Annotated in this window: 51 protein-coding genes (2 of these 51 cut by a window edge); 23 read left to right on the forward strand and 28 right to left on the reverse strand. The window is 62.4% G+C overall.

What is annotated here, in order from left to right; translation table 11 throughout:
• Positions 1–385, forward strand: partial view of a hypothetical protein gene (locus RIE53_07320; GenBank protein ID MEQ9104493.1) — the 3' portion only. 293 nt of this gene lie to the left of the window's left edge; the window shows 385 of its 678 coding nt (coding positions 294–678); the start codon falls outside the window, past its left edge; the stop codon is at positions 383–385.
• On the opposite strand, the gene RIE53_07325 is transcribed toward RIE53_07320, so the two are convergent.
• Positions 369–1,838 (reverse strand): hypothetical protein, encoded by a 1,470-nt coding sequence (locus RIE53_07325; GenBank protein ID MEQ9104494.1) that lies wholly within the window; start codon positions 1,836–1,838, stop codon positions 369–371. The genes RIE53_07320 and RIE53_07325 overlap by 17 nt on opposite strands.
• Positions 1,839–2,012: 174 nt before the next feature.
• Between RIE53_07325 and RIE53_07330 the strand changes: the two genes are divergently transcribed.
• The 5 genes from RIE53_07330 to RIE53_07350 are packed head-to-tail and all read left to right on the forward strand — an operon-like array spanning position 2,013 to position 7,957.
• Positions 2,013–2,294, forward strand: coding sequence for a DNA-directed RNA polymerase subunit omega (locus RIE53_07330; protein ID MEQ9104495.1), 282 nt, complete (start codon positions 2,013–2,015; stop codon positions 2,292–2,294).
• Positions 2,295–2,306: 12 nt separating this feature from the next.
• On the forward strand, positions 2,307–3,266 hold the full coding sequence (locus RIE53_07335) for a hypothetical protein (protein MEQ9104496.1): 960 nt from the start codon (positions 2,307–2,309) through the stop codon (positions 3,264–3,266).
• Complete coding sequence (gene uvrA, locus RIE53_07340; protein MEQ9104497.1) at positions 3,263–6,163, forward strand: excinuclease ABC subunit UvrA; 2,901 nt, start codon at positions 3,263–3,265, stop codon at positions 6,161–6,163. Before RIE53_07335 ends, uvrA begins: the two co-directional genes overlap by 4 nt.
• Positions 6,160–6,534 (forward strand): hypothetical protein, encoded by a 375-nt coding sequence (locus tag RIE53_07345; protein MEQ9104498.1) that lies wholly within the window; start codon positions 6,160–6,162, stop codon positions 6,532–6,534. Before uvrA ends, RIE53_07345 begins: the two co-directional genes overlap by 4 nt.
• A 28-nt stretch (positions 6,535–6,562) precedes the next feature.
• On the forward strand, positions 6,563–7,957 hold the full coding sequence (locus tag RIE53_07350; GenBank protein MEQ9104499.1) for a M24 family metallopeptidase: 1,395 nt from the start codon (positions 6,563–6,565) through the stop codon (positions 7,955–7,957).
• On the opposite strand, the gene RIE53_07355 is transcribed toward RIE53_07350, so the two are convergent.
• Both RIE53_07355 and RIE53_07360 read right to left on the reverse strand, forming a co-directional pair.
• Entirely contained in the window at positions 7,944–8,681 is a 738-nt protein-coding gene (locus RIE53_07355) for a hypothetical protein (GenBank protein ID MEQ9104500.1), read from the reverse strand. The two genes, RIE53_07350 and RIE53_07355, sit on opposite strands and share 14 nt — an antisense overlap.
• 41 nt (positions 8,682–8,722) lie before the next feature.
• Positions 8,723–9,724 (reverse strand): MBL fold metallo-hydrolase, encoded by a 1,002-nt coding sequence (locus tag RIE53_07360; protein MEQ9104501.1) that lies wholly within the window; start codon positions 9,722–9,724, stop codon positions 8,723–8,725.
• A gap of 39 nt (positions 9,725–9,763) precedes the next feature.
• Between RIE53_07360 and RIE53_07365 the strand changes: the two genes are divergently transcribed.
• The 3 genes from RIE53_07365 to RIE53_07375 all read left to right on the forward strand — a co-directional run bounded on the left by RIE53_07365 (position 9,764) and on the right by RIE53_07375 (position 17,087).
• Complete coding sequence (locus tag RIE53_07365) at positions 9,764–11,191, forward strand: serine hydrolase (protein ID MEQ9104502.1); 1,428 nt, start codon at positions 9,764–9,766, stop codon at positions 11,189–11,191.
• A gap of 78 nt (positions 11,192–11,269) precedes the next feature.
• Positions 11,270–16,525: an RHS repeat-associated core domain-containing protein gene (locus RIE53_07370; GenBank protein MEQ9104503.1), complete on the forward strand. Its 5,256-nt coding sequence runs from the start codon at positions 11,270–11,272 to the stop codon at positions 16,523–16,525.
• 46 nt (positions 16,526–16,571) lie between these two features.
• The gene (locus RIE53_07375; GenBank protein ID MEQ9104504.1) at positions 16,572–17,087 is read left to right on the forward strand and encodes a T9SS type A sorting domain-containing protein; all 516 of its coding nucleotides are present in this window, start codon (positions 16,572–16,574) and stop codon (positions 17,085–17,087) included.
• 1 nt (position 17,088) lies between these two features.
• On the opposite strand, the gene RIE53_07380 is transcribed toward RIE53_07375, so the two are convergent.
• The 7 genes from RIE53_07380 to RIE53_07410 form a co-directional block, all read right to left on the reverse strand.
• Complete coding sequence (locus RIE53_07380; GenBank protein ID MEQ9104505.1) at positions 17,089–18,804, reverse strand: multicopper oxidase family protein; 1,716 nt, start codon at positions 18,802–18,804, stop codon at positions 17,089–17,091.
• Positions 18,805–18,812: 8 nt separating this feature from the next.
• A complete protein-coding gene (locus RIE53_07385; GenBank protein ID MEQ9104506.1) occupies positions 18,813–19,391 on the reverse strand; it encodes a hypothetical protein in 579 nt (192 codons plus the stop codon).
• 92 nt (positions 19,392–19,483) lie between these two features.
• Positions 19,484–20,824, reverse strand: coding sequence for a hypothetical protein (locus tag RIE53_07390; GenBank protein MEQ9104507.1), 1,341 nt, complete (start codon positions 20,822–20,824; stop codon positions 19,484–19,486).
• Positions 20,825–20,850: 26 nt separating this feature from the next.
• On the reverse strand, positions 20,851–22,188 hold the full coding sequence (locus RIE53_07395; GenBank protein ID MEQ9104508.1) for a hypothetical protein: 1,338 nt from the start codon (positions 22,186–22,188) through the stop codon (positions 20,851–20,853).
• Between the two features lie 31 nt (positions 22,189–22,219).
• On the reverse strand, positions 22,220–23,584 hold the full coding sequence (locus RIE53_07400) for a hypothetical protein (GenBank protein MEQ9104509.1): 1,365 nt from the start codon (positions 23,582–23,584) through the stop codon (positions 22,220–22,222).
• Positions 23,585–23,586: 2 nt separating this feature from the next.
• Complete coding sequence (locus tag RIE53_07405; GenBank protein MEQ9104510.1) at positions 23,587–24,780, reverse strand: hypothetical protein; 1,194 nt, start codon at positions 24,778–24,780, stop codon at positions 23,587–23,589.
• A gap of 28 nt (positions 24,781–24,808) precedes the next feature.
• On the reverse strand, positions 24,809–25,765 hold the full coding sequence (locus tag RIE53_07410) for a 3-methyladenine DNA glycosylase (GenBank protein MEQ9104511.1): 957 nt from the start codon (positions 25,763–25,765) through the stop codon (positions 24,809–24,811).
• Positions 25,766–25,830: 65 nt separating this feature from the next.
• Here RIE53_07410 and RIE53_07415 point away from each other — a divergent pair, with 65 nt between their 5' ends.
• A complete protein-coding gene (locus tag RIE53_07415; protein ID MEQ9104512.1) occupies positions 25,831–26,022 on the forward strand; it encodes a zinc ribbon domain-containing protein in 192 nt (63 codons plus the stop codon).
• Positions 26,019–27,161, forward strand: coding sequence for a cupin domain-containing protein (locus RIE53_07420; protein ID MEQ9104513.1), 1,143 nt, complete (start codon positions 26,019–26,021; stop codon positions 27,159–27,161). Before RIE53_07415 ends, RIE53_07420 begins: the two co-directional genes overlap by 4 nt.
• Positions 27,162–27,256: 95 nt before the next feature.
• Here RIE53_07420 and RIE53_07425 read toward each other — a convergent pair whose 3' ends face one another.
• Together RIE53_07425 and RIE53_07430 are read right to left on the reverse strand one after the other, a co-directional pair.
• Positions 27,257–28,744 (reverse strand): PKD domain-containing protein, encoded by a 1,488-nt coding sequence (locus RIE53_07425; protein ID MEQ9104514.1) that lies wholly within the window; start codon positions 28,742–28,744, stop codon positions 27,257–27,259.
• Positions 28,745–28,850: 106 nt separating this feature from the next.
• Positions 28,851–30,146 (reverse strand): citrate synthase, encoded by a 1,296-nt coding sequence (locus tag RIE53_07430; GenBank protein MEQ9104515.1) that lies wholly within the window; start codon positions 30,144–30,146, stop codon positions 28,851–28,853.
• Positions 30,147–30,262: 116 nt separating this feature from the next.
• Between RIE53_07430 and RIE53_07435 the strand changes: the two genes are divergently transcribed.
• From RIE53_07435 to RIE53_07450, 4 genes are read left to right on the forward strand one after another with little or no spacing between them, the layout of a single operon-like run.
• Positions 30,263–30,916: a uracil-DNA glycosylase gene (locus RIE53_07435; GenBank protein ID MEQ9104516.1), complete on the forward strand. Its 654-nt coding sequence runs from the start codon at positions 30,263–30,265 to the stop codon at positions 30,914–30,916.
• A complete protein-coding gene (locus RIE53_07440) occupies positions 30,900–32,255 on the forward strand; it encodes an AAA family ATPase (protein MEQ9104517.1) in 1,356 nt (451 codons plus the stop codon). Before RIE53_07435 ends, RIE53_07440 begins: the two co-directional genes overlap by 17 nt.
• A 9-nt stretch (positions 32,256–32,264) precedes the next feature.
• A complete protein-coding gene (locus RIE53_07445) occupies positions 32,265–32,801 on the forward strand; it encodes a TRAP transporter small permease subunit (GenBank protein ID MEQ9104518.1) in 537 nt (178 codons plus the stop codon).
• Entirely contained in the window at positions 32,798–34,117 is a 1,320-nt protein-coding gene (locus RIE53_07450; GenBank protein ID MEQ9104519.1) for a TRAP transporter large permease subunit, read from the forward strand. Before RIE53_07445 ends, RIE53_07450 begins: the two co-directional genes overlap by 4 nt.
• On the opposite strand, the gene RIE53_07455 is transcribed toward RIE53_07450, so the two are convergent.
• From RIE53_07455 to RIE53_07470, 4 genes are read right to left on the reverse strand one after another with little or no spacing between them, the layout of a single operon-like run.
• The gene (locus RIE53_07455; protein ID MEQ9104520.1) at positions 34,101–34,757 is read right to left on the reverse strand and encodes an esterase; all 657 of its coding nucleotides are present in this window, start codon (positions 34,755–34,757) and stop codon (positions 34,101–34,103) included. The two genes, RIE53_07450 and RIE53_07455, sit on opposite strands and share 17 nt — an antisense overlap.
• Positions 34,754–35,305: a TIGR00730 family Rossman fold protein gene (locus RIE53_07460; GenBank protein ID MEQ9104521.1), complete on the reverse strand. Its 552-nt coding sequence runs from the start codon at positions 35,303–35,305 to the stop codon at positions 34,754–34,756. The genes RIE53_07455 and RIE53_07460 overlap by 4 nt, the downstream gene beginning before the upstream one ends.
• 2 nt (positions 35,306–35,307) lie before the next feature.
• A complete protein-coding gene (gene dctP / locus RIE53_07465; GenBank protein ID MEQ9104522.1) occupies positions 35,308–36,408 on the reverse strand; it encodes a TRAP transporter substrate-binding protein DctP in 1,101 nt (366 codons plus the stop codon).
• 51 nt (positions 36,409–36,459) lie between these two features.
• Entirely contained in the window at positions 36,460–37,170 is a 711-nt protein-coding gene (locus RIE53_07470) for an SDR family oxidoreductase (protein MEQ9104523.1), read from the reverse strand.
• Positions 37,171–37,315: 145 nt separating this feature from the next.
• Between RIE53_07470 and RIE53_07475 the strand changes: the two genes are divergently transcribed.
• Positions 37,316–38,053, forward strand: coding sequence for an RNA methyltransferase (locus RIE53_07475; GenBank protein ID MEQ9104524.1), 738 nt, complete (start codon positions 37,316–37,318; stop codon positions 38,051–38,053).
• Between the two features lie 3 nt (positions 38,054–38,056).
• On the opposite strand, the gene RIE53_07480 is transcribed toward RIE53_07475, so the two are convergent.
• Positions 38,057–38,677, reverse strand: a complete 621-nt coding sequence (locus RIE53_07480; GenBank protein ID MEQ9104525.1) for a methyltransferase domain-containing protein — start codon at positions 38,675–38,677, stop codon at positions 38,057–38,059.
• Positions 38,678–38,781: 104 nt separating this feature from the next.
• On the opposite strand from RIE53_07480, the gene RIE53_07485 reads away from it, so the two are divergent.
• On the forward strand, positions 38,782–40,290 hold the full coding sequence (locus RIE53_07485; protein MEQ9104526.1) for a hypothetical protein: 1,509 nt from the start codon (positions 38,782–38,784) through the stop codon (positions 40,288–40,290).
• Here RIE53_07485 and RIE53_07490 read toward each other — a convergent pair.
• From RIE53_07490 to RIE53_07505, 4 genes are all read right to left on the reverse strand, one after another.
• A complete protein-coding gene (locus RIE53_07490; GenBank protein ID MEQ9104527.1) occupies positions 40,255–40,776 on the reverse strand; it encodes a hypothetical protein in 522 nt (173 codons plus the stop codon). The two genes, RIE53_07485 and RIE53_07490, sit on opposite strands and share 36 nt — an antisense overlap.
• A gap of 92 nt (positions 40,777–40,868) precedes the next feature.
• Entirely contained in the window at positions 40,869–41,354 is a 486-nt protein-coding gene (locus RIE53_07495) for a hypothetical protein (GenBank protein MEQ9104528.1), read from the reverse strand.
• Positions 41,355–41,380: 26 nt separating this feature from the next.
• Entirely contained in the window at positions 41,381–43,327 is a 1,947-nt protein-coding gene (locus RIE53_07500) for a GNAT family N-acetyltransferase (GenBank protein MEQ9104529.1), read from the reverse strand.
• A gap of 3 nt (positions 43,328–43,330) precedes the next feature.
• Positions 43,331–44,023: an ABC transporter ATP-binding protein gene (locus tag RIE53_07505; protein MEQ9104530.1), complete on the reverse strand. Its 693-nt coding sequence runs from the start codon at positions 44,021–44,023 to the stop codon at positions 43,331–43,333.
• Positions 44,024–44,153: 130 nt separating this feature from the next.
• Between RIE53_07505 and RIE53_07510 the strand changes: the two genes are divergently transcribed.
• Positions 44,154–45,389, forward strand: coding sequence for a hypothetical protein (locus RIE53_07510; protein MEQ9104531.1), 1,236 nt, complete (start codon positions 44,154–44,156; stop codon positions 45,387–45,389).
• A 14-nt stretch (positions 45,390–45,403) separates the two neighbouring features.
• Here the strand turns inward: RIE53_07510 and RIE53_07515 are convergent, their stop codons facing one another.
• Positions 45,404–47,770, reverse strand: coding sequence for a glutamine--tRNA ligase/YqeY domain fusion protein (locus RIE53_07515; GenBank protein ID MEQ9104532.1), 2,367 nt, complete (start codon positions 47,768–47,770; stop codon positions 45,404–45,406).
• 124 nt (positions 47,771–47,894) lie between these two features.
• Here RIE53_07515 and RIE53_07520 point away from each other — a divergent pair, with 124 nt between their 5' ends.
• Positions 47,895–48,458 carry a GNAT family N-acetyltransferase gene (locus tag RIE53_07520; GenBank protein MEQ9104533.1) on the forward strand — a complete coding sequence of 188 codons (564 nt, stop codon included), beginning with the start codon at positions 47,895–47,897 and terminating at the stop codon, positions 48,456–48,458.
• Positions 48,459–48,469: 11 nt separating this feature from the next.
• Here the strand turns inward: RIE53_07520 and RIE53_07525 are convergent, their stop codons facing one another.
• From RIE53_07525 to RIE53_07550, 6 genes are all read right to left on the reverse strand, one after another.
• A complete protein-coding gene (locus tag RIE53_07525; protein ID MEQ9104534.1) occupies positions 48,470–49,594 on the reverse strand; it encodes a DUF4097 family beta strand repeat-containing protein in 1,125 nt (374 codons plus the stop codon).
• A gap of 74 nt (positions 49,595–49,668) precedes the next feature.
• A complete protein-coding gene (locus tag RIE53_07530; GenBank protein ID MEQ9104535.1) occupies positions 49,669–50,457 on the reverse strand; it encodes an SDR family oxidoreductase in 789 nt (262 codons plus the stop codon).
• The gene (locus tag RIE53_07535; protein ID MEQ9104536.1) at positions 50,454–51,263 is read right to left on the reverse strand and encodes a hypothetical protein; all 810 of its coding nucleotides are present in this window, start codon (positions 51,261–51,263) and stop codon (positions 50,454–50,456) included. The genes RIE53_07530 and RIE53_07535 overlap by 4 nt, the downstream gene beginning before the upstream one ends.
• A gap of 5 nt (positions 51,264–51,268) precedes the next feature.
• Complete coding sequence (locus RIE53_07540) at positions 51,269–51,532, reverse strand: hypothetical protein (GenBank protein MEQ9104537.1); 264 nt, start codon at positions 51,530–51,532, stop codon at positions 51,269–51,271.
• Between the two features lie 23 nt (positions 51,533–51,555).
• The gene (locus RIE53_07545) at positions 51,556–52,257 is read right to left on the reverse strand and encodes an ABC transporter ATP-binding protein (protein ID MEQ9104538.1); all 702 of its coding nucleotides are present in this window, start codon (positions 52,255–52,257) and stop codon (positions 51,556–51,558) included.
• Between the two features lie 8 nt (positions 52,258–52,265).
• Complete coding sequence (locus RIE53_07550; protein ID MEQ9104539.1) at positions 52,266–53,660, reverse strand: HlyD family efflux transporter periplasmic adaptor subunit; 1,395 nt, start codon at positions 53,658–53,660, stop codon at positions 52,266–52,268.
• Positions 53,661–53,914: 254 nt separating this feature from the next.
• Here RIE53_07550 and RIE53_07555 point away from each other — a divergent pair, with 254 nt between their 5' ends.
• The 4 genes in view from RIE53_07555 to RIE53_07570 are tightly spaced (at most 2 nt apart) and all read left to right on the forward strand, a layout consistent with a single transcriptional unit that may run on beyond the window.
• Positions 53,915–55,300: a sigma-54 dependent transcriptional regulator gene (locus tag RIE53_07555; protein MEQ9104540.1), complete on the forward strand. Its 1,386-nt coding sequence runs from the start codon at positions 53,915–53,917 to the stop codon at positions 55,298–55,300.
• A gap of 2 nt (positions 55,301–55,302) precedes the next feature.
• The gene (locus RIE53_07560; GenBank protein MEQ9104541.1) at positions 55,303–56,622 is read left to right on the forward strand and encodes an ATP-binding protein; all 1,320 of its coding nucleotides are present in this window, start codon (positions 55,303–55,305) and stop codon (positions 56,620–56,622) included.
• Between the two features lies 1 nt (position 56,623).
• Complete coding sequence (locus RIE53_07565) at positions 56,624–57,049, forward strand: hypothetical protein (GenBank protein MEQ9104542.1); 426 nt, start codon at positions 56,624–56,626, stop codon at positions 57,047–57,049.
• A protein-coding gene (locus RIE53_07570) for a YqgE/AlgH family protein (GenBank protein ID MEQ9104543.1) crosses the window boundary here: on the forward strand, positions 57,046–57,536 show its 5' portion. It continues 73 nt past the right edge of the window; the window shows 491 of its 564 coding nt (coding positions 1–491); its start codon is at positions 57,046–57,048; its stop codon lies off the right edge, out of view. The genes RIE53_07565 and RIE53_07570 overlap by 4 nt, the downstream gene beginning before the upstream one ends.

The following is a 57,536-nucleotide window of genomic DNA, read 5'->3' on the forward strand; positions in this document are numbered from 1 at the left end:
ACCGGAGGATCTGATGGATGCGCTCACCGACCGGAATCCGCGTTCGCTCATCGTGTGCGGGTTGCCGACGTTCTCCGAGACCCGGCCGTTCATTGAGATCATCCTCAAGGAGGACCGGAGGACGGCGCTGCGGCCCATTACGGAGGTCCTGGACCAGGGGGGTACGGTCCTGCTTCCGGAACCCGCCCACGATGGGCACGACTGGGCCGTGTTTTCGGCGGTACCCCTGGCCGATGCGTTTGCGGGGGCGGTACGTGACCGCTTGCACGAGGAACTGACGGCCTACGTCATTCCCATGGCACGGGCCCGTAGCGAACACGCGTTCTGGTTCGAACGCTACGACCTGGACAAGTACGCCGAATACCGGATCAACGGATCGGGTTGACCTCCACACGGTAGCCGGAACGGGTCTCGGTCAGTTCGGCATTCTCTGCCCGCAACTGCGCCGGGGCACCGCCACCGCTCAATACCAGTTCCAGGTTGCCGTTCTCTCCTGCGATGGTGATCGTGATGGTACTCACGGATGGGGTGACCGGGTTGTCCGGGTCAATCGCTTCGGGGTCCTCGATCACATGGAACGTGAACTGGGTAATGCCCGGCCCGCGGACGACGTGCTCGTAATCCATGCCGCCGCTGAAGGCCGTTTCTGACAGCGTGACCTCGGTATTTCCGACGGTCTTGATGGCCGTGCCTTCTGCCTTGACGACAATGGACGTGCCGGCCACCAGGGGATTCCCGTTGTAGTCGGTGACGCGCAGGGAATAGGCCTGGTTCAGGATCGCGTTGCCGGGGGAGACCTCCACGAGCGGTGTTCCGGAGAACACGACCGGTGTGGTGGCAAAGACCTCGGACTGGTTTTCATCCACGGTCGTGGCCGTAACATGGACAATTCCGTCTGAAGGCAGTGGGTTGGCGGACGTCAACTCCACGGAGCCACGCCCTGACTCATCGGTCTGTACCGAGCCGCCGATGACGCCATGGCTGGTATTGAAATAGACCGACGTGCCGGGGCGAACCGGGTTGCTGTACTGGTCCCCGACAATCACGGAAATATTGTTCGTCAACCCGAGGATATTCAAACCCGGGAAATTGCGGCGCACCGGTCCGAGCGAAAAATGGGTCTGGGCCGGATGTCCGCCATGGATCGTCAGCGCAACCGGCTGGGAACGGACCGTGCGGCCGGCAACGTCGGTTTCGGCAATGACCTGGACCACGCCGGCGCGCGTCCCGGAGGACACGTGGACCTGGACCTGGCCGTTGTTGTCGGTGGTGGCCTCCATCGGGGCGATTTCCTCACCGCCGCCGGGACGCGCGCCGAACCGGAACTGGACCCGGGCGCTCTTGGTCAGGATGACCGGGCGTCCGACCGAATCGGCAAGCTGGAAGGTGAGCGTGGCGACTTCCTGCGATCCGCTTTCGCGGACGCCGATGGCTGCAATGGACTGTCCGATGAGCAGCATGTTTGCGGCTCGTCCGGACTCCTTGGGTGCATCGGCTGCGGGAGCAATGGAGATGGTCGGTACCTGGATGATGCGTCCGGCCAGCGCCAGGACCGTCGTATTGGCCGATGAGAACCCGTCGAGGGAGGCCTGGACCGTCAAGTCCATGGTGCTGTCTATTTCAACGTCCACGCTGTATTCGCCCGACGCATCGGCCTCGAACAGGAGGTCCATGGGCAGGATGCGGACGAAGGCACCGGGGACCGGTGCTGCCGTATCGGAATTCAACACGACTCCCGAGAGCGTGACCACACCGCTGGTGTCGTCATCGTTCGAGAGCGCGTCGCATCCCGTGGAAAAGACAAGGATCGGGAACAGCAGCAGAAGAAGACGGCGCATGGTAAACGTTTGGACGTGGCTGGATACGAGGTGTATCGACCACGCGAAACCGTGCTTAAACGCGCGGCGTACTGTCAAGAAACCGTTAACCACGAAACCCCGGGAGCCTGTTCGTAGATTAAGCAGGTCCCCATATCCACTACACGACGACTGATGGCTATCAAAAGTATCGACATGAACGCCGTTGCGGCGGCAACCGGCAACGTTTACGAGTCCCTTGCCGTGCTGTCCAAGCGAGCCCGTCAGGTGTCCACGCAGAGCAAGGCCGAGTTGGATGAGAAGCTGGCCTACTTCGAGGGTTTCGAACAGGAACTCGAAGATCCGCGTTTCCAGGAGGAGCAGGCGAAGGTTTCGCTCGAATATGAAGTGAAGCCCGAGCCGACCGAGGTCGCCATTGACCAGCTGCTCGGCGGGGACGTCTACTTCCGCGATTCCGGCGCCGAACTTCCCGCTTGACGCGCGCTCATCATGCGCGCGACGCTGGGCACCCCGCTTTCCCCCTGGAGCCGCCGGCTATGGACGACGGCACAGATCGTGGCCTTTGGTGTAACGCTGGCCGTGGTGGCCGGGCTGTTCCTGGCGCCTGATTTGACGCTGCGGCTGGCCTGGTACGGGATCGTGCCGGTGCTGCCGGCGTCGTTCCTGTTGAACGCCGGATTGTGGCGTGGCGTGTGTCCGATTGCTTCGGCCAACACCTTCCGTTCCAATGACCGGGGCCGCCCCATGTCCACGCAGGCCATGAAGATCCTCTGGACGGTAGGCATAGGCCTTCTGCTGGTGCTCATTCCGCTGCGTCATGTCCTCTTGAACGGGAACGGACCGGCACTTGGTGTGCTGCTGCTGCTCATTGTCGGGGCTGCGTTCGCTTCGGGTTGGTTTGTGCGGGCCAAGGGCGGGTTCTGCAATTCGGTCTGTCCCGTCCTGCCGGTCGAGAAACTCTACGGTCAGCATCCCCTCATCCACGTACGGAATCCCCGCTGCGTACCCTGTACACTCTGTTCCACCAAGGGCTGCATGGATATCGATACGCTCAAGGCGGTACACACGGCGTCCCGCGGAGGCAGCGATTCCGGTGGACGGTCGTGGCTCAGGACACCCATGGGGCTGTTTGCAACCGTCCTTCCGGGGATCATTCTGGGCTATTTCCTGGTGGATGACGTTCCGTCCAGCTCTGCGCTCGAAATCTACGGCACGGTTCTCGGCATGGGCGCCGCGAGCCTGGTTGCCTTTGCCGCGCCCATCGGGCTCGCCGACCTCCCGCCCCGGCGGGTATCGCCGTTGCTCGCCGCGCTGAGCGCCGGCCTGTATTACTGGTTCGCGGCACCCGGCAGCGTGGCTGCTTTCGGGGGACCGGTGGAACTGGGACTCCTGCTGCGGGGCGCATTCCTGACGCTCGTCGTCGTGTGGCTGGTCCGGGCGCTCCCATGAATGAACGCATTGTCGTCCGGGGTGCCCGCGAGCACAATCTGAAGAATGTTGATCTGGATATCCCGCGGAACCAACTGGTGGTGATTACCGGGTTGTCGGGTTCAGGCAAATCGTCGCTGGCCTTCGATACCATCTATGCCGAGGGTCAGCGTCGCTACATGGAAAGCCTGTCGGCCTACGCCCGGCAGTTCCTGGGCATGATGGAGCGCCCGGACGTGGATTTCATTGACGGCCTGTCGCCGGTCATTGCCATCGAGCAGAAAACCGTGAGCCGGAATCCCCGGTCCACGGTCGGGACCGTAACCGAGATCTACGATTTCCTGCGCCTGCTGTATGCCCGCGCCGCCACCGCTTATTCATACGTAAGCGGCGGTGAAATGCGGAAGCAGTCGGACGACGAAATCATTGACGGCATCCTGTCCCTGCCCGAGGAGTCCCGCGTGTTGCTGATGGCGCCGCTCGTGAAGGGGCGGAAGGGGCACTACCGCGAACTTCTCGAACAGATTGCCAAGCAAGGATTCCAGCGGGTCCGCATTGACGGCGAACTCGTCGAAGTCGAAAAGGACCTGAAAGTGGATCGGTACAAGACCCACGATATCGAGGTGGTGGTGGACCGACTCGTCATCCGCGAGGGCATCCGGAGTCGTGTAAGCCAATCGGTGGAGACTGCGCTCGGCATGGGCAACGGTACACTCATCGTGCGCCTGCTGGATGAAGACCGGGACCGGCTGTTCAGTCGGCATCTCTTCAGTCCGGAGGACGGCATATCCTACGACGACCCGTCCCCGAACACGTTCTCGTTCAACTCGCCCTATGGCGCGTGTCCGGACTGCAACGGTCTGGGTTCCAAGCGGGAAATCGACCCCGAACTGGTCATTCCGGATCCGGGAAAGACCATCAACGAAGGGGGTATCGCGGTCCTCGGGGAGCCCCGGGATATCTGGGTGTTCGCCCAGGTACGGGCCGTGGCCGAGGCCTATGGTTTCGGCTTCGACACGCCGCTTGGTGCACTGTCGGACGAAGCCCGCACCGTGCTTCTGGAGGGCGCCGGCGACGAGCAGTTCGACATTGTTTATTCCTACAAGGACCGCCAGGTCACGTACAAGCACCGGTTCTCCGGTGTCTACGGCCACGTCTGGCACACCTACGAGAACACCTCGTCCAACAAGTCGCGGAAGTGGGCCGAGGGGTACATGCGGATGATGGACTGCGCCACCTGCGGGGGCGGTCGTCTGAAGCGCGAAAGTCTGTCGTACCGGCTTGGGCCGCATTCGATTGCGGATCTGGTGCGTATGGACCTGGACGGGCTGCGCACGGCCCTCCGGGGGCTGGATCTCACGGAGCGGCAGCAGATCATTGGCGGTCCCATCATCAAGGAGATCTGCGAACGACTGGACTTCATGGTGAACGTGGGCGTGGGCTACCTGGAACTGGACCGGCCGGCCCGTTCGCTGTCCGGGGGAGAAAGCCAACGCATCCGTCTGGCGACCCAGATCGGGACGCAGTTGACGGGTGTGCTCTATGTCCTGGACGAACCGTCCATCGGGCTCCACGCGCGGGACAACGAGCGACTCATCGCATCCCTGAAACAGCTCCGGGACCTGGAGAACTCCGTGCTCGTCGTGGAGCATGACCGGGACATCATCGAGGCCGCGGACTTCGTGGTGGACCTGGGGCCGGGGGCCGGGGAGCTCGGCGGTCGCGTGGTCGAGGCCGGTGAAAGCCTCACAGGGGCCTATCTGAGCGGGAAACGGTCCATCCGGATTCCCAAGACCCGCCGCAAGGGTACCGGAAAGGCCATCACGCTCACCGGCGCCCGTGGGCACAACCTGAAGGGTGATCCCCTGTCCATTCCGCTCGGGACGCTCACGTGCGTTACCGGCGTATCGGGCAGCGGGAAGTCGTCGCTCATCAACCAGACCCTCTACCCCATCCTGGCCGCCCATTTCCACGGGGCCAAGACCGTTCCGCTCAAGTACGACAGCGTGGACGGCATGAAGCACGTGGACAAGGTCATCGACATCGACCAGAGTCCCATCGGCCGGACGCCGCGCTCGAATCCGGCCACCTACACGGGCCTGTTCGGGCACATCCGGGATCTGTTCACGCAGTTGCCTGAATCGCAGATCCGGGGATACAAGGCGGGTCGCTTCTCCTTCAACGTGAAAGGGGGACGATGCGAAACGTGCAAGGGCGCCGGCATCGTGAAGCTGGAAATGAACTTCCTGCCGGACGTGTATGTGGTGTGTGAGACGTGCGATGCGCGGCGCTACAACGCCGAAACGCTCGAAGTGAAGTACAAGGGCAAGTCCATTGCCGAAGTGCTGGCCCTCACCGTCGAGGATGCCCTGGCGTTCTTCGAGCACGTCCCGCGGATTGCCCGGAAGCTGCGCACGTTGCACTCGGTGGGACTGGGGTACATCCGGCTGGGTCAGCAGGCCACCACGCTGTCGGGCGGCGAGGCCCAGCGCGTCAAACTGGCCAAGGAGCTGTCCCGTCCGGGTACCGGGTCCACCCTCTACATCCTGGACGAGCCCACGACCGGCCTGCATTTCGAGGACATCCGGCACTTGCTGGTGGTGTTGCAGGCGCTGGTCACCAAAGGAAATACGGTTGTGGTCATTGAGCACAACATGGACGTCATCAAGGTCGCCGATCACGTCATCGACCTCGGGCCCGACGGGGGGCGCGGCGGCGGCCGGATCCTGTTCTCAGGGACGCCGGAGGACCTGGCCGGCATGGACACACCCACCGGAATCTGGCTCCGGGCCGAACTCGAGCGGTTCACGGACGACACGGACGAGGAGGACGAGGTCCTGGACCTGGACGCGCTCGCGTCGGATGACGACGATGACGACGAACCCGAAACCGATGCTGAAACGGAAGAGCCCGAATGAGCTTCATACCTGAATACAACAAGCCCGATGCGCCCGGAATAGCCATGAACTTCGACAACACCGTGTCGCTGTATCACATGGTGGAACCGGAAGACACGTTCGAGGACGCCGCCGGAGCGGTGTTCAGCCTTATCAAGACCGCCCAGGAGCAATACCCGGACTGGCCGCGCATCCTGTATGTGGACATCCTGGGCCACAAAGGTGAGCGCTCGGGGTTCGATGAGGACTTCTTTGAGTTCCAGCAGGAATTCTGGTTTTCGACCATGGCCCATTTCGTGACCGCGTTCGAGACGCCCTTGCTGGGCGGGCTCGTGAACCCCAATCCGCAGCAGAATGACCTGCCCGACCAGTTGGTCCTGAAGGGCCCCTGACCCGCTCACCAAAGCCACCCCACCCGCCATGAAAAACCTCCGTATGCACACCCGCCCCGGCACCGGGCTTTGCGCCCTCATCCTTGCCGGCCTCCTTGCGCTCAGTGGCCTGACTTCTCCGTCTGCCGCGCAGCACGATCCGGCCGGATCACGCACATTCCCCGGCGTGTTGCCCATGAAGGATCAGGCGGCCGCCATCGACCGCATGCTCGAAGAGCGCATGGAAACAGTCATTCCCATGATCATGCGCCGGGCTGGCGTGGACGTCTGGATCGTGGCCGCGCGCGAATACAACGAGGACCCGGTCATCCGGTCCATGCTGCCGGCAACGTGGATTGCGGCGCGGAGGCGGACCGTTCTGATGTTCCATGATGCGGGTCCCGACGCGCCCATACAGAGGCTGGCCGTGGCACGCTATGACATCGGCACCCTGTTCAAGGGCAGCTGGGACCCCGAGACACAGCCGGACCAGTGGGCCCGCGTGGCGGATCTTGTCCGGGAATGGAATCCCCGCGTTATCGGGGTGAACCGGTCGGAAACCTTCGGCCTGGCCGACGGGATCACCGCATCGGAATACGATGCGCTCCTGGCGGCCCTGGGCCCGGACCTGGCGCCTCGCGTTCGGGGCGCCGAAGAACTGGCCGTCGGATGGCTCGAAACCCGGACGCCGTCGGAAATGGCGGCGTATCCCACCATCATGCGCATGGCCCGGTCCATTCTTTCGGAAGGCCTGTCGGAAGTGGCCATTACACCGGGGGTCACGACTACCGAGGACGTGGAGTGGTGGTACCGGGATCGCATAAGGGAATTGGGACTCGTGACGTGGTTCCATCCGTCGGTGGACGTGCAGCGGGCGGGATCGAACGAACGGGACAACGATTTCTCCGCCCGGGAAGGGGTCGACGTCATCCTGCCCGGCGACCTGGTTCATGTGGACTTCGGCATCACCTACCTGCGCCTGAATACCGACACGCAGATGCTGGCGTACGTCCTTCGGCCGGGTGAAACCGCGCCGCCCGACGGTCTGGTGCGTGGGCTCGCCGTCGGCAATCGCCTGCAGGACATCCTGACGGACGAATTCGTCGCTGGCCGCAGCGGGAACGACATCCTGCGCCGGGCGCTCGACCAGGCCGCCCGGGAGGGCATAGAGGCCACCATCTATACGCATCCCATAGGCTTCCAGGGGCACGGCGCGGGCCCGACCATCGGCCTGTGGGACATGCAGGGCGGCGTACCGGGCAAAGGGGACTATCCCTTGTATCCGAACACGGCGCACTCCATTGAACTCAATGCGGCCGTCGCCATCCCCGAATGGGATGGCAAGACGGTCCGCATCATGTTGGAGGAAGACGCCTTCTTCGACGGGGAACACGTGTGGTACATCGATCCCCGTCAGACGGAACTGTTGCTTATTCCACGCTGAGTGACTCGACGTGTACGTTCAGGCCGTGATTCAGGCGCAGGCCGACAACGCCTTGCGTCGGAAGTGCCGCGTCGGTCGATACGTGTACATCCTGTCCGTTTACCTGGAAATGGGTCATGCCGTCCATGACCATTACGGTCAGGGTATTCTCGGCCGTTCCTTCGGTGGCGTCGGTGTAGGGTACGATGGCATCGTGGGCGGTCCAGTCCACCACGGTCTCCGTTTCCGATCCGCGGCGCACCTTGATTATGAACTCACCGGTCCGGCGGATGAGGAAATACAGGTATTCCTGGTCCGGTCCCTGCAGGTCGCTGCCGCCAAGAAACAGTCCGTATCCTTCACGGCGCTCGCCGGGATCGAACAGATGGATCTTGGTGGATGCCGTGTAGGCGCCGGTGGCCGTGAGTTCCGGGTGCCACAGGATGCCGCGCGGTCGGCGCATGGTGATGTGCCAGCCCGGCGTCATGTTCACGAAGTAGATGTCCTGGGCCTCGGCATCCTCGGCGTTGGCGCCGACCGTCGGCATGGAGTCGTCATCGGCGCGCACCAGCCATCCCGTCGGGACCGCCAGGTTCTCGCCCTGGGACAGGAACGAAGCGGCCGTGCTGTCGCCCGCGGTCATACCGGTGGCTTCGGATTCAGTCGGTTCGGTCTGCTCGGGTGATTCGCCGCCGCACGCGCCCAGGATGAGGGCCAGCAGCAGGATAGGGAGGACGTTTTTCATGGGTATTTGAGTACTGGTTCTGGGGTATGGAAAGTGGCCGGTCAGACGCCGGACAGCTCGTCAAAGATCATCTTGATGGTGCGTGCAACGCCATCCGGACGGTCGGGGTGGTAGAATTGTTCGAAGCCCGGCAATCGGTCGACGGCCAGGTCCTCGGCGGTCTTGCCGTCGCGGATCCCGGCCTGGACGTGGTCACGGACACCGCCCAGGAAATCGCGGAAGACCAAGAGGTCGTCGCGCGTACCCGTGATCCCGGCATCGGGGTTGCCGTGCCCGTAGATGAAGACGGTATCCCGGGTGTGGTCATCATGGACCCGTTGCAGCACATCCATCCAACCAGCGGAATCGGCACCGCCGGCCACATCCACGAAGCACGGCATCCGGTTGAACACGAGGTCGCCCATGTGCACGACATCGGCCCGCACGAAATGGATGACCGCATCGCCCCCGGTATGGGCCGGGCCGTACCAGGACAGCCGGAGTGTCTCATCGCCAAGATCCTCTTCCCAGACTTCGCCGAACGTCCGGTCGGGTATCATGGCGTCATCCATCGTGCCACGGCTGCGCATGAGATCAGGCACATTCCGGTGGGCCAACACCCGGTCCGCATGCGGACGGAGCGTGGCATTCCCCCCGGTGTGGTCACCATGGTGATGCGAATTGATGAGGAGGTCAATACGCCGGTCCGATCGTTCGGCAAGGCCCTGCACCAGCATTTCCGCGGTGTCGGGATACTGCGAATCCACCACCACGAGAGCATCCGGGCGGACCAGCCATCCGATGGTGCCCCCTCGCTGTTCAAACGTGCCCACGCCGCGGCGAATGGGGGTGAAATTGCGTCGCGTGCTCATTCCGGCCGCCCGGTGGAACGGTGACAGGACGCCACCCGCCACGAACGCCCCGGCCGAGGCCAGCGCGGATGTTTTCAGGAAAACGCGGCGTGATTGCATGGACAACTCCGGGTTCATGGAAAGGGACAAACAGGCGCGAACAGGCTCGAAGAACGGGACGACAATCCCATAATACGCCCTTATGGTGCGCATGTGCCGGAACCGGGAGCCGTTTCGTTGTTATGGCACGGTATGATGAGAAACACAATCCCTTTCCAGACGGCCGTACTGGTGGTCGCGTTCCTGTTCGGCCCACCGGCGGCGGCCCAGGCCCCCGGGGCCATTGCAGATCAATTGAACGAACTGGCCGACCGGGCCCGGATACCAGGTATGTCGTTGGCCTACATGGAGAACGGCGAGGTCGCCTGGACCCATGTCGTGGGGGTCCGAAGCGCCGTTACCGCTCCGAAGGTGACGCCGGAAACCGTGTTTGAGGCCGCATCGCTCAGCAAGCCCGTCGTCGCATGGGTCGTGCACAGGCTGGCGGCGGACGGCGCGTTCGACCTGGACCGCCCCCTGGCCGAGTATCTGGCCTATGATAGGTCCGGCACCGACCCCCGGTTGTTCGACATCACGGCCCGAACGGTCCTTCGGCACGCATCCGGATTTCCGAACTGGCGGCCAGCCGGCGGAGATCTGGCCATCCTGACCGACCCCGGGCTGCAGTTCAGCTATTCCGGAGAAGGATTCGTGTTTCTGCAGCAGGCTGTGGAAAAAGCCACCTCGTCCAATCTGCACGCCCTCGCGCAGCAGCTGGTCTTCCGGCCGCTGGGCATGACATCCAGCAGCTTCGTATGGCGCGACACGTACACGCCGGTGCTTGCCGTCGGGCACGATCGGGAAGGCGTCGCCCTCAACAAGTTCACCCCGGAGGTCGCCAACGCTGCCTTCAGTCTGCATACGACAGCGGCGGATTACGCCCGGTTCATGATTGCCCTGGCCACTGGAGAAGGGTTGCCCGAGGATGCAGTCACCGCGCTTACCCAGCCCTCCATTTCAGCAGAAGACGGCATTTACTGGAGTGAAGGGGTGGGGCTGGAACCCACGCCGGCCGGACAGGCGCTCTGGCACTGGGGAGACAATGCCGGTTACAAGGCCTTTGCCTGGGTGGCACCGGGCGCCACGTCGGGCTTCGTCCTCTTCACAAACAGTGACAACGGCATGCTCATCCTGGAAGAGGTCTACGATCTCCTGATCGACGGGCCGGGTACGGCTGTGGCCTGGCTCAACTACGAATCGGTGGACGATCCCGTGTATATCCTGGGTCGGAACCTTATGGATGTTCTCGCTGCCGACGGACTGGAAGCCGCCCTCTCGCGCTACCACGATGCGCGCGGCCAGATGCCTCCGGGCGCGTATGTGGAAGATGCCCTCAACACATTGGGGTACAATCTGTTGCGGAGTGGACGAGTAGACGAGGCCATTGCCTTCTTCGAGCTCAATACGACCGAGTATCCCGACAGCTACAATGTGTTCGATTCGCTGGGGGAAGCCTACTACGTCAAGGGTGACTTCGAGACGGCGCTCACCCACTACCGGAAGAGCGTCCTCATGAATCCGTCGAACGAGGGCGGAAAGGTCATGATTTCAACGATCCAGGAGCGGCTGGCCGGGAATTGATCCGGACGACGGGAATGTGCATGTTTGGTGAAGACCAGCTATACTCCGGGTGCTGGTTTCATTACTCGTGCCCACGTCATGATGCACTCGCACACCACGCGTCCGACCTTCAGGATCCGCCTCCTTCTGCTCATCGGACTTCTGCTCTGCGTGTCATCCACCCGGACAGCCAGCGGGACGGACGCCGCGATCTCACTTGAGGCTGCACCGCTCACGTACTTCACGGGTGTGGAGTTCGTAATCGTCGTCACCATCGACAATACGTCGACTTTTGGTGGCGGCCCTCTCAATACGACCAACATGCGTACGTTGCTGACCATCCCGAATGGGGTCAGCTATCTCCGCGTATCGGGTGACGAACAGGTATCGTGCGTTCAAACGGGAACAACAATTGACTGCAACTACGCGAGTTTCTCCGCAGGTGCGGTCCGCATGTTCAATGTGCATCTTCAAGGAGATGCCGTGGGCACCTATGAGTTTCCCGCGACGCTGTCGCATGATCAATTCGACCCCAACTCGGGCAATAATACGTCGCAAGTGGTGATTCAGATAACGGAGGCCCCAGAGCCCGGCCTGTCGCTCGTGAAATCCGTAAGTGACAGTGAAATCACGCAAGACAACATGACAACGTTTACGCTCACGGTGTCGAACCCGGGAACGAGTGCCATAAGCGATGTTCAGGTACAGGATGGTCTGCCCGCGGGTCTTGATTTCGTGGAGTTCCTGTTCGGCGCAACGAATGACTGCGTACACAGTCTCGGAGTGGTGACCTGCACGACGCCGACGATCGGTCCCGGCGAATCGTTCATCTGGGAGTTTCGCGTACGTGCGACCGGCGCCGGTGAAATCACGAATACGGCACAGGCCACCAGCGCTGAAATTCCGGGTCCCGTAACCGACTCCGCAGTCGTGACCGTGAAGACCGTCGCAGACGTCTCGGTCAGCAAGGTCATGGCCGCGCCCACCATTCTAGAAAATGGTGCCCAGATCTTCACCATCACCGTCACGAATAACGGTCCGCAGGAAGCAAGGAACGTAGTGGCAACCGACGAGCTTCCAGTCGACCCCGCCAACGGGTTTCCGATATTCAATGATGCCGTACTTACGGGCGACTGCAGTGGCCAGCAACTCGTCAGGTGCAACGCGGGGACATTGGCACCCGGGCAGACCAAGACATTCGTGATTGGCGCTTCGGTCAATGGTTCGGAGCTTTTCGGAGACGACCCGTTGTTGCGAGCGCAGGCCGTTGAATACACGAACACGGCGACGGTGACATCGGATACCGAGGACCCGGCCATGACCAACAACGAATCGAGTGTCACGGGTGCGGTCATCAAGTTACCGGGATCCGGTGCCAATACGCCCGGCAGCGAATCGGTATCGGATCCGGTGAACACGTTCAATGGCGAACTTCACGATCGCTTCGAGCCCGATCTGCACTTGAACGGGCCCACGCCACTCAGCTTTGTTCGATACTATGGTGCGTTCATGGATGCGACGGGACTTGTCGAAAGCGGACTTGGGCCCAACTGGAGCCACTCGTGGGCGTGGCGTCTGGTCGCCGGCCCGGATGTAGGGGATGATTTTGTGCAAGTCGTCAGCCCCGAGGGACGCCTCTTCGCCTTCCGCGATACAAGCGCGACGGGCACCGGCATCCTTACCCAGGTCACCGCCCTCGACGCCCCCATGCAGCTCCGTGTCGAGGGCAGCAGCTATCTTTTTGCCGATCCCCGCTCGGGCGTCGTGCGCACGTTCGACGCCGAGGGCCGTTTCACACGACTCAGAACCCGGAGCGGGCACGTTGTGTCGCTCTCCTGGTCGGGCCAGGAACTCCAGGCGATTGACGATGGGGCGGGCCGCGTGCTTGAATTCAATTGGGCGGCAGGACGGATGGCCTCCGTCTCTGGAGGCACCCGGACGGTCAGCTTCACCTACGATGGCAACGGGTGGCTTTCCGGGGTAGTGCACGCCGACGGAACGATGTCCACCATGGAGTACGCCGCCGGTAGAAGCGCGCCCTTGATGACGGCCCTTGTCGGGCCCGATGGTCACGCCCGCTTCATGCAGGAGTTTGATGAGCGCGGCCGCGTCACGCGACAGACCGACGCCCTGGGTGGCGTGACATCGCTCAGCTATACCAGCGAGAACGTCACGACCGTCACAAACCCGGCTGGTGAGGTTGAGATCTACACGTACAACGAAAACGGCTCCCTCGGCAGTGTCCAGGATGCCTTCGGGACCGTCGAATTCGGCTATGACGCAACCGGGCGCCGCACGAGCGTCACCGATCGCCTCGGCAGTGAGACCCGCATTGAGTACCATACCGAAAGTGGACTGCCGACACGGTTTATAAACGCCGACGGCACCGCGGCGACCGCAGCATATACACCCCGGATGGACGAGGACGATTTCATGGTATACGACCTGTCGTCCCGCACAGCACCCGGAGGGACGCAGGTCGATTATGTTGTGGACAGCAACGGCAATCGCGTCTCCAAAACCAGCCCGACGGGCCAGACGCGTACCTTCTCGCACAATGCGTTCGGTCAGGTGACAAGCATGTCTGTGCCCGGGAAGGGAACCACCACCTTTACCTATGACAGCAGCGGCCTGCTTACGACAACTGTTGGCCCTGACGGGAAGGCAACGACGTACACGTGGGACAATGACGGCCGTCTGACGGGCTTTTCAAACGCCGCAGGGGAAACCCGTTCCTATGCGTACGATGAAATGGACCGCCTCATCAGGACCACTTTTGAAGACGGTACGTCGCGTTCCTATACCTGGGACGCCGTCGGACGGCTTACATCCATCACCAATGAGGCCGGGCGTACGAGTACGCTTACCTACGATGACCAGGATCAGTTGACGAGTCAGACCGACTATGCGGGAAACACGGTCGTCTTCACCTATGACGTCGTCGGACGCATGACGTCGCGCACCGACCGAACGGACCGTACTACGACGTGGACGTACGATGCTCAGGGCAACATCCTCTCGGAAACGACACCCGGCGGTGATGTGACCATGTATTCCTGGAATGCAGAGGGGATTTTGACAGGGATGAACGATCCGGAGGGAGGCAGCGTCAGCGTGACGACCGATGCCATGGGCCGTATTACCGGGATTCAGAATTCGGACGGTGCGGAGACGTCCATGATGCTCAACGCGCGTGGGCTGGCCACGCAGATTACGGGTCCGGACGGCACGTCGGCACAGCTTACGCACGATGCCGCGGGACGTACAGTGTCGTACTCCCACCCTGGAGGCAGCGCGTCATACAGCCACAATGCCACCGGTGAGCCTGTATCGGTGACGACGCCACTGGGCGATGCCTATTCGTTCACTACGGATGCGCGCGGCCGCGTTACGTCCTTCACGAACCCGCTCGGGCAGACGCGTTCCTTTGCATTCGATGATGCGGGTCGTGCCACGGAAGCGACCATGCCGGATGGTACCCGGATTGCATATGGATACGATGCGCGGGGTCGACTGGTCAGTCTGGCGTCCGGAAATGCACAGCATACCTATACCTACGACGTGACCGGGCGACTCCTCACCACGGAGGGATTGACGCTTGCTCGGGATGCCAATGGTCGTATTACGGCATCGAATAGCCTTGCCGTCGAGCGCGATGCAGAAGGTCGTATTCTTCGGCTGACATTGCCGGCAGGCGACGTTGAATACGGCTACAATGCGAATGGTCGCGTTGCGAATGTCACCGACTGGGCCGGTCGGGTTACCACGTTTGAGTATGATGCCACCGGCAGGATGACCCGTATTTCCAGGCCCAACGGAGTCCGCACTGGGCATGTGTATTCCAATGGTGGTCACCTCACGGAGCTTTGGCATACCCGGGAATCCAACGAGGTCGTAGCTGGCGTAGAGGTAACCCGGAGCGCTGCCGGACTGCCCCTGGAAGCGGAATATCAAGCCATGTTGGCACCCGAACTCACGCCGGGCTCTGTATCCCGGACGCACAACGCAGCGTTCCAGATAGAGGACTTCACGTTCGACGCCCAGGGCCGTCGCACGGCCGACGATTTGCGTTCATACGACTGGGACGGACTCTCGCGCCTCGCTCGGGCAGGGGACATTCTCATGGATCATGACGGGATGGGCATGGTCACTACCGTTGGCGCGGCTGGAGCGTCGGGGGATGCAGCCTGGCAGTGGAACTACGCCACAGCCGTTCCGACAGCCACTGTGCAATCGAAGGATGCCCAACACGTTGCTTTTTACGTCTACACGCCTGCCGGGGAGTTGCTTTACCGCGTGGATGCTGCAACGGGTGCCGCCAACTTCTATCTCTACGACGAACAAGGAAATACCCGGCTGGTGACGAACGACGACGGGGATATGGTTGCCGCTTGGGCCTACGGGCCGTTTGGTGAGCCTCTGGGCACATGGGGTCAAACAGAGGGGCACCCCTTTACCTGGCGTGGACAGGAGGGCGTGATGGATCTCGGAGACGGGCTCTATTACATGCGCCAACGTGTCTATGACAGTGAATCGGCGCAGTTTCTATCGCCGGATCCCGTGCTGACATTCGATCCCTTGCACCTTAATCCCTATCAGTACGCCGCGCTGAACCCGACGGCATTCACCGATCCGCTCGGGCAACGTGAAAAGGCGCTTCAGCAACTCGTCGGCGTTCTCGGCATCCTGGTGACGGACCTGGAGACGTTGGCCGACGAGGCGGCAGGTGGCATCAAGACGCCTGGGCTTTCCAAGATCAACGAGAAACTGGGCTCGCTCACCTTCGGCAGCTTCACGGGCAGCAAGATTGGCGGGGCCGCCCTCAAAGGTGGCTCGCTCGCCCCCAACGCGAGCGGCCTGATTTCAGCTGGGCTTGAAACGTACCAGTCGGGTAACGTGGCTCGCGGGCTTGGTGTCGGTGCCGTCGATATCGCATTGACCGCCAATCCGTACGTCGCTGCCATTGTGATTGCATCGGATTTGACGGATGCCGGGTTATCCCTTGCCGGAATTCCACCGCCCGAACTCGGGAATATCTTCCGCAATGCCGGTCGCGCCGCGGGAGGCCTCGTAACGGACGTCGTGCTCTCACCCATCAGTTCAGATCATGATTTCGGCGACAGCCTCGCAGGTGTTGCCGACTCGTTCGATGACCAGGGGGGCGTCACGGGCGTGATTTTCGACACAGGCGCCCAGATCATGATCTTCTTCGGCAACGAGGATCTGGGCGACTACTACGAAGCCAAGGACGCGGCCGCCGAGCTCGACATCGAGGTCAAAGCCCAGATCGACGCGCAACAACGCAGCATGCGTCGTACGGTCCAGAAGTGGCTTCCCGGGTACAAAGGACTATAAGAGGACACGAATCATGAACACGACACCGACGAGAATCCGAGTCCGGATGTCAACGCTGTCAGACATCCTGTGTTTGATCGTGGCCGTACTCCTTGCGGCGGCACGACCGGCTGCTTCCCAGGACTTCGGTACGCATACCGTTCGCTATGCGCACGATACGGCGGCACGTCTAACACAGTTCACCGTCGTCAACGCCGCCATGACCATCCGATACGACTGGGAGGCAGGAGGATTGCTCTCGAGCCGCGTTACGGGCGAAACCATGACGGTAGACAGCGAGGACATGACGGACGCACTTCCAACGCGCTTTGCATTGCATGCGGCCTACCCAAACCCCTTCAATGACCGGATTACGCTGCCGTATGACCTTCCTGTGGACTCGCAGGTGCGCTTGGAACTGTATGACATCCTCGGACGCCGTGTAGCAACGGTCGCTGACAGCAGGCGTCCGGCCGGTTTCCACACCGTAGAGTGGACGGCGACCGGGTTCGGCAGTGGCATCTACGTTGCGCGTCTCACAGCAGGACGAAAGCAGTTCACGACGACGCTGGTCAAATTCTGACCTATTCCGTCACTTCAAACGGCAGCATCATGCCCGAATGCAGGTGTTCGGCAATGTGGCAGTGGGCCATCCATTTACCCGGATTGGACATGTGGACCAGGAAATCGACCGTGGATCCCACCGGCACGATGGCCGTGTCCTTCCAGACGAGGTTCGGATTCGGAACCCCGTCAATGTGGGTGACCAGGAATCGCTGGCCATGGATGTGGAACGGATGATTCATGGGATGGAAGGACCGCGGCGAGTTGAAAACGCGGATCTTGACGACGTCGTCCTTCTTGAAGGACCAGTCGATTTCCATGGACTCCTTCCCGGTGTCCACGTCATGCAGGATCCACTCCACCTGTTCGCCCGTCGATACCCAGTTCATCATGGGCATCGCATCGTTCCACTCCATGGGAGGGACGTACAGCGTATCGACCTCCATCATCATCATGATGGGTAACGGCAGGTTGTTCACACGGACCGTGAGCTCCAGACGGTGGTCGGGCTCCTTGTCGAAGAACGGGCGGAACGCATCGATATCCGCAATCACATCCTCGTTGGTACGGAACTCCCGGAACTCCTGTGAGAAATCGGTTTCCGGCGTGCCATCTTCCACGTTGATTACGGCCAACGTCCGGACATCGGGATAGAATTCCCCCCGGAAATGGTCGATGGCCTGGACCGCGTTGGTGACCGTAACCGGACCGGCGTCTTCGAACAGGACATCCACGATGTATCGCTCGGCCGGTGATATGACCACGCTGCCGGTTGGCATTTCGCGCTCATACTTGCTGACATCCGACGCCACTACCTTGATGGGAGCGCCTCCGAATACCACGTTGAAGGACCTGGAATTGGCCACATTGGTCAGGAAGAACCGGACGACCTCGCCTTTCTTGACGGTCATTTCGTAGTTCGTGACCCCGTTCACCAGCATGACGTTTCCGAAGCGGCCCATGAGGGCATGCGTAGGAGCGGAATCGCCGTAGGGGATGATTCCCTGGCTGTCCATGAGGATGTCGTCCAGTACGAGGGTGACTTCCCTGTTGACCGGGGCGTAGTAGTCATCCTCTATCGGATCCACAAGCATGTTGCCATACAGACCCAGGTCCTGCTGCACGTCCTCGCGCATGTGCGGATGGTACCAGTACAGGCCCTCGTCCGGGAAATTCAATTCATACTGGAAGCTCTCCCCTGACTCGACCGGTGGCTGGGAAATGCCCGGGATGCCGTCGAAGCGATAATCGTCCAGGCGCAACCCATGCCAATGGACCGTGGTGGGCATCTGGATGTTGTTCACGAAATGCACCGTCACGCGGGCATTCTTCTTGACGCGGAGGACCGGCCCGGGATACTGCCCGTTGTAGCCCATCATAACGAACGTCTGGTCGCCGATGGTCCGACGGACCAGGCCGGCTTCCAGATGCACCATGGCGCCATCCTCCACGTCCATGATTTCGAAGGGCCGCGCTTCAGGAAACATGGATACATCCATCCCGGCCGCCGGCAGGAAGGGTGCAACAATCGGTTCCTGTGTGTCCATACCCGGCATCATGGGCATGGACATGTCCATGGGAGGCATGCGCCAGACCAGACTGTCGCCGACCATGGCCGGCATGTCCATGTTGTGTCCGGCGTGCATGTCATGATCCTGCGCGAGCACCGGACTGGAGGTGGCCAGGCTGATGGCGACCGTGAAAACGGCCGGGACCAGGGGGAAGCGTTGGGTCATTTCAGGGATCAGTTGTATCCGTACGTAGCGCAGGGCTCGGCCTCGAACGGGCCATGGCCCGCCATGGTATGCATGAGGCCACTGCGGGACATGCCGCGGGCAATGATGGGGCCGGACCAACTGGTCCCCGGTTCGGTGGTGCCATCCTCAAGCGAGACGACGACCAGGAATTTGTTGAAACCCACGGAGCCCTCAGCGGTCAGGTCCGCTCCGAATCGACCGATATGGATGGTCTGGTCCAATCGCGGCGTGGTGACCCACACGTCGACCGCTTTTCCTTCCGGAATGCGGATGCCCTCCATCGCCACAGAGAGGTTATACACGTACTGCCCGTCCGTCGACACCGATACGCCGAAGGGCGACTGGGCGAAGGTGACGTTGCCCTTGCCACGCGCCATGCGTGCGCCCGTCACCTTTTTCGTCGACACCAGGTCGATGGCATAGTAGACCGGTGGGTCCGGATCTGCCCATGTCGGGGCGACGCAGCGTTCAGGGGATGCCGGAGTTGCCGCCGTGGCAACCGGCGCGTCGTTTGTCAGCAGAAGGAGTCCCGCCGACAGGAGGAGAGCGGATAGCAGGATGCGCATAGACGAGAACAGGGGCGGATGGTGGATTCCGCCCCTGTTACGCCGCATTGCGGGTTGGGTTCGACCAGAACGTGCGGGTGCAGCCCGTTACGTCACCGGGTGCCTTCCTTCGACTCCTCGTCCCATTTCTGGACGCTGGAAATATCCGGCATGCCCCAGTCCTCGCCGTTCCAGCCGTTGAATCCTTCCATGCGGAACGTCCAGAAGCCGGTTGTCATGTCGCTGATGACAATCAAACCATCGGCGTTCCGGACATCGACGCCGAAGGCTCCATTGGCAATGTTGCCCGCCATGACGCCCGCTTTGCGGGATCCGGTGTACGTGTCGAAATAGCCGACGGTCTGGGGATTGTATGGATCCATCATGGAGAAAACCTGCAGCCCGTCATGATAGCCCGATACGAACACATAGGGCCAACGGACTTCGTGGTTGTGGACCAGGTTCTTCCAGTTGGCGGTCCAGGCCGAAATCGGCGTACGGATGTTGGTCACCTCGCCATCCAGTGCCGGCTTCATGTCGAACATCCGGAGCGGGGCGTACTGGTATTCCGTTTCGGTTACGGCGTAGCGACCGTCCGGGCTGGGCGTGAACGTGTGACCGTACCGGACGCCGGTGACGCCGGTCAGGGAAATTTCCAGTTCCGGGTTCTCCGGGTCCGTGATGTTGTAGACATAATAACCGCCCGTGCCTCCGCCATAGAACCGATCCTGTTCCGTGTCCGGGTGCCATGCGGCGTAGAGGTCATGGTAGGATCCGTTGTTGTCTTCCACGCCCGGGACCGGCACCGGGCCCACCAGTGCGTTTTCGACATCCCCCTCAACGACCTTTCCGAGGTCATAAATGTGGGAGTTGGGTCCAGTAACGGTCGTCAACAGATACACGCGCCCGTTGGAGTGCTTGTAAATGAAGATGTTGTGGAAGCCACCCGGCAGTTCCGGCTCACGGATGCGCGCCACTTCGCGGACGGAATTCGGGTCCGGAAGTCCTGTGACATCCAGCACGACGGCACCGACGTCCGTGTTCGGTCCGGGCCCGAACTGGGTGGATTGCACCACATAGTACCGGCCGGCCCACTTGAAGTACTTCACGTCCATTCCGCCCAGGCCGGTATGCAGGTCCTGGTCCTCAATGCGCCAACGCTTGATGACGCGCGGATTCGACGGGTCGGAGATGTCAATGATGTCCGTGCCGCGCTCGGTGCCTTCGCCCACGGTTCCCCGCGAGACATAGACATAGGGGCGCGACAGTTCCTGCTCGATGTCCAGGTCCTTGGTGTTCAGCGGTTTGCCGAGCGGGATGTGCCCGAGAACGGTCATGTTGTCCGAACCCGGCTCGAGTGGCGTCCAGGGGGTTTCATCCTGGGCCTGGCTGGCGGGTGCCATCAGGGCGAGCGCCAGGCCGAGGGCGAAAAAGAAAGAAAACGTATGCTTCATGATTCGTGTTTTATGTTTATTTCGTCCTACCGGGTGCCTTCCTTGGACTCTTCGTCCCACTTCTGGACGCTGGAAATGTCGGGTTGGCCCCAGTCCTCCCCGTTCCATCCGTTGAAGCCCTCCATGCGGAAGGTCCAGAAGCCGGTGGACATGTCGCTGATCACGATCAGGCCGTCGGCGTTGCGTACGTCCACCCCGAACGCCCCATTGATGACGGGGTTGAAACCTTCCTTGTTGCTGCCGATGTAGGTATCGTAATACCCCACGGTCTGGGGGTTTTCGGGGTCCATCAGGCTGAAGACCTGCAGGCCGTCCAGGTAGCCGGACACGAATACGTACGGCCAGCGGACTTCATGATTGTGGGACAGGTGCTTCCAGTTGGCTGTCCAGGCCGAAATCGGCGTACGGATGTTGGAGACTTCACCGTCCAAGGCCGGCTTCAAGTCGAAAATGCGCAACGGGGCGTACTGGTACTCGGCCTCGGCGACCACGTAGCGGCCGTCCGGGCTTGGCGTGAAGGTATGGCCCCACTCGACGCCTTCAATGTTCGTCAAACGGACACGCAGTTCCGGGTTTTCCAGATCGGTGATGTCGAACACGAAGTAGCCACCTGTACCGCCGCCGTAGAACCGGTCTTCTTCGGTGTCGGGATGCCACGCGGCGTACATGTCGTGGTAAGAGGTCTGTTCGAATCCGGGCATGCCTCGCATGGGATTCGGGATGGTGGCGGTGTGGGCGTTGGCCATGTCACCCGAAACCACCTTCTCCAGGTCATATGCGCGCACGTCATCACCGCGGGTGGTGGCCAGCAGGTAAGGCGTTCCGTTGGAGTGCTTGTAGATGAAGATGTTATGGAACCCGCCCGGATTGTCGGGAAGGATGAAACGAGCCACTTCAACGACCTTCGATGCATCCGGCAATCCCGTGACGTCGAACACCACGGCACCCAGCTCATAGGCCGGTCCGCCCTGGAATTCGAAGGACTGGACGACGTAGTAGCGACCGTTCAGCTTGAAGTACTTCACGTCCATGCCGCCACGGTTGGGCAGCAGGTCCTGGTTTTCCAGGCGCCATTCCAGGATGACCTTCGGGTTTGAAGGATCCGAAATATCCATGATGTCCATGCCCTTGGGTCCGCCGTCCACGATGGACGCCCGGCTGACGTACGCGAACGGTCGGCTGAGCTCCTGCTCCAGCTCGAGGTCGGTCACGCTGGAGTGTTTGCCCAGCGGTTTGTGACCGAGGACCTCCATGTTGTCGGAGCCGCGTTCCAGTACCGTCATCTGGTCCTGGGCATGGGAGGTCAGCGGCGCGGCGAGCAGCGCCAACGCCAGAAGCGTAAGGGTGGGTAGCGTTTTTTGCATGGTGGTCAGGGTGGCTTGTGCTTGCTGTAGATTATTTGGTATACCAATTCTGGGCGGACGATACGTCCGGAACGCCCCAGTCGGCGCCGTTCCATCGGTTGAACCCGTCCATTTTCAGGGCCCAGAATCCGGTCGTCATATCGCTCACGACAATGAGGCCATCGGCATTGCGTACGTCCACGCCCCAGGCGCCGTCGTAGGCATTCCACGTATAGGGGCTGCCCAATCGCTCCATGGCCGCCTGGCGGTCGTTGTGGATCCCGTTGAACGTATCGTAATAGGCCACCGTATACGGATTGGTCGGATCCATCATGTTGAAGACGCCAAGCCCCGTCTCGTATCCGGAAACGAACACATATGGCCAGCGCACTTCGTGGTTGTGGGCAATGGACTTCCAGTCCGCGTGCCAGTAGCCGACCGCCTCATCAATGTTCTCCACCTCGCCTTCGAGGCCGGGACGGAGGTCGAAGATGCGAAGCGGCTGATACTGGAATTCGGTCTCGCCAATGGCAAAGTTGCCGTCAGGCGTCGGCGTGAAGGTGTGCCCCCACGATACGCCGGGGACATTCAGGATGGTGGTCAACAATTCCGGGTTTTCCAGGTCCGTGACATTGTAGACATAGTATCCACTGCCTCCACCGCCGTAGAACCGGTCCTGGCCCGTCTCCGGGTGGTATTGCACCATGAAGTCGTGGTAACCACGCGACCACATGTTCTCGGTCTGGGCTACCGGTACACGACCCACCAGGAAGCGATTGTCGTCCCGGATGACCTCATCCATCTCGGATCCGTCCCCGTCCACGAATCGGCCCATATCAAAGACCTTGGCATGCTGCCCCGACGTGGCAAACAGCATGGGCCGGCCGCTGGAGTGCTGGTACATGAAGATGTTGTGGAACCCGCCGGGGGTATCGGGTTGCCGCAGTCGGCCGACTTCGGTCATTTGCTCCGGCAGGTTGGTCACGTCGAAAACAATGGCTCCCACGTCGGAATTGGGGCCACTTTGCTGGAACTGGACCGACTGGACGTAATAAGCGCGTCCGTTCCATGTGAAATAGCGCCCGTCCATGGCACCGCCCACGTGGAGGTCTTCGTCCTCAATGCGCCAGCGCTTGATGACTTTGGCGTTCGTCGGGTCCGAGAGATCAATCACATCGAAGCCGATCTCGGCCACGCGGCGGGCTACATAGGCATAGGGACGGGACGGATCCTGTTCGATTTCCACATCCGAGACCGAACCGGGCGCTCCCAACGGGATGTGCGACAGGACCTGCATGTTGGGAGAACCGCGCTCGCCGGGCGGCGGCGGGTGGGACGGCTGCTCGATGCCCTGGCGGGCGGTGGCCGGAGCCGCAAGGAGCAGCACCGGGAGCAGGAATACAGAAAGGCGCTTCATGTTTACCATCGCGATTGTCCGACAGGTCCGTTTTCCCAATCCTGGACATGGCCCACGTTGGGCAGCCCCCAACCACGACCGTCCCAACCCTGGAATCCCTCCATGCGGATGAGATACAGGCCGCTATGGGCATCTGCGACGGCTATCAATCCGTCGTGGTTGCGTACATCCACATCCCGGGCACCGTTGTACGGTTCTCCGGGCTTCGATACGGGGCCGTCCCAGGTCCGGAAGAAACCTTCCGTATAGGGTTCAAAGGCATTGCGCATGTTGACGACGTGGAGTCCGTCGTCCTGGGCAGCCACGAAAAAGAAAGGCCACCGCACGGTTTGGCGTTCGGCGTGATGGCGCCAATCCGCCGTCCAGGCCCCGACCGGGGTGCGCACCTGCGAAATCGTACCGTCCAGCACCGGTCGGATATCGTATATCCGGACGGGGGCGGTCCGGTAGTTGGCCGTCGTGACGAGATGTGTCCCATCGGGCGTCGCGGAAATGGACGTGCCCAGTTGGACTGCCGCATCATTCACGAGGGCCATCGTTTCCCCCGTCGCAAGGTCCAGGACGGCGTATCCGCCCCGGCCGGCAATGTATACGCGCTCGGTTTCGGACCCGTCGTGCCAGGCCACGAAGACATCCCTGATTTCACCCGGAACGGCGTCCGGAAGGGACAGTACCCGGGCGTCCGGGCGGGATCCGCTGACCAGGTTGGAAAGGTCATGGACGGCAACCCCGTTACCGGCGACGAACAGCAAGCGGCGACCATCCGCAGCCCGATATGCAAACAGGGCGCGTCCGGCGGCCTCCGATCCCAGGTTCCGGACATCTTCCGGATTTGCCGGGTCCGTGACGTCCCAGACCCGGAGTCCGCCACTGCCGACAGCGGCGGCGAAAACGCGATTTTCCACCGGAAACGTGGCCAGGTCGGCCCAGTCCCCGGAATCCAGCCGGACACTGGACAAGCGCTCACCGCCATCGGTGGATACGACATGGAAACCCGACGCGCCGATGGCGTACGCAAACGGCCGGTCGGGATGCTGGTCCAGCAGGACCGCGTTCAGGGCGTTCTGTCCGCCCAATGCGACATTGGCCACCAATTCCATGTTGCGGCTCGCGCGCACCTGTGCCAGCGCGGTGGTGGCCAGGAAAAAGAGCCCGAATCCGAACAGGATCGGACGGGACCACGAAGAGACTTTCATGCGACGCAGGGTTGACTGGGCCTTCAGGTTAAGAAACCGGGTCTCCAGATGCAACGGACGCGACGGCGTCCAGCAACGCGGTGTAGCTGTCGAGGAGCCGGTTCCGCAGGGGGGCGGCTCGGCGGTGGAAGGCACGCTGGAGGCCGGCATATTCGGCCCGGCCCTCGTCCAACTCGACACGGATGGGCACCAATCCTTGCTCCGAGAGGTTGTACGGGCTGGCCCGCATGTCGACTTCCCGGATGTCGAAGGCCAGTTCCAGGGCATCCAGGATGAGATCCGAGCCCACCCACGGAGCGCGCTTGAAAGCCCACCGGTAGAGGTCCATATTGACATGCAGGCAACCTGGCTGATCCCTTTCCAGCATGTCATCCACCGAGAGGGCCGACCGGTTGAGGGGGGTCGCTGCGGGTGTGAAAAAACGGAAGGCGTCGTAATGGGTGCAGCACAAGGGCCCGCGTTCCACGACGTCGGCGATTTCGTCGGGGGTCAGTCGGAGGGGCACGTGATCGTGCCGCACATCGGCGGTCCGGTAGACCATGGCCCACTCATGGAGACCCGCGCAGCCGAACAAGGGAAGCCGTCCCTGCGTCCGTTCCAGCACGTCACGGATGAACCGGGTGCCTGGCAGGTGGCGCATCGGAAACGCCTCGGCGTCCAGATGGGTGACACCATCTCCGGAGCGGCGGGCCAGCGTGGCGTCCAGGACATCGGCGGGCGCATCCTCCAGACCCCATCCGAAACCCGGTGACCAGCGCGCCAGGGCGGAGGGACGAAAGCGATAGTACTCGAACAGGAAATCCGCCACGGGATCCTTCTCGTGTCGGGACCTCCGCTCCACGTGTCGGCCGATGAGTCGGTCCACCCGCTCCGCATGGGCATTGCGGGCTTCGGTCCACTCGGCGCGGGACAGGACGGTATGGACGTACACGGGCAAGGGCATGATGGACCCGTACGCGGATGTGCGGTGGACGTTCGACGGCATGTGGCGCGTCCGTACATTGAGACGTGCCGGTCACGCGGCCCTCTCGAACCAGCCCGCCCCATTCCATGCCCCATCTTGTCGATGTCGAACGCGAGTGCCCGTCCTGCGGCCTGGACGTGCCTGAAAACGCGGAAACCTGCCCGTACTGCCAGTACGAATTTCCGGAACTGTCCACCACCCGGAAAGGGATGGCCTGGCTGTTCGCACTCCTTCTGCTCCTTCCTGTCCTCTACATCCTGAACCGGTTGTTCTCATGACCTCATCCTTCCTGGGCGGGATGACCCCCGACGCGTTCCTCTCCGAATACTGGCAAAAGAAGCCTCTCCTGGTGCGCCAGGCGGTACCCGGATTCATCTCCCCGGTGTCTCCCGACGCCTTTCTGGACCTGGCAACGCGACCCGATGCCGCAACGCGGCTCATCGTGGAAGAGGGGGGTGCGTATCCCTGGGAACTGATGGAAGGCCCCTTCGACCCGGACGAGTTGGATCCGGTGCCGGGAGACGTGTGGTCCATGCTCATCCAGGAGATGGACAGGATGGACCCGGCCGTGCATGCGCTCTGGAAGCATGTGTCCTTCCTCCCCAACTGGCGCCTGGATGACATCATGGTCAGCCTGGCGTCTCCGGGAGGTGGCGTGGGAGCCCACATTGACAACTACGATGTCTTCCTGTTGCAGGGACACGGCCGCCGGCGATGGCAGATCGGGCTCTCGCCTGTGGATGAGGAGGTCCTCATTCCCGACCTGGACGTATCCATCCTGGCCGATTTCACGGCCGATGCCGAATGGGTCCTGGAACCGGGCGACATGCTCTATCTGCCCCCCCGGTTCGCCCACTACGGCGTGGCCCTGGACACCTGCATGACGTTCTCCTTCGGGTGCCGCGCGCCCTCGGCGGTGGAGCTCACCGGAGCGCTCCTGGAACAGGCCATGACCGGGCTGGACCCGGATCGGCGCTATGGCGATCCCGACCTGAAGGCGGCCACCGTCCCGGGTGTTCTGGATGATGCGCCGCTCGCGTTTGCCCGGGGACTGCTGGCGGAAGTGGCCGCCGAGGCCGACCGGACGCTCGGCATGGTGCTTACCGAGCCCCGCCGATACGCCGAGCTGGACGCGGGTCCCGAACTGACGCCGGACGAACTGCAAGCACGGTTGGCGGGCGGTGAGCGGCTCCACGGGTTGGCGCCGTACCAGGTGCTGCATCGACTCGCGCCGGGCGGTGACGTGCTCCGCCTGTTCGTCCGGGGGGAGTGCCTGGAACTGGATGCGTCCTTCGAGCCGTTTGCGCGGGCCCTGTGCTCCGTGGAGGGAGCGGGCGCCGAGGACGTGCAGGACGATCCCGTCCTGCTGGACCTGCTGGTCGAGTTGGTGGCCGAGCACCTGCTGCTTCTGCGCTGAGCAATTCCACGCCGAGCAGGCCCAAAAAAGAAGAGGGGGGCGGCCTTGCGGCCGCCCCCCTCATTCGAAACGTCAATCAGGACCGATCGGTGGTTCTACCGAACCGGGATCGTGTCCACGCGGCGGTACTGGTTGGCACCTTCCTTCTTGCTCGTACCCGAGGCGCGGCCCATGGCCTGCGTCACGATACGGCTGGCAGCCACACCATTGTCCACGTAGAACTGCTCGACGGCCCGGGCCCGGTCTTCCGACAACTCGGACGGACGGCGCTCGCCAGGAGCGGCCCAGCCTTCGAGGCGGACATTCAGGTTCGGGCACTCAAGCAGGATCTGCAGGTTTTCCTGCAGCGCAGCGCGGGCTTCATCGGTGAGGACCGAGGAGTTCTGCGCGAAGAACGCCGAGTTCATTTCCGTGATTTCGCGGCAAATGGCGGCTTCGAACGGAACGACCGTGATGGTCATGGTGCGGCGGACGACGCCGGCGCAATTTTCCACTTCCAACGTCACGGTATACGTACCGGCCCGGTCATACGTGTGCATGGCCATGGCACCGGTGCCGGTGTTGCCGTCGCCGAAGTTCCAGCGGTATTCCGTGGCTTCAGAGCCGGACACACTGGCCGTGAAATGGACCTCGGTCTGCGTGTCGGGGCTCATGTTCGATGCCCGCATGGCCGTGATCTGGGCCGGGACACAGGGATCGAGCACGGTCACGTTGCATTCCTTGACGGAGCGACCCTTGCCTGCACCGTTCGTGGCCGTGAGGCCGACCGTATAACTGCCGGCACGGTTGAACGTGTGCGTAACCGTCGGGCCTTCAGCACTCGTACCATCGCCGAAGTGCCACATGTATTCAACCGGCTGCGTGGCGTTCTCGTTGATGTTGCCGGTGAACGTCATGGGCGTTCCGGCATCGAATGCGTCGGCCGGGCAGATGACATCGGTTACTTCAACCGGGACGAAGCCCTTCAGGTTGATGTTCAATCCAAGCGTGTTGGCGCCGAGGAAGTCGAATGACGTGAAACCGTTGTTGTCGCGGCCGTCTGCGACATCGTCTGGTGTCATGGCATCGACACCCGTCTGCAGGAAGAACGACGTGCGCTCGCTGATGAAGAAATCCAGTCCGAAGCCGGCCGAGAGGCCGTACCCGATCTCGGATTGCGTCGTACAGGCACCCGCGACGTTGTTGGCACAGCCTACGCTGAACACGGTGGTTTCGCCACCGCCGACGTTCAGGCCGCCATACAGATACGGAGCGATCTTGCCGCTGGTGAGCAACTTGCGACCCAGCAGGCTCACGCCCCAACGGGTATTGGAGTGATCATCCACCACCGTGCCGGGCTGGAAGACCGTGATGTTGGAATAGTTACCGTAGCGGAAGGCCAGGCCGAGGCTGTAGGTCGGGGAGAACTTCCAGCCAATCTCGGCACCGGCGTTCCACGGGAATTCGTCGAACAGCTCCCCGTTGAAGTTGAAGGGGGATTTTTCGCTGTCACCGAAATAGTAGGACTGCCCCACATGCGGGCGGAAGTAAATGGTTTTTTCGCCGCGCTCGGATTGAGCCTGGGCGGTCGCAGGCCATAACATGGCGAACGACAACAGGAGCAATGCTGTGGCTTTGTAACAGAGTTTCATAAAGTTGACCTCCTGGTCAGCTTGGCGGGAACGGGTGATGTCCATGATAGAAAAGGAGTTACCTATTCTCAACAGGAACGTACTTCCGAAGCGTATTTCCCGTGTAGATCTGTCGGGGGCGGTAAATACGCGTATCGGGATCCTTCTTCATTTCGACCCACTGGGCGATCCAGCCGGGCAGTCTGCCAAGGGCAAACATGACTGTGAACATGTTCGTAGGAATCCCCATGGCCCTGTAAATGATTCCGGAATAGAAGTCAACGTTCGGATACAACTTCCGTTCGACAAAAAAGTCATCCTCAAGTGCAATTCGCTCAAGATTCTTGGCGATGTCCAGCAAGGGGTCATCCACGCCCAATTGCGAAAGCACTTCATCGGCCTTCTTCTTGATGACGCGGGCACGCGGATCGAAATTCTTGTACACCCGGTGTCCGAAGCCCATCAGGCGGAAATCAGAATTCCGGTCCTTGGCCATGTCCACGTATTTCTCAATGTTGCGGCCGTCGTCCTCAATCCGCTGCAGCATGTCGATCACGGCCTGGTTGGCCCCTCCATGCAGAGGACCGGACAAGGCCTGGATTCCGGCTGAAATGGACGAGAACAGGTCAGCGCCCGAACTTCCGACCATCCGGACCGTGGACGTCGAGCAATTCTGTTCGTGGTCCGCATGCAGGATGAGCAGCATGTCGAGGGTCCGTTCAAGCAACGGGTCGACCTCATACTCCTCCGCTGGAACGGCGAACATCATATGCAGGAAATCCCCGGCATAGGAATGGTCATTCCTTGGATAAACATAGGGCTGGCCAATCGACTTCTTGTAAGCAAATGCCGCAATGGTGTTGAGCTTGGCGACCAGCCGGATGATGTTCAGGTCGAGGTCCTCGTTTGCATCCGAATTCGGATAGTATGCGGCCAACGATGCCACGATGGTGCTCAACACGCTCATGGGCGGCGCGCTCGGCGGATAGCCCTCGAAGAACTTCTTCATGTCCTCGTGCAGCAGGCTGTGCCGCCGAAGCTGATGACGGAAGCTCTCGTGCTGTTCGGCCGTGGGCAGATCGCCGTACAGGAGCAGGTACGCCACCTCGGTGAAGGTCGATTTCTCGGCCAACTCCTCAATGGAATAGCCGCGGTAACGCAGGATTCCCTTCTCCCCGTCAATGAAGGTGATGGCGCTTTCGCACGATCCCGTATTGGCAAAACCGGGGTCCATCGTAATGACGCCGGTGGACGGACGCAGGGATTTGATGCCGATGGCGACTTCGTTTTCCGTACCGACCGATACGGGAAGTTCAATTTCCTGGTCCTGAACGTGTAGTTTGGCAGTTTCCATAATGATTGTATATGCAATCATGGGCAGATTATGATCAAGCGCAATGTAGGATAACTGTACACTGTCAACTTGGAATCCGCCCCGGAATCGACCGTCTATAAGGAAAATTCGTTGATCCTGCCCACGATCCTGACACAATGGACGCGACATCGCTCACCGAACGCCTGAAGGCGCTCCTGTATACCGACGACCCGGGTCCAGGTCTGTTCAATCCGTACGCTTCCTACGATGCGGAACGGGACCTTCCGGATGCCGTCGCCATCCGGCGCAGCAACCTGGAGCGCTACATTACCGAGCGTAGTCAGACGCCGTCGGTCGTCCTGCTGGCCGAGGCTCCGGGGCCCTGGGGATGCCGGTTCTCGGGCGTCCCTATCACCAGCGAGGCCCAACTTGTTGATCCGGAATTTCCCATTCACGGCCGGCAATCCAGCCGGATGGGCGAGCCGCTCCCGGAGTACAGCGCAGGCATCTACTGGCGCATCCTGGAGCCCTGGCACCATTCGGTGTTCACCTGGAACGCCGTTCCGTATCATCCCTTCAAGGAGGGTGCGCCCATGAGTATCCGCACGCCCCGCGTTGCGGAGATCAAGCGATTCCTGCCGGTGGTCCGTGCGGTACTGGACGCCGTGGGACCGTGTCGGGTCGTGGCCGTGGGGCGCAAGGCGGAGCGGGCGCTGGCGGAGTTGGACGTGGACTGCACGTATGTGCGTCATCCGTCCCAGGGTGGCGCAACGTTGTTTGAAGAGGGCATTCGTTCACTATTCCTGGAGATGCATGACGATGACCGATGATCTGTTCGATGCGTCCGCCCGGCGGCTGCGCGGCAGCCGGGCACCTCTTGCCGATCGGATGCGTCCGCGCACCCTGGACGAGTTCTCGGGCCAGGAACACATCCTGGGGGAAGGTCGCCTGCTCAGGCGCGCCATCCAGGCGGACCGCGTCACGTCGCTCCTGCTGTTCGGCCCGCCCGGTACCGGAAAAACCACGCTCGCCCGGATCATTGCCGGAACGACCCGCTCGCACTTCGTGACCCTGAATGCCGTGTTGGCCGGTGTCAAGGACATCCGGGTGGCCATCCACGGCGCCGAGGAGCGCCTGCGGCTGCACGGACAGAAGACCATCCTGTTTATTGACGAAGTCCACCGCTTCAACAAGTCCCAGCAGGACGCCCTGCTTCCACACGTCGAAAACGGCACCGTCACCTTCATCGGCGCCACGACCGAAAATCCGTACTTCGAGGTCATCAAGGCCCTCGTGTCCCGTTCCCGCGTGTTCGAACTGCAGAGCCTGACGGAGGAGGATCTGGCCGATGCCGCCCGGCGGGCGCTCACCGATCCCGAGCGGGGATACGGCCGCATGAAGGTCACGCTCGACGACGACGCGCTCGCCCATCTCGTGTCGACGGCCAACGGCGATGCCCGCTCGCTGCTGAACGCCCTCGAACTCGCGGTGGAAACGACCGCCGAGGACGAAAACGGGGAGCGCCGGATTACGCGGGATGTGGCCGCCGAGTCCATCCAGAAGCGGGCGGTGCTGTACGACAAGGAAGGTGATGCCCACTACGATACCATCAGCGCGTTCATCAAGAGCATGCGGGGCTCCGATCCGGATGGGGCCCTGTATTGGATGGGGCGCATGGTCTATGCGGGCGAGGACCCCCGGTTCATCCTGCGGCGCATGCTCATCTTTGCCGCCGAGGACATCGGGTTGGCCGACCCACGCGCACTCCAGGTGGCCGTTTCGGCCGCGCAAGCCTTCGAGTACGTCGGCATGCCGGAAGGCCGGTTCCACCTCGCCCAGTGTTGTCTGTACCTGGCAACGGCCCCCAAAAGCAACACGACGGCCGCGTTCTTCGACGTTCTCTCGCACATCGAGAACGAACGTACCGACGACATTCCGAACCACTTGAAGGACGGTACCCGCGACAAGAAGGGCCTCGGTCACGGGGAAGGCTACCTGTACCCCCATGCGTACCGGAATCACTACGTTCCCCAGCAGTATCTGCCCGATGGTATGCAGGGGTCCGAATTCTACACCCCGAGCGATATGGGATACGAACGCACCATCGCCGAGCGCCTGGCGTACTGGCGGTCACGGAAGGAAGGTGAGGAAGATACCGATGCGTCGTAGATTGCCCGCATGACCCACCCGCTCATCCGCGTCGCCAATGCCATCGACCGTGCCCAGGACCGGCTCGGCAAGTGGATCATTTGGGTCGCGCTCGTCATGGTGCTGATTGCCGCGTTCAACACCTTTGCCCGGTACACCGACCGGATGACGGGACTCGGGCTGAGTTCGAACATGTACATCGAGCTGCAGTGGTACCTGTTTTCCGTGCTCTTCCTGTTGGGGGCAGCGTATACCCTGAAACACGATGCCCATGTCCGGGTGGATCTGCTCTATGGCCGATTGGGTCCGGTCGGGAAGGCCTGGATTGACCTGGGTGGGACGGTCCTGTTCCTCATCCCGTTCTGCGTGCTCATGCTCTGGGTGTCCTGGCCGTCCGTGGTCAATTCCTGGAGCGTCATGGAAATGTCGCCCGATCCGGGTGGGTTGCCCCGCTACCCCATAAAGACCGTCGTACCGCTCGCCTTCATCCTGGTGCTCATCCAGGGCATTTCGCTCGGTTGCCGGTCCCTGGCCACCATCCGCCTGGGAGGGGCGCCGACCGCATGAACGGCGATATCCTTGCCCCGCTGATGTTTGTCGGCGCCCTGCTGCTCATTTTCTCGGGCTTTCCGGTGGCGTTCTCCCTGGGAGGGACCGCGCTGATCTTCGCCTTCATCGGCGTCGAAATGGGATACTTCGATTGGCATCTGCTGTTGGCCATGCCGGACCGCACGTTCGGCATCATGTCCAACTTCGTGCTCCTGGCGGTGCCCTTCTTCATTTTCATGGGGACCATGCTGGAAAAATCCCGCTTGGCCGAGGATCTGCTGACCACCATCGGTCAGGTGTTCGGTCCGGTCCGCGGGGGATTGGCCCTGGCCGTGGTATTCGTGGGGGCCCTGCTGGCCGCGGCAACCGGTGTCGTGGGCGCCAGTGTGGTAGCCATGGGCATGATTTCGCTGCCTGTCATGATGCGTTATGGCTACAGCAAGGAGCTCTCTGTGGGCGTGATCACGGCGTCGGGCACACTCGGACAGATCATTCCCCCGTCGGTCGTACTGATCGTGCTGGCCGACCAGATGGGCGTGTCGGTGGGCGACCTGTTCCGGGGCGCCCTCATCCCGGGCATCATGCTGGCCGGGATGTATGCGGCCTATTGCGGGGGCGTAGCCATCTTCCAGCCTCGGAAGGCCCCGGCACTTCCACCCGAGGCGCGACCGGATGACCTGTCGAAGCTGCTCCGCCGCGTGGCGCTGGTTCTCATGCCCCCGCTGGTGCTCATCCTCTTGGTCCTCGGGAGCATTTTCGCCGGGATCGCCACGCCCACCGAGGCGGGTGCACTCGGGGCACTCGGAGCCATGGGGTTGGCGGCTGCGAACCGTCGGCTGAACTGGAAGGCCGTCCGAGAAACCGCCGACGTAACGACCAAGCTGACGTCCATGGTCCTGTTCCTGCTTATCGGGTCGACCGCGTTTGCGCTCGTATTCCGCGGCCTGAACGGCGACCTGTGGATTGAAGGGCTGCTCACTAACCTGCCGGGAGGCGTCATCGGCCTGTTGATCGTGGCCAACCTGGCCATTTTCATCCTGGGGTTCTTCATCGACTTCTTTGAGATCGCGTTCATTGTGATCCCACTCCTTGTGCCGGCGGCCGCCCTGTTGGGGGTGGATCTCATCTGGTTCGGCGTCATGATCGGCATGAACCTGCAGATGTCCTTCCTGACGCCCCCGTTCGGTTTCGCGCTCTTCTATCTGCGTGGGGTGGCTCCCCCGGGCATAACCACCGCCCAGATTTATCGCGGCGCGGTGCCCTTCATTGTCATCCAGATGATTGGCCTGCTGGCCATCATCCTGTGGCCGGAACTGGTCAGCTGGGGTCGATAAGCGAGGCCAGGACATCCGGGTCCATCCGGTGCCCCCCCTCGAAGGTGACGAGCCGGGCGGCGCATCCGTGACCGGAGAGCGTGGCCATGGCGCGGTCCACCCGGTCTGGCGGAAACAGTGCATCATCCGAACCGGCCACCACCACGATCTCGGGTACATCGGCCAGGAGCGCCCATTCCTCATCGCTCAGGTCGTCCGCTGCGGGCGCGGCCCACAGGATGAGTTGGTCGGGCTGCACGGCTCCGTTGGCGACCCATCGGCTGGCCGTCGGCGCTCCCTGGCTGAATCCCAGGACGCGCAGGCGCAGGTGGTCGGGTGCCTCCTCCAGAAGGTGCTCCAGGAGCGCATCGAGCCACGCCACGTGGTCCAGGATTTCGTACTCCCGCTCCTCCCGGGTCATCCAGGAGGCGCCCACCGTGCGTTCGCGGTGGTTCGTGTAATACCGGGACAGGCCTTCCGGGCACACCAGGACCCGACCCGGAACCAGCAGATCCTGCGTGGACGTCAGGTCCGCCGCAAAGTCCGGAGCGAGCTGCCCATAGCCATGCAGGGCGACCATCAACTCGCATGTTTCGGCCGATACGTCCCCGCTGGCGGTGTACCGGGCCATCCGGGTGACCGGAAAATGATGATTCTTCATAGTGAGTCGTTGAGGGCCTCAATGACATCCCCGGGATCGGAGATGATGCGGAACAGCGGTTCGCCGGACGCGCGGATGAATCCCTGTTCGTTCATTTCGGCGAAGAAACCCATCAGCGAATCCCAGAACCCGTTCAGGTTCAGGAGTACGATGGGTCGGTTGTGGTAGCCCAATTGCCGGAGCGTCAGGACCTCCATGAATTCCTCCAACGTGCCGTACCCGCCCGGAAGCACGAGGTAGGCATCGCCCCGCTCGTACATGATCCGCTTGCGTTCCCGCATGGTATTCGTCAGGATGAGCTCATCGGCCAGTTCATAGGCAATGCCCTCCTTGTCCTTCAGGGCGTGCGGAATGACGCCGACCACGTGGCCGTCCTGTTCATGCACCGCACGGGCCAGCGTGCCCATGAGACCGACGGCTCCACCGCCGTAGACGAGCTGCAGGTCATGCAGGGCCAGCGCACGGCCCACCCACGCTGCCGCGTCGTGATAGTCCGGGTGGATCCGGTTGCTTGACGAGCAATAGGTGGTGATCGCGTGGATGGCCATGATCAGCGATTGAATGCGAACGTACTGTAGGATTGCTCGGCCACATTCATCCACCGGTTCGACACGTCGGCAAAGGCCTTGTACGAGGCGTGAATTTCACCATACTGGGTATTCGAAGCGGCCTCCTGTTCCAGCAGATCCCGGGCAATGCGTCGCGCCTCGACCAGGATATCGTTGGAGAACGGCTCCAGCGCAATGTCCTTCTGGAGGAGCCGGTCCAGGGCCGGGGGATTCCGGGCGTCGTAGGAGGCCAGCATGCCGACGTTGGCCTCGGCGCAGGCCGCTTCCATGGCCGATTGGTAGGTGGATGGAAGCTGGGCCCAGGCGTCCTGGTTGATGTAGAAACTCAGCCCCGGTCCGGGCTCCCACCACCCCGGGTAGTAGTAATTCTTTGCGACCTGCCAGAATCCGAGTTTTTCGTCGTCATACGGGCCGGTCCACTCGGTGGCATCGATGGTTCCGGTCTCCAGGGCGGCGTACACATCGCCACCGCCGAGCACCTGCACATTCACGCCCATTTCCGCCATGACCCGACCGCCCAGGCCGGGTATCCGCATCTTCAATCCGCGCAGATCGGCCAGGCTGTCGACTTTCCGGCGGAACCAGCCGCCCATCTGGACGCCGGTATTGCCACCCGGATAGTTGCGGACGTTGAAATCAGCGAACATGCGCCGGGTGAGTTCCAGTCCCTCCCCGTGGTACATCCAGGCATTGAACTGCCGGGCGTTCAGTCCGAACGGGACCGTGCAGTCGAACGCCAGCGCCGGGTTCATGCCCGTGAAATAATAGCTCGCCGAGTGCCCCATCTGGACCGTACCCTTCTGGACGCTGTCCAGCACCTGGTCGAACGGGACCATCTCACCGGCCGGGAAAACCCGAACCGTGAATCGGCCATCGGTCAGGCTCTCGAGCCTATTGGCCATGACTTCGGCAGCGTGGAAAATCGTGTCGAGGGACCGGGGGAAACTCGATACCAGGCGCCACTGCACGCGGGGATTCGTCTGGATGGCGGGTGCGCCGTCGTCGGCCGCGGCACAGCCGGTCAGCAGGGCGCCTCCGGCGGCGGTCAGTGAGGCGTTGCGGACGAATTCACGACGTTTCATGGGCAGTTCGGGAGATGGATGCAAGGGGGCGGACCCGAATATACACGCCCGTCACGTCTTCGGTCGGAGTGGACGCATGACCACCTCGGAAATCAGATAGTTGTCCGGTGCTTCGAGCACATGGATGACCGTGGACGATACGTCCTTGGCCTGCATGGGGTTGTTGGAAATGGGCACGCCGGCCTGTTCGAAGAACTCCGTTTCGATGGACCCCGGAAAGATGCAGGTCACTTTTATGCCATCGTTGCGCAACTCCTTGAAGAGCGACTCGGAATAGCCCCGGAGTCCGTACTTGGTCACGTTGTAGGCCCCGACGTTCGGATTCCCGATGAGTCCGGCGACCGAGGCCACGTTCAGGATATGTCCCCCGAATCCGTCGGCTTCATTCTGTGCCCGCATGAGCGGAATGGCCGCCCGCGTGCACAGGAAAACGCCGGTCAGGTTCACGTCCATGAGCTGCTGCCATGTTTCGAGCGACATCTCGTCCGCCGGGCCGAATTTTCCCAGGCCGGCGTTGTTTATGAGGATATCCACGCGATCGCCAATACGGTCAAATGCGTCCTTGACCGCATCTTCCAGGCGGACGTCACAGACGATGCCCGTGAAACGGGGACCCAGCTCTTCGGCCAGGGCATCCAGCCGGTCCTGGCGGCGGGCAAGCCCGAACACCTGGGCGCCTTTCGCGACGAGATCCTTGGAGAAACGGGCACCGAGTCCGGAACTGGCCCCGGTTACGACGGCCACTTTATCGGTCAACTGCATGGTGGGTGTTGGGTGGGTGGGTGGGTTCAACCTGCGGGGTTGCATGCGGGGCGGTCCGGCCGGGTTCCCGGCGTGTCCGATCGGATGGAACGCGCTATTTTGTCGCACGGCTTCATGCCTTCGCCCACCTCCCCGGAAACAGCCCATGCCCTCCAGACCCACCAATCGCGAGAAAGCCGAACAGGACCTGGCCCGTCTGGAGCAGGATGCGGGTGCCCCCTCCGCCGATGCTGCCGCGTTTCCACCGGAGGAGATCATCCGACTGCTCGAACCGCACGTATCGCCGGAGCGGATGGTGCGCATCAGGGACGTCGTGGCCGCGCGGACGCGGCATATCGTTCCCGTGGTGGAAGGGGTGGCCAACACCGGCAACGTGAACGCGGTCATGCGCACAGCGGAAGGCCTGGGACTGCAATCCTTCCATGTGATCAAGGGGGATACCCCGCCCAAGCATTCCCGCCGGACGTCACAAGGCGCCCACAAGTGGCTGGATGTGGCCTTCTGGGAATCCCCGGTCGACTGTGTGCAGGCGTTGCGCGCGTCCGGCTACAGGATCCTGGTGACGCACCTGGACCCGACCTCCGTTCCGATTGATGAAGTGGATTTTTCGATGCGCTCCGCGCTGGTGTTCGGCAACGAGAAGTCCGGCGTGAGTCCCGAACTCCTGGCGCTGGCCGATGCGTCCATCGTGCTGCCACTCACGGGATTCGTCCAGAGCTACAACATCTCGGTGGCGGCGGCCATGGCGCTTCACTTCGCAGACCGGGCCCGGCGCGCGGCGGGTGTGGGTGCCTTGACACCGGACGAACGCCTCCGGTTGGAGGCGGACTTCCTCATGCGCGCCGTGCGGCATGCGGACGAGATCCTGGCGCTGGCGCGGTAAGGCTCAGGATGGTCCGGTTGGCGTTTTGGTCAGCCGGATGGCGCGCCAGATCCCGCCGAATGCGGCCGGGACGTTGGCCTCCACTTCCAGCGGCAAACCCGCCACGAGGTCCTGCCAGCGGCGATTGATGTCCGAGAAGAGGAGGGATGCCGGGATGTTCAACACGCGGCGCACGAGTCCCGGTTGTTCGCGGTCGTCGGAGCGGAATTTGTCCATGAGGGACAGCGTCCCGCCGGGCTTCAGGACCCGCGTTGCCTCCTGGAGACAGGCCTTTCCGTCCGGTACGACGGCGGCAATCAGGTGAACCAGGACGACATCGAACCAGGCATCGGTAAACCCGAGGTTTTGTGCGTTCATGCGGTACGACTCCACGGTCATGCCCAGGGCGCGGGCGCGGCGGCGCATGCTGTTCAGCATGGGACCTGAAAGGTCCACGGCCGTGACGTGGCAGCCCTCGGGCAACAGCGGCAGATCGAGGCCGGTGCCGCATCCGACAATCAGGACGCGATCCCCCGGCCGGACGGCTGCCAGCGTCACGGCCCGCCGCCGCGCCCCCGCCAGCGGAGCCGCCAGGAGGTCGTAGACGGGCGAATAGAGGGAATATCGGAGACTCGACCAGTTCATGTTGGGCTTACCCACGCCTTCGGGCAAAGGTTGCCGATCGTCATGTGCGGAACCGATATATTGCGCTGTCGAGCCGCACGCCTATCCACCATCCCGGATTCCCCATGTTCACTCCCCGAACACCCATCCGCTCTGCCGGACTCCTCCTGATTGCCGCATTGACCCTTGCGGCGTGCACGGAGCGCCAGCAGGTGTACGATATCGAGGGCCTCGGCCAGATCCGGTTCGGAAACTCCGGGGCCGCCGAGGCCCAGGAAGCCTTCCATCGCGGGGTGCTGTGGCTGCACAGCTTCGAATACGGCTTCGCCGAGGAGGAATTCCAGCGCGCACAATCCCTGGACAGCACCATGGTCCTGGCGTACTGGGGGGAGGCCATGACGCACAACCATCCGCTCTGGCGCCAGACCGACCCGGAAGCCGCCCAGGCCGTGCTGGCCAAGCTGGCGCCGACGCCGGAGGCCCGCCGGGCGCTCGCGCCCACCGAACGGGAAGCCCTGTACCTGGATGCCGTGGAAGCGCTCTACGGCGAGGGCGACAAGCAGGAACGTGACCGACGCTATTCGGAAGCGCTGGGCCGGCTGCACGAGGCGCATCCCGATGACGACGAGGCACGGGCCTTCTATGCCTTGTCCATCCTGGGCCTCACGAACGGCGTACGCGACTACGCCACCTATGAGCGGGCGGCCTCCATCGTGGAACCCCTGTTCGAACGCAATCCCCGCCACCCCGGTGCGGCACACTACATCATCCATTCCTATGACGATCCGGATCATGCGGAACTGGGCCTGGAGGCCGCCAATGCCTATGCCGACATCGCGCCCGGTGCCGGACATGCGCAACACATGACGACCCATATTTTCCTTGCGCTCGGTATGTGGGACCGTGTCATCGAGAACAATATCCTGGCCACGAAAACCATTGTCTCGCAGCGAGGTGAACAGGATCCGGCACCCTGGGCCTGCGGTCACTATACGTCGTGGCAGCACTACGGGCACCTGCAGAAGGGCGAATTCGCCGAGGCGGAAACGCTCATGGATGCGTGCCAGGCCTGGGTGGATGCCCAGGGCGGGCCTTCCGGCGGGGCCGGCAATTACTGGTCGAGCATGCGGGCCCATCACCTGCTGGATGCGGGAGATCCGTCCCTCATTGCCCGTTGGTCCGGAGATCCGGCCGCGGGTCGTTCGCCCACCGCGGGAGAAGGATGGCCCGATTCTCGGGTGCGCGTGTACGCCACGGACGCCGTCGTGCGCATGCGCGCCGGGGAGCAGGTGGATGTCACGTCCCTGCTGGCCACCATTCCGGACGAACCCGCAGGCAACCGCATCATGAAATTGCAGGTGGAGGGGTTGGCCGCCCTGCAGGGGGGGCGAACCGAGGAAGGACTGGCCCGATTGACCGAAGCAGCCGACATGGAAGATGCATTGCCGCTTGAATTCGGCCCGCCGGAAATCCCGAAGCCGAGCCGGGAATTATTGGCTGAAGCGTTGGCCGATGCCGGACGATTGGGCGAGGCGCGTCAGGCGCTGGAAGTCACCCAGGCACGCATCCCCGGGCGCCGGGCCGCAGCGGTCCTGGGCTCAGCCGCGCAGATGGTCGCGGACAACCTCGAGTAGCGCATCTTTTTCCTCGCCACGGACCGTATGGTCCAGCCGTTTCAAGCGGGCGGCAAGGTCACGGACCGCTCCCCACATGCGGGGATCGGCGAAGTGGATGCGCACGCTGCGCGCACTTTTTTCCAGCAGACGGTTCATGACGGCCATGCTGGTCGTGGCAGCGGGGTGGAATCGGAGGCACATCTTGCGGATGCGGAGCCGGTCTTCCTCGGAGCCGAAGGCGGCATCGGGGGCCCGCTTTCCGTTCTCGGCACAGTACCGCTCTTCCGCAATGCCACCCGCCACGTACATCTTGAACCACGACTCGGCCGTGGCTGCCGTATCCGGCATGCTGGCTTCGAGGACGAGGTCCACCGGGGGCGTGCCTGGCTCCCGGATTTCACGTACCCGGATGCCGTAATACACACAAAGTGCGATGTGTCCTGCCTGATGGAACGCGGCCGCATCGAGGTCGGAGGCCGGGACCAGGGGTCGGACGGTACTCATGCGGGCGCTATGGGCTTGGATGCCTTGGGTCATGGTTCCTGGGCGGACACTTCTTGCACGCACAGTATCGACCGGCTCCGCCCCGACTTAAATCAGCGCCTGTTGAACCACCAGCGCGCTCCGATTGCGCCATTGATGTCGAAATCCGTGTCCGGGGCCAGGTCCATGACCGGGACCACTTCGACGAAGAACTCGATGGGTGCCTGTCGCAGCAGCGTGGTAAGGCCAAGCGGGAATCGGACGCCCAAGCGGTCATCACCCCGCTCTGCCATGCGCATGCGGCCGCCAATGCCGAAGTAGAACGGAATCCGACCGGTCAGGTCTTCGGTGGCGAACAGGTAATTGCGGTGGTACAGGTAGTCGGCATGCACCTGGAAGCGGGCATTCTCGTTGACCGACCAGGCGACGGCACCGTCAAGGGCATTGTGGTCGTTCAACCATGTCTTGGCTGAAATACCGGTGGGCTCACCCACGATGATGCCCAGGCCGAAGTTGCTCTGCGCAAAAACGTGGGATGGCAAAAGCGCAGCGGCGGAGAACAGGACGGCGAAAAACGCCAGGAAAAGTTGTTTTTTCATGCCCCTCATACGCCGTTCAGGTATTACTATGTTCCCGTATTGCCACCCACGCCCGAAATGAGGGAGCCCAGTATCCGACGATACAGTTCATCCCCGAGTACTCCGTCTTCGACTTCCTCGTCAATATTGGGGTTGTCGTTGACCTCGATGACCAACGGACCCGTGGGGGTCTCCTTGAGGTCGACGCCGAACAATCCGCGACCAATGGGCAACGCCGCTTCGGTGGCGGCCTGGAGCACCGACGGCGGGACGGCCTCCAGCGGCAGGGTTTCCCAGTCGCCGTAGGCAATCTGGCCCGGGCTGGATTCGTGCTGGATGATCTGCCAGTGCCCGTCGGCCATGAAATAGCGGCACGCGAACAAGGGCTTTCCGTCGAGGATGCCAATCCGCCAATCGAATGCCGTCGGCACGTAGGACTGCAGCAGGAGCAGGTCGGACTGCTTGAACAGGGGCTCTGCCCGGGCGCGCAGGCCGTCCGCGTCTTCCACCCGGTGTACCCCAAGGGAAAAGGCCGAGTCGGGTACCTTCAGCACGGCCGGATACGTCATGGTTTCCGCCAGCGACTTCAGGTCCCGGCGGTCGAACACCGTCGTCTTGGGCGAGGGGATGCCGTGCGCGCGGAGCATCTCGAACAGGAAGATCTTGTTCGTGCATTTCAGGATGGCTTCCGGCGTATCGTACACGGGAATGCGCTCGTCCTCGGCCTTGCGGGCGAAGCGATACGTGTGATGGTCCAGGCGGGTCGTTTCCCGGATGAAGAGCGCATCGAACTGGGCCAGCCGGTGCAGGTCGTGACGGTCAATGCGGGTTATCCGGGCACCCAGGTCCAGGGCGGCCTGCTCGAAACGTTTCAAGGCGGGCTCATCGGAGGGCGGAACGGGTTCGTTCGGGTCCACCAACATGGCAATGGACGTGGCCACGCGCGGCAACGGCTTCGAGACCGGCGAACGGGCCTTCAGGAAACGTGCCAGCTCCGCGGCAAAACGGGATCGGTCGGCCTCGGACAACCGGTGGATGCCCATGGCCTCGATGTCCTCGATGACCGGGTGGGGGTCACGGCCGAACCAGACCTGCAGGATGGGACAGCGGAACTGGTCGAACAACGCCGCCGCCACGTAGGACAGGGCCTCCACTTCCGTGTGACCGAAGAAGATGAGGGTGGATTCCGGTAGATCCGTGAGCTCGGCGGCCCGCTTCAGCTGCGGCTCCAGTTCCGTGAGGGCGCGCCGGTGGATGCGTTTCCAGTTCACATCCAGCAGGTTGTAGGCCGCCGGATAGCATCGCTCCCCGCGGGCCTCGGCCAGCAGGCTGACATAGTACCCCCGCGTCATGTGCTCGTAGCTGACGCTCAGGTTCACCACTACACGGCCCGGAACCGCCAGCCCCACGGACAGATATTCGCGGACGGTGACCACGCGTCCGATCTTTTCCAGGTCCCGGCCCTGTTCCGTCTTTTCCACGACCAGGAGCGGAACGCGGCCCCGGACTGGTGTATCGGAACTGACCACCGTCAGATCCTTCCGCATCCGGAAGCCGTCGGTGCCGTCCTCGTAATATCCGGGCAGCCGTTCATGGACCACGTATCCCAGTCGGTCATACAGGGCCTGCACACGGTCCGAATCGGTCCGGACCTCGAGCGTCAGCAATGTGCGGTGACTCTGGCGGGCAATTTCCTCCGCCACGAGCATGAGCTGGGTCCCCAGACCATAGCCGCGCACCTTTTCGTCCACGGCAATGGAGTAGATCCGGGCGCGGCGGGTACGGCGCGGCAATTGGAGAATGAGGTATCCGGCAATCGTGCCGTCGGGCAATTCCGCGACCAGAAGGCGGGTCGAACCGGTTTGCAGGAAGCGCCGGAAACTGCGTCGGTCAATGCGGTCGCCTGAAAACGCATGGTTTTCGAGCAGGGTCAGGGCGTCAAGGTCCTGTTCGCGCGCGTTCCGGACGAGCGCTGCAGCCGAAAAGGCTGTCATGGGTTATACAGCTTGATCAGAGGTTTGGACATCCCGTTCCACGCGACCGTCCACCAGTTCCACAATCCGTTTGCCCCACGAGGCCCAGTGTTCGGAGTGCGTCACCTGGATGATGGTCACGCCTTCCTCTTCATTGAGTCGCTTGAACCAGTCCATCACGATTTCGCCGTGGGTCGTGTGCAGATTGCCGGTGGGCTCGTCCGCGAGGATGAGCTTCGGTTTCATGATAAGTGCGCGCGCCACGCCGACCAACTGTTGCTGGCCACCGGAGAGCTGGCTCGGGAACAGGTCCTTCTTGGCCACCATGTTGAACCGGTCCAGCATTTCGGCCACCTGGCTCTTGCGCTCCGACCCCTTGATTTTCTTGTAGAGCAGCGGGGTCTCCAGGTTTTCGTAGACCGTGAGGTCGTCAATCAGATGGTACGCCTGGAAAACGAAGCCGATGTACTGGCGATGCAGGTCGGTGCGCTGCCGTTCGTTGATCTTGTGGACCGGCTGGTCGAAGAAGAAGTACTCACCGGTGGACGGCTCATCCAACATGCCCAGGATGTGCAGCAGGGTGGATTTTCCCGACCCGGACGGCCCCATGATGGACACGAATTCCCCTTCGTTCACCGTCAGGTCAATGTTGCGCAGCACGAAACTGCGTGAGAAGCCGTTCAAGTACGATTTGGTCAGTTTGCTTACGGTAATCACGACGGGCAACGGGCAGGTGACAAAGACAACAGGACGAAAACGCGGTCGTCAAGTTACGCGCTGCCGGGCGAACAATTACGGGCGCCCCGGGTTGTCCGCGGAGACCGTTTCCCACTGCCTGTTGCCTTCCATGTCCCGACGATTCCCGTCCCCCGCTTCGCCCGCCCTGGTCTTCCTGCTCGCCCTGCTGTGGTCCGCCTGTGCCGCGCCGGAACCCGTCACCGCACCCGTGGACGTGGTCGAGACCGAGCCGGAAGGGCCCGCCATCGACGTGATCGCCGCCCGGGATGGCGGTCTCGTGTACCGCTTCCTGCGCACGGGGGAGGAAACGGACCTTCCCGGGGGCGACCGACTTGAACAGGCCCTCCCCGCACCACAGGGCCACGCACTTGCCCTCTGGACCATGGGTCCCGACAGCTCCCGGGTACACGTCCTGGACCGCCGCACGGGCGCGATCCGCCAGGTATGGGTCGGACCCGTCGATGAGCGGGTTTCGTTGGCCTGGTCCCCGGACGGACGCCGCCTGGTGGTGGGGCACCACACCGGCAGCGCGACCGACATGGGTCCCGGCGGCATTGTCCGCGTGGACATCACCTCGGCGGGCAATGCCCCGGACGACACCCCCCTTTCCCTGGGAGGGGTGAAGGATGTGGGATGCTCCGCGTCGAAGGTCGTGCTGGCCGTGCGCCCGGACGGCTCCCTGCTCGTGCGCGGCTCCGACAACCTGTATGTGGTTGAGGCGGACGGATGCGCCACGCTGCAGACCATCGATGCCCGGCGAATGCACAGTATTTCGGTGGCCCCCGACGGTCGGCGCCTGGCCTACATTTTCCGGGAACTGGTGTACAACCGGCAGGCCCGGGCCTACGAACCCGACTCCACGCTCTACGTGTCCGCGCTGGACGATGCCGAGCCGGTGAAAGTGATCGGTGACCGGTACGCACCCCGGAATCCGGTCTGGTCTTCCGACGGCACCCAGTTGGGATACGACGTGCGCCCACCCGACGGGGATGGTCGGCGAACCGTATCGTCCTGGACCGTGGCAGACGGACAGTCCGGTTACATCGTCCCACCCGGGGCCGCCGCGGGCTCCGTGACGAACCTCCGCTTTGCGCCCGGCTCGGCGGTGGTGGCATTCCAGGTGGACGGGGAGTGGCACTTCCGCGGCGGCCCCGGCACGTTCATGCAGCCGTTCCCCGGCGCGGAGTCGCCGACGGACTTCGTGTGGTTCGACGGCACCCGCGTGCTGGCCCGGTACGGGGACCAAGGCTCGGGCATTGCCGCCCCGGCCCTGCTGACCCTCGCGCCCGGCACGACGCCCGAACCCATTCCGAACGCCGTATGGGCGGCCCCGGACGTGCGCTGAGGTGTCGACGCGCGCTATTGCGCAGCCAGCCGTTCCTCCAGCATCTCCTTGACCACCTGCGGATTGGCCTTGCCACCCGTCCGTTGCATGACCTGGCCCATGAAGAACCCGATGAGTCCGGTCTTGCCATCCCGATAGGCCTGGGCCCGGTCGGGATGGGCCTCCACGACGGCCTGGACCGCTGTGGTGAGTGCAGACGTATCGGAAATCTGGCGCAGTCCGCGCGCATCCACCACGGCATCCGGCTCGGCGCCCGATTCCATGACTTCCTTGAGGACCTCGCGGGCCAACCGGTTCGACAACACATCTTCTGCATGGAGCGCGAGGACGGAAACGAAGCGGGTCGGCGTCAGGCGGTCGCGGATCGCCGCAATGCCGTCTTCCGGCAGCATGGGCCGGACTTCGTGGATGAGCCAGTTGGTCGCCGAGTCCCGCATGCCCGGTGCCGCGGTCGCCACGTCCCGGAAATACGCATCCAGTTCGGCGGACGTGGCCAGGACCGCTGCATCATCCAGCGAAAGCCCGGCGAAATCGGCCTGCAACCGTTCCACCCGTGCACGACCGGCATCATCCAGCCCCGACAGGGGGTCCCGTGTGAACGCGACCGGCGGTGCTGCAGTTGGCTCTGAGGTTGGCTCTGTCGCCGCCGGAGCCGAGACTCGGGCTTTCGCCGAGCCCACCGCCTTTCCCGTGTCCTGCTTGGCCCACGTATCGCGCAACGTGATGGTCCGGTTCCAGACCATCCGCCCTTCGGCCGCCGCCACCGGATCGCGGTAGAAATAGCCGTTCCGTTCGAACTGGAAGCGGGCCCCGGCTTCGGCCTCAGCCACCGCCGGCTCCACCCACGCCTGGGGAATGACCTGCAGGGAGTCGGGGTTCAGGTGGTCCAGGAAGGTCTGCCCTTCTTCGATGACGTCCGGGTTCGGCACGTGGAACAGCCGGTCGTACAGGCGGACTTCCACGGGCACGGCATGCGCCGCGCTGACCCAGTGGATGGTCCCCTTCACACGCCGGGCTGCGCCGGCCCCGGAGCCCGATCGGGAGTCCGGGTCGTAGGTGCAGTGCACTTCGGTGATGGCCCCGTCGGGGCCCTTCACGACGCGTTGGCACTTCACGATGTAGGCGTTCCGCAGCCGGACTTCCTGTCCCGGGCTGAGCCGGTGGAAATTCCGGGGCGGGGTTTCCATGAAGTCGCTCCGCTCCATCCACAGCTCCCGTCCGAACGGTACCATCCGGGTGCTGCCCTTCGTGTGGGCCAGGGGATGATCGGGCGGCCAGTAGGAGGCCTTGAGCTCATCCACCACGCCTTCCGGCCAGTTCGTGATGACCATTTTGAGCGGGTCCAGGACGGCCATGGCCCGGGGGGCGGCGGCGTTCAGGTCGTCCCGGATGGCATATTCCAACAGCGAGATATCCACCCGGTTGTCCGCCTTGGCGACGCCGATCAGGTCGCAGAACGCGCGCAGGGCCTCCGGGCGGATGCCGCGTCGCCGCAGTCCGGCAATGGTGGGCATGCGCGGATCGTCCCAGCCCTCCACGTGGCCGCCCTTCACCAGCAGCAGCAGTTTCCGCTTGCTGGTCACCGTGTAATCCAGGTTCAGCCGGGCGAATTCATACTGATGCGGCCGGGGCGGGGCGCAGACCGCATCCACCAGCCAATCATAAAGCGGTCGATGCACTTCGAATTCCAGGGTGCACAGGGAGTGGGTGATGTTCTCGATGGCATCCTCAAGGGGATGGGCCATGTCATACATCGGATAGATGCACCATGTGTTGCCCGTGCGGTAATGCTCCGCGTGGCGGATCCGGTACAGGAGAGGATCGCGCATGAGCATGTTCGGGGAGGCCATGTCGATCTTCGCGCGCAGCACGTGGGCCCCGTCCGGGAATTCCCCGGCGCGCATCCGCCGGAAGAGATCCAGGTTTTCCTCCACGGACCGGTCCCGGTAGGGGCTGTTCGTGCCCGGTTCCGTCACCGTACCGCGCGTGGCGCGGATTTCGTCCATGTCCTGGCTGTCCACATAGGCCCGCCCCTGACGGATGAGGTCCTCGGCAAACCCGTACAGCTGCTCGAAGTAGTCCGAGGCGAAATACAGGTGTTCGTCCCAATCGTAGCCCAGCCACCGCACGTCGTCCTGGATGGAACGGACATATTCCATGTCCTCCGTCTCGGGGTTCGTGTCGTCGTAGCGCAGGTGGCAGCGGCCGCCATACTCCTCGGCCAGACCGAAATTCAGGCAAATGGCCTTGGCATGACCAATGTGCAGGTAGCCGTTGGGCTCCGGCGGGAATCGCGTGATGATGTCCCCGGGCACGCGTCCGGAGGCGCGATCCTGGTCGATGATCTGCTGGATGAAATGCCGGCTTTTTTCTTCGCTCACGGGAGTCTGGGCAGGGTGCGGAGGCAGGATGCGGAAGTCAGGGCAGGAGGTCTGCCGACAGGATAGTATGTCAGGAAACTAAGCACCCCGCACACGGTCTATACGGCCCATACCCATGAATTCCATGAAGATCCACGCTCGAACCGAACGGCTGCTGCTGCGCGACTGGACGGACGATGACCGTGCTCCCTACACGGACATCGTCACAGACCCCGTTGTCATGCAACATATCGGCGACGGGCAGCCGCGTACGCCGGACTACGCCCGCTCATTCGTGGACGCCCAGATGGCCCACCAAGCGGACAGGGGATGGATGCGTTTCGCGGTCGAACACGCCGCCAGCGGCGCGTTCATGGGCTTTTGTGGCCTGGACACCATGCCGGTCGATGCGCGTGGTCACGACCTGGGACGCCTGGACTTCGGTTGGCGATACGGACGGGACTGGTGGAGCTCCGGATTCGGCTTCGAGGCCGCGTCGGCGGCGCTCTTCGTGGCCAGGGAATCGTTCGGTCTGACCCACATCACCTGCCAGTCCTACCTGGAGAACCCCGGATCCATCCGCATCATGCAGAAAATGGGCATGCGCGAGATTGGCGCCGACACAGCACACGGCCGGCCACTCGTCGTCTATGGATTTCCAGACGAGTGGCCGGCCGGTAAACTGCCTCAGGGCTGCGCTCGGGACTGAAGAAACAGGCCCTAATTGCCCTCGCGGATGGTCACGTCGCCGTCCCGGGTCTTGATCTTGATGAGGTTCGCACCGCCACCCACGCTGCCCGTGGCATGGACCCGCCCACCGGAACTCCAGCGACCGCCGCGCTGGTCCACCTTGACGTCAAGGTCGAAGTCCGAGTCGATCCTGTAGTCGTCACTGTCGTCGTCCAGGATGATTTCGATGTCGAACTCCATGGACAATCCCTTGGGTACGGTCAGGGTGATGTCGCCCCCCATGGACTCCAGTTCCACGTGACGGTCGCCTGTCGTGCCGCCCACCATGTGGACTTCCACGTCGCCGCCCATGGTCTTGGCTTCAATCCAGCCATTGATCTCGCCGACCGTGATATCGCCGCCCATGGTGCTCGCCTTGACGAATTCCGCGGCCTTCCGGACCCGGATTTCACCGCCCATCGTGGATACGTCAGCGCCGAAGAGGGCTTCTTCAAGGACCACGTCGCCGCCCATGGTGTTCAGTCTGACCGGACGATTGCCCGATCCTGCTGCCCTGCCCGAGCTCACATTGTCATAGGTCACGTCGCCTCCCATGGTGGATCCGTCCACCGTGCCGGTGACGTTGCGCAGGTCGACATCGCCACCCATCGTGCTGACTTTGCCGTCCACGGAAGAATCGCGGAGCAGGACGTCACCGCCCATGGTCTCCATGCTGACTTTGCCCTTGAGATTGCTGAGCGTCAGGTCGCCGCCCATGCTCGTGCCTTCCAGATCCCCTTCCACGCCGTCGATAACAATGTCGCCGCCCGTGGTTTCCATGTCCAGATTGAAGCGGGAGGGTACCATGACCGTGACCTCGACCACCGCGCGTCCCCGGCGCATGCTGTTGTCGGTACGGATGGCTACCCCGCGGCTGGTCTCGTCAATGTCCACCTCGACGCTCTCGGCATCGCGGCCGGTGATCCGGACGTCCACGGAGACCTCATTCCGGTCCCAACCAGTAATGGAAATGTCCCCGCCCGTGCGGATGTCCATGGTCAGGAGTTCGCCGGGCTGAACGGTAAACGTACGGCTGATGTCCTGCGCCGAGGCAACCTGGAGGCTGCCCATCAGGATGGCGGCAAAAAGAAGTGCGTGATTGAAACGTGTACGCATGGGAGTACCGAAAGGATGAATGAACCGATTTCAGGCCTTTGACCGGCGCCGCTCCGTAAAGGTTTGCATTGCGGTCAATCCCTTGTCATGACGCGCGGGAGCAGCCAACGGACCAGGCCGGGAAAGAAGCGGATGAGGGGCACCGCCCAGATCTCGGGTCCTCCAATATACACCTCGGCCCTCCGCTTTTCCATGGCGCGCATGGCCTTGCGGGCGAACACCTCCACCGGCATGGCATTCCGGTGCTGCGCATCCATTTCCCCGTGGGGCGTACCATCCCCCCTCACCGACTGTTCGCTGATCCATGTCCGGATGTATCCGGGACAGAGCAGCGTGATGTCCAGCGGCGAATTCGCGATTTCCGCCCGCAGCCCGTCGAACCAGCCATGGAGCGCGTGTTTCGACGCCGCATAGGTGGCCCGCCGGGGCGTGGACACCTTGCCCATGACCGAACTGATGGCCACCACATGCCCGTCCGGCCGCTCCAGGAGATGCTTCAGGCAGACATGCACGAGCGACAGCGCCCCGAAGAAATTGATGTCCATGATGCGCCGCTCGACCGCCAGGTCCACCTCGCGGACCGCCGAACGTTGACCGATCCCCGCACTCAGCACCAGGGTGTCGAGGTGCCCGAAGCGGGCCAGGACCGCCTCGAATGCCGCCGCGTGGGTTTCCGTGTGGGTCACGTCGAGCGGCAGGATCATGTGCCGGTCCGGTTCGGGGAGGCCATCCACGAGGGCCCGGAGCCGGTCGATGCGCCGCGCCGATACCACCACATGGGCACCGCGTGCCGCGAAGGATTTTGCCAGCTCGGCCCCGATGCCCGAAGAGGCCCCGGTTATCCAGACGACGCGATCCGTCATTGGACGCTGACGCGGATGCGTGCTTCACCGGCATTGCCGGTCCCGTTCTGTGTGGCGACCACATGGATTTCGTAGCGCCCGGCCTCCAGACCCTGGAAGTCGGACATATACAGGCTGCGCGTCCCCGCCGGAAGCAACGGGCGCGTGGCTACGGGCTGCCCGTCCCGGTAGACAGTGGCCTGGATCGTGAAGTCGCCGCTGTCCCACAGTCCACCGGGCTCCGTCGGACAGCCACACAGCATTTCCATCAGCGCCCGGACCGTAAACGGGGTTCCCTGCGGCACGGGTTGTTCGGAACGCGGTTCCTGGATCTTGACGGTGAGCCCGGTCAGTTCCACCAGAAAGCCGTCGCCCTCGACATGGTGCCCGGGGATCAGTAATACGCGCTTGGTCGCCTGCGTCATGCCATCCGGATCCCCGAGGGGGCCGATGGCCGTGATGTCCACCCAGGTCGGTGCGTCCAGCGCTAGCGTCGTGCGGAAGGCCGCCGCATCGGGCGTGTCGAAGGGATCCGTGCCCCGGACCCTGGGCTTGCGCATGAGGCTGTCGGTGTCCCCCGTGCCGCCCGTCTGGACGCCGTCCGCCAGCACGCTGCCGTCCCGGACCCGGCGGATGACCACGCGTACCCCACCGGCACCGGAGCCGATGATTTTCGCGTCATGGGAGACGGCGCGGACGATTATCCGTGTTTCGGTTGCCTGCGCGTGCAGATTGCCGGGCAGCAGGCTGCCGGACAGGAACAGGGACAAAAAAAGAACGCCGACAACTCGGGTTGTCGGCGTTCTCAGAGCGGGCAGTGGGGTCATGAGGGTCAGGCGTGAATCCGTTGTCTGAACATGACGGGTACGAGGCCTTTGTCGGGAATTCCGATCTGGACCAGCTCCCAACCGGGATCGTAGCCGTCAATCATGGCCCGGAGCCGTTCAATCCGATGGAAGGACGAATCTCCGCCATGATGCCAATCAAATGCTTCTACCCGGTAGTTGGTAAGGCGTTTCTCCCCGTTCACCGTAACCAGGACTTCAACCGTGTTCTCGGATCCCATGTCGGGGACCTGGATGCAGATTTCCCTCATGATGGCTACCTCATATGCATGGCTCAGTTGCCTTGATGGATATAGTGGCTCTGGATGAAGTTCTCGGTCACCACGTGACCGTCGAACAGGTGGATGACGCGCTGGCTGTATTCGGCATCGGCCGGGGAGTGGGTGACCATGGCAATCGTCGTACCGGCTTCGTTCAGCTGGGTCAACAGGTTCATGACCTCCTCGCCGTGCGTGGAGTCCAGGTTACCCGTGGGCTCATCCGCCAGGATGAGTTTGGGCCCCGCCACAACGGCGCGGGCAATGGCCACGCGCTGCTGCTGACCACCGGAAAGCTGCTGCGGGAAGTGGCCTTGCCGGTGCGTGATCTGCACCGAATCGAGTGCCGCCTGGACCCGCTCTTTACGCTCGTCGCTCGGCATGCCGAGGTACAGCAGCGGCAGTTCCACGTTTTCGTGGACCGTGAGCTCATCAATCAGGTTGAAGCTCTGGAAGACGAATCCGATGTTGCCCTTGCGGAGCTGGGCCCGCTGGCGTTCGCTCAGGTTCGAGATTTCCGTATCCAGGAACCAGTATTCACCGGCCGTCGGGTTGTCGAGCAGGCCCATGATGTTCAGCAGGGTGGACTTGCCACAGCCGGACGGTCCCATGATGGACACGAACTCGCCTTCCTTGATTTCCAGGTTGACGTTGTTGAGGGCGGTCGTTTCGACTTCCTCGGTGATGTACGCCTTCTTGAGGTTTTTTGTCTTGATCATGGTGTTTGTCAGTTGAATACCAGGCGGTCTGCCTCGTTGAACGTTTCGTAGGAGGAAGTGACGACTTGCTGGCCGGGCTCGAGTCCCTCGACCACCTCGTACACTTCGAGATTCTTGCGGCTGAGACGGATGGGCTGCTTGACGGCAAATTCCCCCGACTCATCAAGGACGTAGATCCAGTTGCCCCCCGTGGACTGGAAGAACCCACCGAGCGGCACGACCACGGCTTCCGTGGGATCACTCATTTCAAGCCGGGCGCGAACCGTTTGGCCCCGACGGATGGCATCCGGCTCTTCGCCCACGAAGTGCAGGTCCACTTCGAAGCGGCCCTGCTGGACCTGCGGGTAGACCCGGTGGACTTCCATTTCGTATTCCTGGCCGGCAATGGGCAGCGTGACGGCCTTCTGGCCCCGCATGACGCGGCTGATGTGGAACTCGTCCACCTGCGCACGGACCATGACGCCGTCCATGAGGTCCACCTGTCCGAACCGGTAGCCGGTGCTCACGATCTCACCCAACTGGGCATTGAGCTGGGACAGCCGGCCGTCCGCGGGCGCCCGGATGACCAGGTTCTCCAGGCGACTGTTGATGACCTGGAAATTCTGGTCCATGCGGGCGACGGCATCGGCCATCTGTTCGAGCTGCTGGGCCTGGCGCAGGGAATCCGTACGATAGGAACGCTGCGTCAAATCCATCCGGCTCAGGTAGTACTCGTATTCGTCCTTGATGCGCAGGTAGTCCTGTTCGGCCATCAATTCCTTGTCATACAGCTGCTTGGCCCGGGCGTGCTCGCGCTCCAGCCGCCGGATGTTGTACTGCATGTCCGTCAGCTGCTGCCGCGTGCTGAGGTTGCTCTGCTCCACCTGGAACCGGGTCTGTTCCAGACGATTGATCTGCTCAATCCGGGACGTTTCGGTCTGGAGGAGGCTCAGTTGCAGCCCACTGTTGGACAGGCGCAGGATGGGGTCGCCTTCCTGCAGGATGGCGCCTTCCTGGACGAAGACCTCTTCGACCCGTCCGCCTTCGATGGCGTCCAGGAAGAACCAGTTCCGCGGCAGGACATTGCCTGTAATGGGGATGTTCTCCTGGAACGGGGCGAACCGCACTTCACTGATGGTGACGCGGTCGCGGTCCACGTTCAGGCGTCGACCGCCACTCGTGGAGGAAATACCCCAGGCAATCAGGGCCAGGAACGCAATGGCTCCCACGATCATCCCAATCCGGCGCGTCGTCCAGAATTTCCTGGCAATCTTCTTGTCCATGCCCTGTCCGCCTCCGTAACTGTCTCCGGAAGACGAATCGCCCTGGCCGCCATTGCCACGGGGCGCCAGAATGGAGGCTGCCGTCGGTTTCCTGGGCGGCTCCTGGGGCAGATTTTTTTCGGTAGTTGTGTCCATGCTCATGAAAAATCGTTTTGCAAGGGTCGTGCCACAGCACAAATAAGCCGGGCAGGCCGTCCACATGATCGAAGATATGTCCGGTCTTGAAACACCAACTGTACGATATTGAACACTTCTACCGAAGGGCTGTCCGCTTTTGGAACACAATTTCCATGCGGTACGATAGTTGGAGTGTTTTGCATCGTAAAGGGTTGGCAATGTTGTCCGTACTCCACGGAAGTGCCCGATCTTTGTTGCACCATTGACGATTTGAGGATATGCAGGAATCGCCGGATCTCGGACGGATACTGGTTGTGGATGACGACGCGGACGTGCTCCAGGCGGCGCGACTGCTGCTGCGCAAACACGCCGAACACGTGCACACGGAAAAGCGGCCGGAACACATTCCGGCCCTGTTGCAGAACGACAACTACGACGTCATCCTGCTGGACATGAACTTCACCCGGGACGTGTCCAGCGGGCGGGAAGGCTTCTACTGGCTGGACCGCATCCGGGAAATCAATCCATCGGCCGTGGTCGTTCTGATCACGGCGTTCGGAGACGTGGAAATGGCGGTGAATGCCATCAAGGCGGGGGCCACCGACTTTGTGCTCAAACCCTGGCAGAACGAGAAATTGATTGCCACGCTGACTTCGGCGCTCCGGCTGAGTTCGTCCCGTCAGGAAGCCAACGCCCTGCGCGAACAGTCCCGGATGCTGTCGGATGACCTGGGAAACCGGTATCGCGACTTCATCGGCAAGTCCCCGGCCATGCGCAACGTGTTCGTGCAGATCGACAAGGTGGCCGGAACCGACGCCAACGTCCTCATCCTGGGCGAGAACGGGACGGGCAAGGAACTGGTGGCCCGGGCCCTGCACCGCCAGTCCAAACGCGCCAACGAGGTCTTCGTGAGCGTCGACATGGGCGCCATCACGGAAACCCTGTTCGAAAGTGAGTTGTTCGGCCACCGCAAGGGCGCATTCACCGATGCCCGCGAGGACCGTCCTGGCCGGTTCGAAATGGCATCCGGAGGCACGCTCTTCCTGGACGAAATCGGCAACCTGCCGTTGCCGTTGCAATCGAAGCTCATGACCGTACTGCAGCAGCGTCAGGTGACCCGCGTGGGGGACAATCGTCCCCACAGCGTGGATGTCCGGCTCATCTGCGCCACGAACGAACCCATCCACGAACGGGTACGGGAGGGTGCGTTCCGGCAGGACCTGCTCTACCGGATCAATACCGTGGAAATCCGTCTGCCGGCCCTGCGGGAGCGCCTGGAGGACATTCCGCTCCTCGTGGAGCATTTCCTGGAGATGTTCGCGCGCAAGTACAACCAGTCGGTGACGGGCATGAGCGACGGTGCGCTCCGCAAGTTGGAGTCCTGGTCCTGGCCGGGCAACGTCCGGGAACTGGAGCACATGGTGGAGCGGGCGGTCATCATGACCGATTCGACCACGCTGCAACCCGAAGATTTCCTGTTCACGTCGGCCCACGACATGGGCGCGGACGGACTCCTGTTCGACTCGTTCAACCTGGAGGATGTGGAAAAAACCGTGGTCCGGAAAGCCCTGGACAAGCACGCAGGCAACATCTCGAAGGCGGCGGACGAACTGGGATTGACCCGGGCGTCCCTGTACCGCCGTCTTGAGAAATACGGACTCTGAGCGTGCGGAATTTCAGGATCCAGATCATCGCCAGGATCATCCTGATGGCCATCACGACGGTGGGCATCGTGTTCCTGGGTTGGATGAGCTCATCCTTCATGGCGGCGGGCCTGTTGACGGTCGTCCTGATCTTCCAGATCACCGCCCTCGTGCGCCATGTGGACCGGACGAACCGGGACGTTGCCCGCTTGCTGCGCTCCATCCGCTATTCCGATTTCTCGCAGACGTTCTCGGCCCCCGGGTGGGGCAGCAGTTTCAAGGATCTGAATGCGGCCCTGTCGGACGTCATGGATGACTTCCGCACCGCCCGGTCCGAGACCGAGGAACACTACCGGTTCCTGCAGACCGTCATGCATCATATCGGCGTGGGGTTGATTTCGTACCGGTCAAACGGTTCGGTAGGACTCATCAACAATGCGGCAAAACGGTTGCTGCGGGTGCAATACCTGAACAACATCGCCATGTTGTCTGAATTCAGTCCGCAACTCGTGGAAACACTGAGTCGGATTTCGTCCGGCGAGAAGCGCATCGTGAAAGTCGTCGACGGCGACGAGCTGCTGGAGCTGGTCATCTACGGCACACAGTTCAAGATGCGCGGTACGCCCTACACGCTCGTTTCCATCCAGGATATCCAGACGGAACTGGAGGAAAAGGAGATCGAAGCCTGGCAGAAACTGGCCCGCGTGTTGACGCACGAAATCATGAACTCCATCACACCCATCTCGTCACTGGCCACTTCCGTCCGGGAGTTGTTGGATGATGGGCTTCCATCGCACGCATCGGACGTACGGGAGGCCGTGCAGACCATCGAACGGCGCAGCCAGAGCCTGCTCGGATTCGTGCAGGCGTACCGGAGCCTGACGCGCATTCCCCGCCCGGACCTGTCCATTTTCCCCCTCCGCCGCCTGTTGGACGATGTGGAACTCCTGTTCCGCAACGAGCTGGCACAGCACGGCATTGCGTTCGAGACGTCCATCGATCCGTCCGAGCTCGATCTCACGGCCGACAAGAGCCTCATCGAACAGATCCTCATCAATCTCGTCCGGAACGCCATCCAGGCCCTCCACGGGACCGAACGCGGTACCGTCCGCGTTCGCGCCTTCCTTGGAGATCGGGGGCGGCCGGTGATCCAGGTGACCGACAATGGCCCGGGCATTGAGCCCGAAGCGCTCGAAAAAGTGTTCATTCCGTTTTTCTCGACGAAGAGTGACGGGTCGGGAATCGGGCTCAGTTTGTCGCGCCAGATCATGCGGGCACACGGAGGAACCATGGGAATCAAATCAAACCCTGGCGAGGAAACCACGGTTACCTTACGTTTCTGACATGGCACGCATTGTTTACACTGGCGACACGCCGGCCAAGCGCCGGAACGCCCACATCCGGTCATGCGCGGAAGTCATCCGCCTGCTTGCGGAACGGCCGGGTTTCGGTGAGGAAGAGCAGGACATGACCGCTTTCCTGGTATTCAGCCTGCGTGGCATCCACGATACCATAGAAGAGAGTGCCCTTGCATGGGACGACCGGAACTACTGGAAAAAGTCCGAGGCGCTGCGTCAGAAATGGCGCTGGTCGCACCATGCAGCGAACGACCTCGAGAAAATGGTGGTGGCGGGGCAGTGGTTCGACATTCCCGTGAAGCTTATTGAGTTGATACCTCACTTCGCGGATGTTACCATATCCACCATCACTCGTGGTCCGGACTGGTGGGTCGGAGCACGTCGGGCACTCATGAAACAGCAATCACCGTGATAAAGGACAGGACAGCTCTTGCCGCCGGAGTGCTGCTCGTATCGCCGCCCATGAGTGCGGATCCCCACTTCAGCCGCTCCGTCGTGCTGGTGTGTGAGCATTCAGGTGCCGGCAGTTTCGGACTCATCCTGAACCAACCGCTGACGGTCACCATGGACCAGTTGTTCGATGAGTTGATGGCCTTCAGCGACGAGGTGGGGTGGGGTGGTCCCGTCCAACCCGATACGCTTCATTTCATTCACCGCGGTGATGAACTCATTCCCGAGGCCATTCCCGTCCGGGAAGGCATCATGTGGGGGGGCGATTTCGACATGGTCCGCGCCCGGATTGTGGACGGGGGCCTGGACCCTGATGATATCCGGTTCTTCCTGGGATACGCCGGATGGTCGCCGGGCCAGTTGCAGGCCGAAGTCGATGCCGGTGGCTGGATCGTGACGCAGGCGACCGAAGACTATGTATTCGATACGGCCGAGGACGATCTCTGGCA

The organism is Rhodothermales bacterium (assembly GCA_040221055.1).
Classification (GTDB): domain Bacteria; phylum Bacteroidota; class Rhodothermia; order Rhodothermales; family UBA10348; genus 1-14-0-65-60-17.

Excerpts from the sequence above, each read along its gene's own strand:
- RIE53_07325 (MEQ9104494.1), bottom strand. The coding sequence starts at position 1,838 with ATGCGCCGTCTTCTTCTGCTGCTGTTCCCGATCCTTGTCTTTTCCACG.
- RIE53_07330 (MEQ9104495.1), top strand. The coding sequence starts at position 2,013 with ATGAACGCCGTTGCGGCGGCAACCGGCAACGTTTACGAGTCCCTTGCC.
- RIE53_07335 (MEQ9104496.1), top strand. The coding sequence starts at position 2,307 with ATGCGCGCGACGCTGGGCACCCCGCTTTCCCCCTGGAGCCGCCGGCTA.
- uvrA (MEQ9104497.1), top strand. The coding sequence starts at position 3,263 with ATGAATGAACGCATTGTCGTCCGGGGTGCCCGCGAGCACAATCTGAAG.
- RIE53_07345 (MEQ9104498.1), top strand. The coding sequence starts at position 6,160 with ATGAGCTTCATACCTGAATACAACAAGCCCGATGCGCCCGGAATAGCC.
- RIE53_07350 (MEQ9104499.1), top strand. The coding sequence starts at position 6,563 with ATGAAAAACCTCCGTATGCACACCCGCCCCGGCACCGGGCTTTGCGCC.
- RIE53_07355 (MEQ9104500.1), bottom strand. The coding sequence starts at position 8,681 with ATGAAAAACGTCCTCCCTATCCTGCTGCTGGCCCTCATCCTGGGCGCG.
- RIE53_07360 (MEQ9104501.1), bottom strand. The coding sequence starts at position 9,724 with ATGCGCACCATAAGGGCGTATTATGGGATTGTCGTCCCGTTCTTCGAG.
- RIE53_07365 (MEQ9104502.1), top strand. The coding sequence starts at position 9,764 with ATGATGAGAAACACAATCCCTTTCCAGACGGCCGTACTGGTGGTCGCG.
- RIE53_07370 (MEQ9104503.1), top strand. The coding sequence starts at position 11,270 with ATGATGCACTCGCACACCACGCGTCCGACCTTCAGGATCCGCCTCCTT.
- RIE53_07375 (MEQ9104504.1), top strand. The coding sequence starts at position 16,572 with ATGTCAACGCTGTCAGACATCCTGTGTTTGATCGTGGCCGTACTCCTT.
- RIE53_07380 (MEQ9104505.1), bottom strand. The coding sequence starts at position 18,804 with ATGACCCAACGCTTCCCCCTGGTCCCGGCCGTTTTCACGGTCGCCATC.
- RIE53_07385 (MEQ9104506.1), bottom strand. The coding sequence starts at position 19,391 with ATGCGCATCCTGCTATCCGCTCTCCTCCTGTCGGCGGGACTCCTTCTG.
- RIE53_07390 (MEQ9104507.1), bottom strand. The coding sequence starts at position 20,824 with ATGAAGCATACGTTTTCTTTCTTTTTCGCCCTCGGCCTGGCGCTCGCC.
- RIE53_07395 (MEQ9104508.1), bottom strand. The coding sequence starts at position 22,188 with ATGCAAAAAACGCTACCCACCCTTACGCTTCTGGCGTTGGCGCTGCTC.
- RIE53_07400 (MEQ9104509.1), bottom strand. The coding sequence starts at position 23,584 with ATGAAGCGCCTTTCTGTATTCCTGCTCCCGGTGCTGCTCCTTGCGGCT.
- RIE53_07405 (MEQ9104510.1), bottom strand. The coding sequence starts at position 24,780 with ATGAAAGTCTCTTCGTGGTCCCGTCCGATCCTGTTCGGATTCGGGCTC.
- RIE53_07410 (MEQ9104511.1), bottom strand. The coding sequence starts at position 25,765 with ATGCCGTCGAACGTCCACCGCACATCCGCGTACGGGTCCATCATGCCC.
- RIE53_07415 (MEQ9104512.1), top strand. The coding sequence starts at position 25,831 with ATGCCCCATCTTGTCGATGTCGAACGCGAGTGCCCGTCCTGCGGCCTG.
- RIE53_07420 (MEQ9104513.1), top strand. The coding sequence starts at position 26,019 with ATGACCTCATCCTTCCTGGGCGGGATGACCCCCGACGCGTTCCTCTCC.
- RIE53_07425 (MEQ9104514.1), bottom strand. The coding sequence starts at position 28,744 with ATGTTATGGCCTGCGACCGCCCAGGCTCAATCCGAGCGCGGCGAAAAA.
- RIE53_07430 (MEQ9104515.1), bottom strand. The coding sequence starts at position 30,146 with ATGATTGCATATACAATCATTATGGAAACTGCCAAACTACACGTTCAG.
- RIE53_07435 (MEQ9104516.1), top strand. The coding sequence starts at position 30,263 with ATGGACGCGACATCGCTCACCGAACGCCTGAAGGCGCTCCTGTATACC.
- RIE53_07440 (MEQ9104517.1), top strand. The coding sequence starts at position 30,900 with ATGACGATGACCGATGATCTGTTCGATGCGTCCGCCCGGCGGCTGCGC.
- RIE53_07445 (MEQ9104518.1), top strand. The coding sequence starts at position 32,265 with ATGACCCACCCGCTCATCCGCGTCGCCAATGCCATCGACCGTGCCCAG.
- RIE53_07450 (MEQ9104519.1), top strand. The coding sequence starts at position 32,798 with ATGAACGGCGATATCCTTGCCCCGCTGATGTTTGTCGGCGCCCTGCTG.
- RIE53_07455 (MEQ9104520.1), bottom strand. The coding sequence starts at position 34,757 with ATGAAGAATCATCATTTTCCGGTCACCCGGATGGCCCGGTACACCGCC.
- RIE53_07460 (MEQ9104521.1), bottom strand. The coding sequence starts at position 35,305 with ATGGCCATCCACGCGATCACCACCTATTGCTCGTCAAGCAACCGGATC.
- dctP (MEQ9104522.1), bottom strand. The coding sequence starts at position 36,408 with ATGAAACGTCGTGAATTCGTCCGCAACGCCTCACTGACCGCCGCCGGA.
- RIE53_07470 (MEQ9104523.1), bottom strand. The coding sequence starts at position 37,170 with ATGCAGTTGACCGATAAAGTGGCCGTCGTAACCGGGGCCAGTTCCGGA.
- RIE53_07475 (MEQ9104524.1), top strand. The coding sequence starts at position 37,316 with ATGCCCTCCAGACCCACCAATCGCGAGAAAGCCGAACAGGACCTGGCC.
- RIE53_07480 (MEQ9104525.1), bottom strand. The coding sequence starts at position 38,677 with ATGAACTGGTCGAGTCTCCGATATTCCCTCTATTCGCCCGTCTACGAC.
- RIE53_07485 (MEQ9104526.1), top strand. The coding sequence starts at position 38,782 with ATGTTCACTCCCCGAACACCCATCCGCTCTGCCGGACTCCTCCTGATT.
- RIE53_07490 (MEQ9104527.1), bottom strand. The coding sequence starts at position 40,776 with ATGAGTACCGTCCGACCCCTGGTCCCGGCCTCCGACCTCGATGCGGCC.
- RIE53_07495 (MEQ9104528.1), bottom strand. The coding sequence starts at position 41,354 with ATGAAAAAACAACTTTTCCTGGCGTTTTTCGCCGTCCTGTTCTCCGCC.
- RIE53_07500 (MEQ9104529.1), bottom strand. The coding sequence starts at position 43,327 with ATGACAGCCTTTTCGGCTGCAGCGCTCGTCCGGAACGCGCGCGAACAG.
- RIE53_07510 (MEQ9104531.1), top strand. The coding sequence starts at position 44,154 with ATGTCCCGACGATTCCCGTCCCCCGCTTCGCCCGCCCTGGTCTTCCTG.
- RIE53_07520 (MEQ9104533.1), top strand. The coding sequence starts at position 47,895 with ATGAAGATCCACGCTCGAACCGAACGGCTGCTGCTGCGCGACTGGACG.
- RIE53_07525 (MEQ9104534.1), bottom strand. The coding sequence starts at position 49,594 with ATGCGTACACGTTTCAATCACGCACTTCTTTTTGCCGCCATCCTGATG.
- RIE53_07530 (MEQ9104535.1), bottom strand. The coding sequence starts at position 50,457 with ATGACGGATCGCGTCGTCTGGATAACCGGGGCCTCTTCGGGCATCGGG.
- RIE53_07535 (MEQ9104536.1), bottom strand. The coding sequence starts at position 51,263 with ATGACCCCACTGCCCGCTCTGAGAACGCCGACAACCCGAGTTGTCGGC.
- RIE53_07540 (MEQ9104537.1), bottom strand. The coding sequence starts at position 51,532 with ATGAGGGAAATCTGCATCCAGGTCCCCGACATGGGATCCGAGAACACG.
- RIE53_07545 (MEQ9104538.1), bottom strand. The coding sequence starts at position 52,257 with ATGATCAAGACAAAAAACCTCAAGAAGGCGTACATCACCGAGGAAGTC.
- RIE53_07550 (MEQ9104539.1), bottom strand. The coding sequence starts at position 53,660 with ATGAGCATGGACACAACTACCGAAAAAAATCTGCCCCAGGAGCCGCCC.
- RIE53_07555 (MEQ9104540.1), top strand. The coding sequence starts at position 53,915 with ATGCAGGAATCGCCGGATCTCGGACGGATACTGGTTGTGGATGACGAC.
- RIE53_07565 (MEQ9104542.1), top strand. The coding sequence starts at position 56,624 with ATGGCACGCATTGTTTACACTGGCGACACGCCGGCCAAGCGCCGGAAC.